The organism is Arthrobacter sp. P4_F10, from assembly GCF_056401435.1.
On the sequence record NZ_JBFUJJ010000009.1, the window covers coordinates 57,672 to 115,342 of the forward strand.

At 67.8% G+C, this 57,671-nt stretch carries 48 protein-coding genes (2 of these 48 cut by a window edge); 25 read left to right on the forward strand and 23 right to left on the reverse strand.

The annotated features are described in order from the left end of the window. The 3 genes in view from AC1DR1_RS11770 to nirB are tightly spaced (at most 8 nt apart) and all read right to left on the reverse strand, a layout consistent with a single transcriptional unit that may run on beyond the window. Positions 1–908, reverse strand: partial view of a uroporphyrinogen-III synthase gene (locus tag AC1DR1_RS11770; protein ID WP_229993218.1) — the 5' portion only. The gene continues 304 nt to the left of window position 1, outside the view; 908 of the gene's 1,212 nt are visible here — the first part of the coding sequence; its start codon is at positions 906–908; the stop codon falls past the left edge of the window. A gap of 8 nt (positions 909–916) precedes the next feature. Further along, the gene (gene cobA / locus AC1DR1_RS11775) at positions 917–1,951 is read right to left on the reverse strand and encodes a uroporphyrinogen-III C-methyltransferase (protein WP_229993219.1); all 1,035 of its coding nucleotides are present in this window, start codon (positions 1,949–1,951) and stop codon (positions 917–919) included. Positions 1,952–1,953: 2 nt separating this feature from the next. Continuing rightward, positions 1,954–4,635 (reverse strand): nitrite reductase large subunit NirB, encoded by a 2,682-nt coding sequence (gene nirB, locus AC1DR1_RS11780; protein ID WP_476992625.1) that lies wholly within the window; start codon positions 4,633–4,635, stop codon positions 1,954–1,956. 257 nt (positions 4,636–4,892) lie between these two features. On the opposite strand from nirB, the gene nirD reads away from it, so the two are divergent. Further along, the gene (gene nirD / locus AC1DR1_RS11785; RefSeq protein WP_229993220.1) at positions 4,893–5,291 is read left to right on the forward strand and encodes a nitrite reductase small subunit NirD; all 399 of its coding nucleotides are present in this window, start codon (positions 4,893–4,895) and stop codon (positions 5,289–5,291) included. Here nirD and AC1DR1_RS11790 read toward each other — a convergent pair. Next, positions 5,288–7,027: a phospho-sugar mutase gene (locus tag AC1DR1_RS11790; protein ID WP_229993221.1), complete on the reverse strand. Its 1,740-nt coding sequence runs from the start codon at positions 7,025–7,027 to the stop codon at positions 5,288–5,290. The genes nirD and AC1DR1_RS11790 overlap by 4 nt on opposite strands. Before the next feature lie 128 nt (positions 7,028–7,155). Here AC1DR1_RS11790 and AC1DR1_RS11795 point away from each other — a divergent pair, with 128 nt between their 5' ends. Beyond that, positions 7,156–7,635 (forward strand): RrF2 family transcriptional regulator, encoded by a 480-nt coding sequence (locus AC1DR1_RS11795; RefSeq protein ID WP_229993222.1) that lies wholly within the window; start codon positions 7,156–7,158, stop codon positions 7,633–7,635. A gap of 47 nt (positions 7,636–7,682) precedes the next feature. On the opposite strand, the gene AC1DR1_RS11800 is transcribed toward AC1DR1_RS11795, so the two are convergent. Then, positions 7,683–8,501 carry a purine-nucleoside phosphorylase gene (locus AC1DR1_RS11800; RefSeq protein WP_476992626.1) on the reverse strand — a complete coding sequence of 273 codons (819 nt, stop codon included), beginning with the start codon at positions 8,499–8,501 and terminating at the stop codon, positions 7,683–7,685. Between the two features lie 108 nt (positions 8,502–8,609). Here AC1DR1_RS11800 and AC1DR1_RS11805 point away from each other — a divergent pair, with 108 nt between their 5' ends. After that, positions 8,610–10,025, forward strand: coding sequence for an NAD(P)H-quinone dehydrogenase (locus AC1DR1_RS11805; RefSeq protein ID WP_229993224.1), 1,416 nt, complete (start codon positions 8,610–8,612; stop codon positions 10,023–10,025). A 33-nt stretch (positions 10,026–10,058) separates the two neighbouring features. Beyond that, a complete protein-coding gene (locus AC1DR1_RS11810) occupies positions 10,059–10,751 on the forward strand; it encodes a hypothetical protein (RefSeq protein WP_229993225.1) in 693 nt (230 codons plus the stop codon). Between the two features lie 122 nt (positions 10,752–10,873). Here the strand turns inward: AC1DR1_RS11810 and AC1DR1_RS11815 are convergent, their stop codons facing one another. Next, complete coding sequence (locus AC1DR1_RS11815; RefSeq protein ID WP_229993240.1) at positions 10,874–12,331, reverse strand: benzaldehyde dehydrogenase; 1,458 nt, start codon at positions 12,329–12,331, stop codon at positions 10,874–10,876. Between the two features lie 188 nt (positions 12,332–12,519). Between AC1DR1_RS11815 and AC1DR1_RS11820 the strand changes: the two genes are divergently transcribed. After that, positions 12,520–13,047 carry a flavodoxin domain-containing protein gene (locus AC1DR1_RS11820; protein ID WP_229993226.1) on the forward strand — a complete coding sequence of 176 codons (528 nt, stop codon included), beginning with the start codon at positions 12,520–12,522 and terminating at the stop codon, positions 13,045–13,047. 35 nt (positions 13,048–13,082) lie between these two features. Here AC1DR1_RS11820 and AC1DR1_RS11825 read toward each other — a convergent pair whose 3' ends face one another. The 5 genes from AC1DR1_RS11825 to AC1DR1_RS11845 all read right to left on the reverse strand — a co-directional run bounded on the left by AC1DR1_RS11825 (position 13,083) and on the right by AC1DR1_RS11845 (position 20,544). Beyond that, entirely contained in the window at positions 13,083–13,787 is a 705-nt protein-coding gene (locus tag AC1DR1_RS11825) for a hypothetical protein (protein WP_229993227.1), read from the reverse strand. 76 nt (positions 13,788–13,863) lie between these two features. Further along, positions 13,864–14,502 (reverse strand): hypothetical protein, encoded by a 639-nt coding sequence (locus AC1DR1_RS11830; protein ID WP_229993228.1) that lies wholly within the window; start codon positions 14,500–14,502, stop codon positions 13,864–13,866. 789 nt (positions 14,503–15,291) lie between these two features. Next, entirely contained in the window at positions 15,292–16,851 is a 1,560-nt protein-coding gene (locus tag AC1DR1_RS11835) for an FAD-dependent oxidoreductase (RefSeq protein WP_229993230.1), read from the reverse strand. Then, complete coding sequence (locus tag AC1DR1_RS11840) at positions 16,848–19,130, reverse strand: molybdopterin oxidoreductase family protein (protein WP_229993231.1); 2,283 nt, start codon at positions 19,128–19,130, stop codon at positions 16,848–16,850. The genes AC1DR1_RS11835 and AC1DR1_RS11840 overlap by 4 nt, the downstream gene beginning before the upstream one ends. Before the next feature lies 1 nt (position 19,131). Beyond that, positions 19,132–20,544 (reverse strand): MFS transporter, encoded by a 1,413-nt coding sequence (locus AC1DR1_RS11845; RefSeq protein WP_476992627.1) that lies wholly within the window; start codon positions 20,542–20,544, stop codon positions 19,132–19,134. A gap of 294 nt (positions 20,545–20,838) precedes the next feature. Here AC1DR1_RS11845 and AC1DR1_RS11850 point away from each other — a divergent pair, with 294 nt between their 5' ends. After that, positions 20,839–22,251: an MFS transporter gene (locus AC1DR1_RS11850; protein WP_229993232.1), complete on the forward strand. Its 1,413-nt coding sequence runs from the start codon at positions 20,839–20,841 to the stop codon at positions 22,249–22,251. A 69-nt stretch (positions 22,252–22,320) separates the two neighbouring features. Here AC1DR1_RS11850 and AC1DR1_RS11855 read toward each other — a convergent pair whose 3' ends face one another. The 3 genes from AC1DR1_RS11855 to AC1DR1_RS11865 form a co-directional block, all read right to left on the reverse strand. Beyond that, entirely contained in the window at positions 22,321–23,052 is a 732-nt protein-coding gene (locus AC1DR1_RS11855) for a glutamine amidotransferase (protein ID WP_476992628.1), read from the reverse strand. A 64-nt stretch (positions 23,053–23,116) separates the two neighbouring features. After that, positions 23,117–24,967 carry an acetyl/propionyl/methylcrotonyl-CoA carboxylase subunit alpha gene (locus AC1DR1_RS11860; RefSeq protein ID WP_476992629.1) on the reverse strand — a complete coding sequence of 617 codons (1,851 nt, stop codon included), beginning with the start codon at positions 24,965–24,967 and terminating at the stop codon, positions 23,117–23,119. 168 nt (positions 24,968–25,135) lie between these two features. Next, positions 25,136–25,852: a Maf family protein gene (locus AC1DR1_RS11865; RefSeq protein ID WP_476966517.1), complete on the reverse strand. Its 717-nt coding sequence runs from the start codon at positions 25,850–25,852 to the stop codon at positions 25,136–25,138. 134 nt (positions 25,853–25,986) lie between these two features. On the opposite strand from AC1DR1_RS11865, the gene AC1DR1_RS11870 reads away from it, so the two are divergent. From AC1DR1_RS11870 to AC1DR1_RS11885, 4 genes are all read left to right on the forward strand, one after another. After that, positions 25,987–26,154 (forward strand): hypothetical protein, encoded by a 168-nt coding sequence (locus tag AC1DR1_RS11870; RefSeq protein ID WP_223914108.1) that lies wholly within the window; start codon positions 25,987–25,989, stop codon positions 26,152–26,154. Further along, a complete protein-coding gene (locus tag AC1DR1_RS11875; RefSeq protein ID WP_476992630.1) occupies positions 26,151–26,876 on the forward strand; it encodes a cytochrome b N-terminal domain-containing protein in 726 nt (241 codons plus the stop codon). The genes AC1DR1_RS11870 and AC1DR1_RS11875 overlap by 4 nt, the downstream gene beginning before the upstream one ends. After that, positions 26,873–27,826 carry a hypothetical protein gene (locus tag AC1DR1_RS11880; protein WP_476992631.1) on the forward strand — a complete coding sequence of 318 codons (954 nt, stop codon included), beginning with the start codon at positions 26,873–26,875 and terminating at the stop codon, positions 27,824–27,826. Before AC1DR1_RS11875 ends, AC1DR1_RS11880 begins: the two co-directional genes overlap by 4 nt. A gap of 82 nt (positions 27,827–27,908) precedes the next feature. Further along, the gene (locus tag AC1DR1_RS11885) at positions 27,909–29,429 is read left to right on the forward strand and encodes an HNH endonuclease (RefSeq protein ID WP_476992632.1); all 1,521 of its coding nucleotides are present in this window, start codon (positions 27,909–27,911) and stop codon (positions 29,427–29,429) included. 133 nt (positions 29,430–29,562) lie between these two features. Here AC1DR1_RS11885 and AC1DR1_RS11890 read toward each other — a convergent pair whose 3' ends face one another. The 3 genes from AC1DR1_RS11890 to AC1DR1_RS11900 form a co-directional block, all read right to left on the reverse strand. Further along, positions 29,563–30,015, reverse strand: a complete 453-nt coding sequence (locus tag AC1DR1_RS11890) for a hypothetical protein (RefSeq protein ID WP_364747295.1) — start codon at positions 30,013–30,015, stop codon at positions 29,563–29,565. 285 nt (positions 30,016–30,300) lie between these two features. Beyond that, positions 30,301–32,847 carry an MMPL family transporter gene (locus AC1DR1_RS11895; RefSeq protein WP_476992633.1) on the reverse strand — a complete coding sequence of 849 codons (2,547 nt, stop codon included), beginning with the start codon at positions 32,845–32,847 and terminating at the stop codon, positions 30,301–30,303. A 1-nt stretch (position 32,848) separates the two neighbouring features. Then, positions 32,849–33,565, reverse strand: coding sequence for a TetR/AcrR family transcriptional regulator (locus tag AC1DR1_RS11900; protein ID WP_229993237.1), 717 nt, complete (start codon positions 33,563–33,565; stop codon positions 32,849–32,851). A 400-nt stretch (positions 33,566–33,965) separates the two neighbouring features. Here AC1DR1_RS11900 and AC1DR1_RS11905 point away from each other — a divergent pair, with 400 nt between their 5' ends. Beyond that, positions 33,966–34,535, forward strand: a complete 570-nt coding sequence (locus AC1DR1_RS11905; protein ID WP_476992634.1) for a hypothetical protein — start codon at positions 33,966–33,968, stop codon at positions 34,533–34,535. Between the two features lie 131 nt (positions 34,536–34,666). On the opposite strand, the gene AC1DR1_RS11910 is transcribed toward AC1DR1_RS11905, so the two are convergent. From AC1DR1_RS11910 to AC1DR1_RS11925, 4 genes are all read right to left on the reverse strand, one after another. Next, positions 34,667–36,109, reverse strand: coding sequence for a dicarboxylate/amino acid:cation symporter (locus tag AC1DR1_RS11910; protein ID WP_364747301.1), 1,443 nt, complete (start codon positions 36,107–36,109; stop codon positions 34,667–34,669). Between the two features lie 260 nt (positions 36,110–36,369). Beyond that, positions 36,370–38,070, reverse strand: coding sequence for a DUF885 domain-containing protein (locus tag AC1DR1_RS11915; protein WP_476992635.1), 1,701 nt, complete (start codon positions 38,068–38,070; stop codon positions 36,370–36,372). Between the two features lie 96 nt (positions 38,071–38,166). After that, positions 38,167–38,421 (reverse strand): acyl-CoA carboxylase subunit epsilon, encoded by a 255-nt coding sequence (locus AC1DR1_RS11920; protein ID WP_414645537.1) that lies wholly within the window; start codon positions 38,419–38,421, stop codon positions 38,167–38,169. Beyond that, complete coding sequence (locus AC1DR1_RS11925) at positions 38,421–40,004, reverse strand: acyl-CoA carboxylase subunit beta (RefSeq protein WP_229993782.1); 1,584 nt, start codon at positions 40,002–40,004, stop codon at positions 38,421–38,423. The genes AC1DR1_RS11920 and AC1DR1_RS11925 overlap by 1 nt, the downstream gene beginning before the upstream one ends. Positions 40,005–40,207: 203 nt before the next feature. On the opposite strand from AC1DR1_RS11925, the gene AC1DR1_RS11930 reads away from it, so the two are divergent. The 10 genes from AC1DR1_RS11930 to AC1DR1_RS11975 all read left to right on the forward strand — a co-directional run bounded on the left by AC1DR1_RS11930 (position 40,208) and on the right by AC1DR1_RS11975 (position 51,315). Next, positions 40,208–41,098: an SDR family oxidoreductase gene (locus AC1DR1_RS11930; RefSeq protein WP_476992636.1), complete on the forward strand. Its 891-nt coding sequence runs from the start codon at positions 40,208–40,210 to the stop codon at positions 41,096–41,098. A 186-nt stretch (positions 41,099–41,284) separates the two neighbouring features. Continuing rightward, positions 41,285–42,223, forward strand: coding sequence for a biotin--[acetyl-CoA-carboxylase] ligase (locus tag AC1DR1_RS11935; protein ID WP_229993780.1), 939 nt, complete (start codon positions 41,285–41,287; stop codon positions 42,221–42,223). Next, positions 42,216–42,815 carry a PH domain-containing protein gene (locus AC1DR1_RS11940; protein ID WP_476966505.1) on the forward strand — a complete coding sequence of 200 codons (600 nt, stop codon included), beginning with the start codon at positions 42,216–42,218 and terminating at the stop codon, positions 42,813–42,815. The genes AC1DR1_RS11935 and AC1DR1_RS11940 overlap by 8 nt, the downstream gene beginning before the upstream one ends. Further along, on the forward strand, positions 42,805–44,085 hold the full coding sequence (locus AC1DR1_RS11945; protein WP_476992637.1) for an adenylate/guanylate cyclase domain-containing protein: 1,281 nt from the start codon (positions 42,805–42,807) through the stop codon (positions 44,083–44,085). The genes AC1DR1_RS11940 and AC1DR1_RS11945 overlap by 11 nt, the downstream gene beginning before the upstream one ends. 155 nt (positions 44,086–44,240) lie before the next feature. Further along, on the forward strand, positions 44,241–45,029 hold the full coding sequence (locus AC1DR1_RS11950) for a PP2C family protein-serine/threonine phosphatase (protein WP_476992638.1): 789 nt from the start codon (positions 44,241–44,243) through the stop codon (positions 45,027–45,029). Positions 45,030–45,178: 149 nt separating this feature from the next. Beyond that, positions 45,179–47,500, forward strand: coding sequence for an NAD-dependent DNA ligase LigA (gene ligA / locus AC1DR1_RS11955; RefSeq protein ID WP_476992665.1), 2,322 nt, complete (start codon positions 45,179–45,181; stop codon positions 47,498–47,500). Then, positions 47,497–48,339, forward strand: coding sequence for an inositol monophosphatase family protein (locus AC1DR1_RS11960; protein ID WP_476992639.1), 843 nt, complete (start codon positions 47,497–47,499; stop codon positions 48,337–48,339). Before ligA ends, AC1DR1_RS11960 begins: the two co-directional genes overlap by 4 nt. A gap of 139 nt (positions 48,340–48,478) precedes the next feature. Further along, positions 48,479–48,982: a GNAT family N-acetyltransferase gene (locus tag AC1DR1_RS11965; RefSeq protein ID WP_229993774.1), complete on the forward strand. Its 504-nt coding sequence runs from the start codon at positions 48,479–48,481 to the stop codon at positions 48,980–48,982. 115 nt (positions 48,983–49,097) lie between these two features. Next, positions 49,098–49,481, forward strand: a complete 384-nt coding sequence (locus tag AC1DR1_RS11970; protein ID WP_229993773.1) for a RidA family protein — start codon at positions 49,098–49,100, stop codon at positions 49,479–49,481. Positions 49,482–49,596: 115 nt separating this feature from the next. Beyond that, the gene (locus tag AC1DR1_RS11975; RefSeq protein ID WP_229993772.1) at positions 49,597–51,315 is read left to right on the forward strand and encodes a SulP family inorganic anion transporter; all 1,719 of its coding nucleotides are present in this window, start codon (positions 49,597–49,599) and stop codon (positions 51,313–51,315) included. Between the two features lie 36 nt (positions 51,316–51,351). Here AC1DR1_RS11975 and AC1DR1_RS11980 read toward each other — a convergent pair whose 3' ends face one another. Further along, positions 51,352–52,023 carry a response regulator gene (locus AC1DR1_RS11980; protein ID WP_476992640.1) on the reverse strand — a complete coding sequence of 224 codons (672 nt, stop codon included), beginning with the start codon at positions 52,021–52,023 and terminating at the stop codon, positions 51,352–51,354. Beyond that, positions 52,016–53,770, reverse strand: a complete 1,755-nt coding sequence (locus tag AC1DR1_RS11985) for a sensor histidine kinase (RefSeq protein ID WP_229993770.1) — start codon at positions 53,768–53,770, stop codon at positions 52,016–52,018. Before AC1DR1_RS11985 ends, AC1DR1_RS11980 begins: the two co-directional genes overlap by 8 nt. A gap of 169 nt (positions 53,771–53,939) precedes the next feature. On the opposite strand from AC1DR1_RS11985, the gene AC1DR1_RS11990 reads away from it, so the two are divergent. The 4 genes from AC1DR1_RS11990 to gatB form a co-directional block, all read left to right on the forward strand. Continuing rightward, a complete protein-coding gene (locus AC1DR1_RS11990) occupies positions 53,940–55,424 on the forward strand; it encodes a CitMHS family transporter (protein WP_476992641.1) in 1,485 nt (494 codons plus the stop codon). Between the two features lie 140 nt (positions 55,425–55,564). Beyond that, entirely contained in the window at positions 55,565–55,861 is a 297-nt protein-coding gene (gatC, locus tag AC1DR1_RS11995; RefSeq protein WP_026537696.1) for an Asp-tRNA(Asn)/Glu-tRNA(Gln) amidotransferase subunit GatC, read from the forward strand. A 4-nt stretch (positions 55,862–55,865) separates the two neighbouring features. Continuing rightward, entirely contained in the window at positions 55,866–57,419 is a 1,554-nt protein-coding gene (gatA, locus tag AC1DR1_RS12000; RefSeq protein WP_229993768.1) for an Asp-tRNA(Asn)/Glu-tRNA(Gln) amidotransferase subunit GatA, read from the forward strand. Next, positions 57,419–57,671 carry the 5' portion of an Asp-tRNA(Asn)/Glu-tRNA(Gln) amidotransferase subunit GatB gene (gene gatB / locus AC1DR1_RS12005; RefSeq protein ID WP_229993767.1) on the forward strand. 1,253 nt of this gene lie beyond the right edge of the window, so the window shows 253 of its 1,506 coding nt (coding positions 1–253); its start codon is at positions 57,419–57,421; the stop codon falls past the right edge of the window. Before gatA ends, gatB begins: the two co-directional genes overlap by 1 nt.

Genomic DNA, 57,671 nt, shown 5'->3' on the forward strand with positions numbered 1-57,671 from the left:
CAGACCAGCCGGATCAGGGCGCCCATCCGGAAGCGTTCCGGGATCAGCGGATGCAGCCCGGCGTCGAGCAGCGGCTGCGCGGTGATGGGCCCGACGACGGCGGTCGCCACAGTGGTCTTCAGGCTCTCCACGAGCTGTTTGTAGACGCCCATCTCATGCGCCGTGCTCCACATCGCGTCCACGGCGGGGGCGCTGGTGAAGGTCAGGACATCGAGGTTGCCACTGCACGCGGCCTCGATGAGCTTGGGCAGCCGGTCGGCGCCGTCGGGCTTGACCCAGCGGTACGGGGTGACCGTCAGGACGGTGGCGCCGGACATGCGCAGGCGCTCGAGCTGGCGGACATCGGTGTAGCCGTGCAGCTGGACCGCGACTGTCTTGCCCCGCACACCCTCGGCAAGGAGCATGTCCACGAGCGTGGCGGTGGTTTCGTCGCTGCTGATTCCGACGTCGGCGAGCCCGGCAGCACGCACGGCGCCGCGGGCTTTGGGCCCGCGGACGAACATCCGTGTGGCCGAGAGGGTCTCCAGCAGCTGGTCCCCAATGCCAAAGGTGTCCGCGGCCTCGCACCAGCGGCGCATGCCGTAGGCGGTGGTGGCGATACAAAGGTCGGGCCGGGCGGCGATGATCGCCCGGGTGTCCTCGATCAGGCTCTGGTCCTCCCGGACCGGGGCGATCTTCAGCGCCGGGGCGTGAAGCACCTCGGCACCGCGGCGCTCGAGGGCCTCGATGAGGTCCTGCGAGCGGCGGTGCGAGGTGACGCCGATCCGGAAGCCGTCCAAAGGAAGGTCCCGTTCGGTCGCGTCGTCTGCAGGTTCCGGCGCGGGTGCGCCGGACGTGGCGGGGATCAACGGGGTTAAGGGTGCGCCGGGCTCCGGGAAGGTTGCGGCGACGGCGTTCAATGCGCTCATGGGAATCCTTACGCCTCCATCAGTGATGCGGCCAGTCGGTCGAGCTCTGCCGTGGCCTCGGCACAGCCCCGGTTGGCCTCGGCCACCCGGACAACGTCCCCGATCACCAGGACGGCGGGGTTACTGCAGCCCGCGGCTGCGGAGGTGATGGTGCCCAGCTCGGCGATCGTGGTGCGCTGGCCGGGGCGGTAGCCGCGTTCGACGACCGCCATCGGCATGTCGGCCCGCATCCCCGCCCGGCGGAGTCCGGCTGCGAGGTGGTGCAGGGTGCCGATGCCCATCAGGACCACAATGGTTCCGCCGAGCCCGGAAAGGTGCGTTAATTCGTTCTCAGTCAGCGGGGCATGGCCGGAGACCACGGTGAACATGTGGCTGACTTCGCGGTGCGTGACCGGGATGCCGGCGGCGGCCGGAACCGAGATGGCGCTGGTGACTCCGGAGATGACGCGGACCGGGACCCCGGCCGCGACGCAGGAGGCGACTTCCTCTCCTCCCCGGCCGAAGACATAGGGGTCCCCGCCCTTGAGGCGGACCACATTGTTGCCGGCCAGGGCGCTTTCCACCATGAGCTTTTCGATGTCGGCCTGGCTGACCTTGTGGTGGCCGGGCTTCTTGCCCACATCCACGAGCTCTGCCGAGGTCAGGGACGGCAGGTCCTGGTACGGGGCGAGCCGGTCATAGAAGACGACGTCGGCGTCCCGCAGCGCCGCAACGGCCGCGATGGTGAGCAGCTCGGTGGTCCCGGGGCCGCCGCCGACGAGGGTGACGTGTCCTACCGGGCCGGCCGCTGGCTCGGCCGCCACCGGAATGCCGGTGGCATGGCACCGGCCCAGGAGGGCGTCCCAGCCGGGCTGGCCGTCGTCGACTGCCGCCACCAGGAACGGACGCTCGGGCAGCGGGCCGTCCATGCCGGCGCCCTGCGGCGTGCTGAGGCGGAACACGATGGCGCCGGCCGCTTCATAGCGCCGCACGGCCTGCCGCGCGGCGTGGTCCGCGCCCGTGACCAGGACTTCGCGTCCGGTGAGGTCAATGGTGAGCTGCATGGCTATACCTCGTTCTCGTCAAGCAGTTCCGGGGTGGTGGCGCGGACCGGAATGGAAGCGCCGATCAGGACTGGTTGCTGACCGGCCAGCGCCTTCTCCTCGGCCGTGGCGGGGCGCATCTGGCCGCGCTCGTCGGAGACGAAGGTAATGGAATCGTCCTTCTGGTCCGGGGCGTTGACGAAGGAGCGGAAGCGGCGGAGGCGCTCGGGATCCTTCAGGGTGTCGGCCCATTCGTCGACGTAGGTGTCAACGTGCTTGGCCATAGCGGCCTCAAGGTCCTCGGCGATGCCCAGGGTGTCATGCACCACCACGTCCTCGACGTGCTTAATGCCGCCGTCGAGCTCTTCCTGCCAGCGCGCGGTGCGCTGCAGGCGGTCGGCGGTGCGGATGTAGTACATGAAGTAGCGGTCGATGTACTTGATCAGGGTTTCGTCGTCGAGGTCCTTGGCCAGCAGCTGGGCGTGCGCCGGGGTGGCCCCGCCGTTGCCGCCGACGTACAGGTTCCAGCCGTCCGCGGTGGCGATGACGCCGACATCCTTGCCCCGGGCCTCCGCACATTCGCGGGCGCAGCCGGAGACGCCCATCTTCAGCTTGTGCGGGCTGCGGAGTCCGCGGTAGCGCAGCTCAAGCGCGATGGCCATGGCCACCGAGTCCTGGACCCCGAAGCGGCACCAGGTGGAGCCGACGCAGGACTTCACCGTGCGCAGGCTCTTGCCGTAGGCCTGGCCGGATTCGAAGCCGGCGTCCACGAGGATCTTCCAGATTTCCGGCAGCTGCTCCAGCCGGGCGCCGAACATGTCGATCCGCTGGCCGCCGGTGATCTTGGTGTAGAGGCCGTACTGCTCGGCGACAGCGGCGATCACGCCGAGCTTCTTCGGGGTGATCTCGCCGCCGGCGATGCGCGGAACCACCGAGTAGGTGCCGTCCTTCTGCATGTTGGCCAGGGCACGGTCGTTGGTGTCCTGCAGGGTGCCGCGGCCGGCGTCCAGGACGTAGGCGCTGTTCTGGCTGGCCAGGATGTTGGCGATGGTCGGCTTGCAGATATCGCAGCCGGCCCCGGTGCCGTACTTGGCCATGATCTCCTCGAAGGAGGTCAGTTCCAGGACACGGATGGCGTCGAAGAGTTCCTGGCGGGACAGCTCGATGTGTTCGCAGAGTGCCTTGGAGACCTCGACGCCGGACTTGGTCAGTTCGGTCTCGAGCAGCTTCTTGAGCATCGGCACGCAGGAACCGCAGCTGGTTCCGGCCCGGGTGCAGCCCTTCAGCTCGCCGAGTTCCTGGACGGGCGCGTTGCCGTCGCAGGCCCCGCAGCCGTTGACGGTGTCGCGGACGGTTCCCGCAGAGACGTTGTTGCAGGAACACAGGATGGCGTCGTCCGGCAGTTCGGTCTCCGGGGCCTCGCCGCCGCCGGCCGCGGTGAGGTAGGCGCCGGGTTCGGCGGCCAGTTCGCGGCCCAGCATGGGGCGCAGGGAAGTGTAGGGCGAGGCGTCGCCGACGAAAATGCCGCCGAGCAGGGTCTTGGCATCGTCGGTGGTGACGATCTTCTGGTAGACGCCGCGGGCGGGGTCGGCGTAGACAATTTCGAGCGCGTGTTCCGTGCGGGCGAAGGCATCGCCGAAGCTGGCGACGTCGACGCCGGAGAGCTTGAGCTTGGTGGCCGTGTCGAAGCCGGGGAAAGTTGCGTCGCCGCCGTGCAGCCGGTCCGCGACGATTTCGGCCATCGTGTTGGCCGGGGCCACCAGGCCCAGGCACATGCCGCCGAAGTTGGCGACCTCGCCGATTGCCCAGATGCCGGGAACCTCCGTGGAGCAGTCGTCGGAGATGACGACGCCGCCGCGCTGGCCGAGCTGGAACTGCTGCTCTGCACCCTCCGCAGCCCGGAAGAGCTCATCGCGGGGCCGCACACCGATCGCAACGATCACGATGTCGGCGTCGATGATCCGGCCGTCGGCCATGAGGACGCCGGTGACCTGGCCTTCGTCGTCGGAGAGGACCTCGGAGGGGAACACCCCGCCGTGGACGGTGAAGCCCTTGGCCTCGATGAGGCGGCCGAGCGCCTGTCCGGCACCCTCGTCCAGCTGGGTGTTCATGAGCCACGGCGAGCCGTTGATGACGATCGGGGTGGCGCCGAGCTGCTCGGTGCCGGCCGCTGATTCCAGACCCAGCAGACCGCCGCCGATTGTGACAGCGTTGACCTTGCGGCCAAGCTTCTCGGTGAGGTCCGCGATCGCCTTGTTGATGGACCAGACGTCCTCAAGGGTGCGGTAGACGTGGGTGAGTTCAGAGCCCGGGATGGGCAGACGGGCCGCGTCCGAGCCCGTCGCGACCACAAGCTCGTCATACTCAAAGACGGTTCCCGCCGCGGTCTTGACCGTCTTGCCGGCGGCGTCAATGCTGATGACGCGTTCGCCGGTCTTGAGGTTCAGGGCTGTGTGGTCCCACATGGAAGCGCTGCCCAGGGTGAGGTCGACGTCGCTGTCGGTCAGTGCCTTGCTCAGCGCGACGCGGTCGTAGGGGAGGTGGGCTTCCTCGGTGAGGACGGTAACGTGCCAGCCATCGAGTCCGCGGGCGTGCATGGCATCGGCAAAACGGTGCGCTGCGGGGCCGCCGCCGGCCACCACAATACGGCGCGGGGCGGCGCTGGCTGCGCCCTGGTTCGGGTGGCTTGAGGGGTGTCCGGTCACGGTGGGCCTTTCGCATGGGCCGCAGACGGTGCTCTGCAGCTTGTCGTCCCAGACTAGGCAACGGGAATTTCGCTTCAGTTTCCCTTATGTTTCGTGATCTTAACTTCTGCATCACGAATGCATTTCCGGCCGTGTTAGCTCTCTTTTACGCGCCGGACACATCCGGCGCGTCCGGATGAAACACCGCGGGCCTAGCTTGAATATGTGGCCGCAGCAGCGGTTCAGCCCGTAAAGGGATGTATCAGAGAGGGGCCGGGATGACCGCCGTACTAGAAACCGCAGTACTTGACGCAGTACCCGACATTGAGGACCAGACCGCTGAGCAGGCAGCCGCAGCCGGCTGGCACCGCGTGTGCGCCGTGGCGGACCTCGAACCCGCCTGGGGCGAGGCAGCACTGATTGCGGGCCGCCAGGTGGCCCTGTTCCGCACCGTGTCCGGTGAGGTTTTCGCCGTCGCGCAGGAAGACCCGGCCACCGGGGCGCACGTCATGGCCCGCGGCATCACCGGTTCCCGCGGGGACCGCCCCACGGTGGCTTCGCCGTTGCACAAGGAGGTCTACGACCTCGCTACGGGTGAGTGCCTCGGCAGCCCGGAACTCCGGCTCGCCACCTTCGGTACCCGGGTTGTGGGCGGGTACATCGAGGTAGAGCTCTAGAGGCCCAGGGCTTCGCGGACGTCCGCCAGGACGCCGTCCAGCGCGGCACGCGCCTCGTCCCGGGCCGCCGGAAGCTCGGCGGCCGAGCCGACGCTGCGGATGACTTCCAGGTAGCACTTGAGCTTCGGTTCCGTGCCGCTGGGACGGATGATGACGCGGCTGAGGTCCCTCGTCAGGTACATCAGGCCCTCGGTGGGCGGGAGTTGCTCGCTGCCCACGGCCAGGTCCGTGACGGCCTCGACGCCGGAGCCGCCGAACGATTCCGGCGGGCTGACGCGCAGCCGGTTCATCATCGCGTCCAGCAGGCCGAGGTCTGCCACCCGGATGCTGAGCTGGTCGCTCGCGTGCAGCCCGTGCACCAGGTAGAGCTCGTCCAGGGTGTCGAAGATGGTCTTGCCCTCGGCCTTTGCGGCCGCCGCGAGCTCGGCGATCAACACCGCCGCGGAGATGCCGTCCTTATCGCGCACCAGCGACGGGGCGACGCAATAACCCAGCGCCTCCTCGTAGCCGTAGACCAGTCCCGGCACGCGGGCAATCCATTTGAAGCCGGTCAGGGTTTCCTCGTGGGCGTAGCCTGCTGCGGCCGCGATCCGCGCCAACAACCGGGACGACACAATCGAGTTGGCGAACACGCCGGCCGGTGCCTCGCCGCCCGCGGCCTGCCGGGCTACGACGTGGGCGCCGAGCAGGGCGCCCACCTCATCACCGCGCAGCATGCGCCACGCGCCGGTGCCCGGGTCCTTCGCCGCCACGGCCGCCCGGTCGGCGTCGGGATCGTTGGCGATCACGATGTCGGCGTCCTCACGCGTCGCCGCCTCCAGGGCCAAGTCCAGAGCCCCGGGCTCTTCCGGGTTGGGGAAGTTCACCGTGGGGAAGTCCGGATCCGGGTGCGCCTGTTCCGTGACCAGCGTGACGTCGTCGAAACCGGCGGCGTTCAGCACCGCCACCGCCGTTTCCCCGCCCACGCCGTGCATGGGGGTCAGGACGATCTTCAGCCTGCGGGCCGGGAAGTTTTCCGGAACCGCCAGGGCCGCGACGGCGCGCTGGTATTCGGTGGCGATCGAGGGCTCCAGTACGGTCCACCCGTCGGCGGCCAGGAGGATGGAGTCCAGGTCGCCGACGGCGTCGATCTTCGCCGCTATCAGGGCGTCGTAGGGTGCCACGATCTGGGCGCCGCGGCCGCTTTCCTCAACCGCGTGGCGGCCCAGGTACACCTTGTACCCGTTGTCCTGCGGCGGGTTGTGGCTGGCGGTGACCATGACGCCGCCGTCGCAGTCCAGCGCCCGGACCGCGTACGCGAGCAGCGGGGTGGGCAGCGCGGCCGGCATCAGGAAGGTTTCGACACCGGCCGCGGTGAGGATCGCAGCGGTTTCTTCGGCGAAAATATCGGAGTTGTAGCGGGCGTCGTAGCCGACGACGGCGCGCGGCCGGGTGCCGGGGGAGGCCTGCTCGACGGCGTTGGTGAGGAAGGCGGTGAAGCCGGCGGCGGCGCGGCGGACCACCACGCGGTTCATCCGGTTCGGCCCCGGGCCAAGGGCCGCCCGTAGTCCGGCGGTGCCGAACTGGAGGGTGCCGCTGAAGCTGTCGGCCAGCTCCTGGCGGGCCGCGGCGACGCCGCCATCGGTGAGACGAATCAGCTCAGACAAGGTGGCGGCGGTGGCGGGGTCCGGGTCCCGGTTTGCCCAGTCTCGGGCATCGCTCAGGAGTCGGGCGAGTTCGGCATCAGAAGACGTCATAGGAACCAAACTATCGCCAATCGCGAGGGATTCCTGCCCAAAGAATCGGGAGTTGGGGTTTCAGTTCCATCTCAACGCCTCAAGCAGGACCTTGACACCCAAATTTCCGGACACGTAGCGTCTGGAATATGAAGATGGGCCGTGGCGTGGAATGGGCCGTGCACAGTTGCGTCAACATGGCATGGACACCGCCGGGCGAGCCGGTGAACAGCGCACGGCTGGCCGAATTCTACAGACTCCCGGCCGCTTATCTCAACAAGCAGTTTCAGTCGCTGGTCCGGGCCGGTGTGCTGGAGTCAGTCTCCGGGCCCCGCGGCGGATTTCTTTTGGCGCGCCGGCCGGAAAACATCACCGTGCTGGACATTGTGCTGGCGCTGGAGGGCCAGGACCCGGCCTTCCGGTGCGAGGCGATCCTCGGGAATGTCCCGGATCCGGATCGGCGGGATAACTTCGCACGGACGTGCCTTATTTCCCAGACCATGCGCCAGGCCGAACTCGCCTGGCGCCAGGCGCTGGCGCGCCAGAGCATCGCCGGAATCGCGGACTCGATCGAGCGGCGGTTCCCGTCGGACAAGGCAAAGGTCCTGGACTACCTGGCTGCGGAATAACCGCAGCGAGGTAGTCCAGGACCTAGCCGGCACCAGTAATGCAGTGATCAGAGCTTGGCGATGATCTCTGCGAGCAGCTTGGAAATCCGCGGTCCGGCGTCCTGGCCGGCCTCAAGGACTTCCCCGTGGCTGAGCGGCACGGGGCTGATCCCGGCGGCGAGGTTGGTCACGAGCGAGATGCCGAAGACTTCCATGCCGGCGTGGCGGCCGGCGATGGCCTCCAAGGCCGTGGACATGCCCACCAGGTCGGCGCCGATCCGTTTGGCGTACTGCACCTCGGCGGGCGTCTCGTAGTGCGGGCCGGTGAACTGGGCGTAGACGCCCTCCTCCAGGGACGGGTCCACTTCGCGAGCGAGGCCGCGGATCCGGGAGGAGTACAGGTCTGTCAGGTCCACGAACGTGGCGCCTTCCAGCGGAGAGGTGGCGGTGAGGTTGATGTGGTCGCTGATCAGCACCGGGGTGCCGGGCGTCCAGTTCTCGTTGAGCCCGCCGCAGCCGTTGGTGAGCACGAGGGCCTTGCAGCCGGCGGCCGCGGCGGTGCGTACGCCGTGAACCACGGCGCGGACTCCCTTGCCCTCGTAGTAGTGGGTGCGTGCGCCCAGGACGAGGGCCCGCTTTCCCTCTTTGGTCAGCACCGAGCGGATGGTGCCCACGTGCCCCACTACGGAGGGTGCGGAGAAGCCGGGGATTTCGGCGGCGGACAAGGTGGCGGTGGTCTCGCCGATCAGCTCGGCGGCGTCGCCCCAGCCCGAGCCGAGGACCAGCGCGACGTCATGGGAATCGACGCCCGTCTCTTCGGCGATGTAGTCGGCGGCGGCGCGGGCGGCGTCGAAAGGGTCCGTGTTCAGGAATTCTGTTGTACTCACCGGTACAAGTTATCGCGGCTCGGCCCTGCTGCCCAGCATGCGCGGCGGGACGAGCGCAGGGCCCGGATTCTTGGTGGCTCCGGTTCGGATGGTGGACAATGGTTGATTGTGACTACGCATCCTGACTTCAGCTCACCCCGCATCGCAATTCTCGGCGGAGGGCCCGGCGGCTACGAAGCCGCCATGGTCGCCGCTTCGCTGGGGGCGCAGGTCACCATCATCGAGCGTGCGGGACTCGGCGGCTCCGCGGTGCTGACCGACGTCGTGCCCTCCAAAACCTTGATCGCGACGGCGGACCTGATGACCCGCGTCGGTGAGGCGGGGGAGCTGGGCGTCAAGTTCGACGTCGACGGCGGCGACTTTGCCCCGTCGATGCGCGCGGACCTCAAGCACATCAACGACCGCCTGCTCCGCCTGGCGCGGAAGCAGTCCGAGGACATCCAGGCCGGGCTGGAACACCAGAACGTCCGCATCCTGATCGGCTCCGGCAAGCTGCTGGACAACCACACCATTGAGGTCCTGACCGCCGACGGCACCGAGACGGTGGAGGCGGACACCATCCTGCTGGCGGTCGGCGCCCACCCGCGCGAGCTGCCCACGGCGCGTCCGGATGGTGAGCGCATCCTGAACTGGGCCCAGATCTACAACATGGACGAACTCCCCGAGGAGCTCATCGTGGTGGGTTCCGGTGTCACGGGCGCGGAATTCGCCTCGGCCTACAACGGCCTGGGCTCCAAAGTCACCCTGATTTCCAGCCGCGACCGCGTGCTGCCGGGCTCGGACACGGATGCCGCCGAGGTCCTCGAGGGCGTCTTCGAGCGCCGCGGGCTGAAGGTCCTCTCCCGGGCCCGCGCCGAGACCGTGGAGCGCACGGAGGACGGCGTGGTGGTCACCCTCGGCGATGGTTCCAAGGTGACCGGCAGCCACTGCCTCGTCTGCGTCGGCTCCATCCCGAACACGGCCGGAATCGGCTTGGAGGAAGCCGGCGTCGCGCTCACCGAGAGCGGCCATATCAAGGTCGACGGCGTCTCGCGCACCACGGCGCCGAACATCTACGCCGCAGGCGACTGCACCGGCGTCCTGGCCCTGGCCTCGGTGGCCGCGATGCAGGGCCGGATTGCCGTGGCCCACTTCCTGGGCGACGCCGTCATGCCGATCAAGCTGCACCAGGTGGCATCCAACATCTTCACCTCGCCCGAGATCGCCTCCGTGGGCGTGTCCGAGGCGGAGATCGAATCCGGCAAGTACCAGGGCGACATCATCAAGCTGTCCCTGCGCAGCAACGCCCGCGCCAAGATGCGCAACCACCGCGACGGGTTCATCAAGATCTTCGCCCGCAAGGGTTCTGGCACCGTCATTGGTGGGGTGGTGGTGGGCCCGAACGCCTCCGAGCTCATCTTCGCGCTATCGATCGCCGTGACCCAGAAACTGCATGTCGACGACATTGCCAGCACCTTCACCGTGTACCCGTCGCTGAGCGGCTCCATCTCCGAAGCGGCCCGGCGGCTCCACGTTCACATGTAACAGTTCACATGTAGCAAACCGGAGGCCGAAGCCATGCAGAGTCCCCGCTCGCTTGTTGAGCCGATGGAACAGAACTGTGCGCTGCCCTCCGGTTCGGAGGAACGCTTTGCCGGCTACGCCGTCATGGGCGTTCCGTTCAGCTCCGGCTACGTCCTGGCCTTTCGGCATTTTCCGGCGTCGTCCGTCGGCCCGGGCTACATCTCGGTCTGGATCCGCGACCCTGCCGGTGTCTGGACGATTCACAGCACCACCGACCCCGGGACCTCCTGCCCCCGCTACTTCGGCAGCGCCATCGGCTCGGCGTCCACTCGCCGGATCTCCATCCGGTGGCGCGACGGCTATTCCTTCAGCGTGGACGTCGGAGCCGGCGTGGACCTGAGCTGGGACCTGAAGCTGGCGGCGACGCCGGTCACCCGGCTTATGTCCGCGGTGTCCGGCGCCGTTCCGGAGCGGCTGTGGCGCAGCCGGACGTTCCTGCGTGCCATGGGGGCCGTTGCCGGCCCGGTGCTGGGGGCGGGGCACCTCGGGTTGACGGGCGCGGCGCCCAACGGCCAAACCTTTTTGGCGCGCCCGCGGCGGATGTGGTTCGTCCGCGATAGCAAGGCGCAGTTGCAGGGGCACAGCCTGGGACAGACGTCGGCACTGCCCGTCCAGGACCGGCTGGGGGAATTCTGGGTCCCGCAGCGCGGCATCTTCATGACCGGCTCGGTCTTGTTCGAGCCCTAAGTACCGGGCCCGGCCATCGTGCGGGCAGATCAGGGCGGATGACCGCAGAACATTCGCCCTGATCTGCCCGCGGAGTCCGGCTTCGCGCCATCCGCGGCGGGGAACTCCCGCATTTACCCGGCCTAAAACGGGTACGGCGCGATGTCCGGCCGCACGGTCAGCCACTGGATTTCCGTGAAGGATTCGATGTTGGCGTGATGGCCGCCGATCCGCGAGCCGTTGCCCGAGTTCTTGACCCCGCCAAAGGGCGAGTTGGCCTCGTCGGACACCGTCTGTTCGTTGATGTGGATCTTTCCGGAGTCGAGCCGGTCGGCGATCGTCATGGCCATCCCGACGTCGCCGAGGATTCCTATCGAAAGCCCGTATTCATTGTCGTTGGCCAGGGCAACGGCCTCGTCCACGGTGGAGAACTTCATCACCGGGGCGACGGGGCCGAAGATCTCGTCCTTCCACGCCGGGCTGGCGAGGTCGAGGTCGGCGAGCACGGTGGGCTGGTAGAACCGGCCGTCATGGCTGCCGCCGGCGGCCAGGCGCGCGCCGCCCTGCACCGCGTCCTGAACGATCGTGTCCACCCGGTGGAGCTGCTTCTCGTCGATCACCGGTCCCAGCGCCACTGTTCCGCTCTTCGGGTCGCCTACCGGTAAATGGCGGGCCTTTTCCGCCAGGGCGCTGACGTAGTCCTCGTAGATATCCTCGTGCACGATATGCCGGCCGGACGCCATGCAGATCTGACCCTGGTGCATGAAGGAGCCAAACGCGGCGGCAGAGACAGCTTTGGGGAAGTCGACGCCGGGCAGCACGATCAGTGCGTTGTTCCCGCCGAGTTCCAGATGGGCACGCTTGAGCAGCCGGCCGGCCGCCTCGCCCACTTTGCGCCCTGCCGCCGTCGACCCCGTGAAGGCGATGACGCGAACCTCGGGTGCCTCTACGACGGCCGAGCCGATCTCGGCGCCTCCGGGCAACAGGGAGAGCAGGCCGGGCGGAAGACCCGCCTCCTCGAACACCCGGACCAAGGTGACGCCACCACAGACCGCAGTGCGCGGGTCCGGTTTGAGCAGGACGGCGTTGCCAAGGGCCAGCGCCGGGGCGACTGCGCGGATGGAGAGGATCAGCGGAAAGTTGAAGGGTGCAATCACCGAAACGACGCCGACGGGCCGGCGCCGGGCGAAGGACCAGCGGCTCTCGTTCGAGGTCAGCACGTCGCCAGCTGGGAGTGAGGGCAGGGCGGAGGCGTCGTAGCATTCGTTGGCCGCGATGTGGGTTTCCAGCCCGGCTTTGGGCGGGATGCCGCCGGATTCGCGGACGATCCAGGCCTGGATTTCCGCCGAGTGTTCCTCCCAGAGCTGTCCCGCGCGGCGGAGCACGGCGGCGCGGTCCTCCGGGTTGCGGGCGGCCCAGTCCTTCTGCGCTTTCGCGGCCACCGCGGCGGCTTCGCGGACATCCTCCACTGAGGCCACGCCATAGCGGCCCAGCGTTTCTCCGGTGGCTGGTTCGACGGCGTCACCGGTCCCGCCGCGCCCGGGCCGCCAGCCGCTGAGGTAGATCTTGCCGTCCCAGAGGGCGGAGTCGAGCAGGGACATGTTGCGTCCTTTCATCGTGGGTCCTGCTTGTGTACCGGCCGGTCGAATCAGAACCGGACCGGGCCTTCGTCCATCTCACGTCGGTAGGCCGCCGCCGTCAAGAGTGCGGGCGTCAAGAGGGCCGTGCGTTGCCGCCCGCGGGACCTTCGGCCGTAGTGCGTCACAGCCGGGGGAGGTCAACTTGGCACATGGCCAAAATCTATATCCCCTACGGGACCGTTGAAGGACAAACAGCAAAAATCGCGGATTACATCGCCGAGGTAATCCGGGCGAACGGGCACCAGGCAGAGACGGCGGACCTCAAACATTCTGCAGACCCTCTGCCGGGCGGCTACGACGGCGTGATCGTGGCGGCCTCGGTGCACGTGGGAAAGCACGAGGGATACGTCGCAGACTTCGTCAAGAAGAACCGCGCTGAGCTCGAGCGGCTGCCTTCCGCCCTGGTTTCGGTGAGCATGGCCGCCCAAGGAGACGAGGAGACCGCGGAGGGCTACGTGGAAAAGTTTGAGCAGGACACGGGGTGGCGGCCCGCGCACGTCGGGCTGTTCGCCGGCGCCCTGCTCTATACCCACTACGGGTTCATCAAGAAGCACGTCATGAAGAAGATCGCCAAGGACAAGGGATCCCTCGACACCGACACCACCCGGGACTATGTCTACACCGAGTGGGACGGCGTCCGGCGTTTCACCGAAGACTATCTGGCGGCATTCGCCTAGCGCGGGCAGTCAGAAGTAGGACTCAGAAGCAGGGATCAGGAGTAGGCGTACGGCGGAACGGTATCGCCGGGCGCAAAGGGCCGGTACCAGTGCTCGAAACCCAGCTTCCCGGCGTCGGCGTCGGCACTGTCCGGGCTGTCGCCGTCGTCGTCGGAGTACAGAGCGTCGCTTTCGGCGTCCTCCAGCAGGACTTCCCCGACGGCGGCCCGCCAGTTCTCCGGAAGGTCCAGTTCGTAGATTTCCTCAGTGATTTCCGCCTGATCGAGCAGGCAGCGGACGGCGAGTTCCGCTGCGAGGCATCCGGGCGCGGTCCAGCCCCGGACCAGGGACGCGGTGACATCTGCTGCGACCACGATGAACTTCTGGGTGAACTTCGCGTCGTAGCTGGCGGCGAACTGAGGCGGCAGCGAGGACAGGACGGAGGTCCCGGCGATGTCGGCCGGCGTGACAACCTCCAGCGTGCTGAGGGTGCCGAGATCGCGGAACAGCTGGTCGATGAGGATGCTGGACGAGTTCCACAGGAGTCCGGCCAGCAGGCGGGTCTGGCCCACGGCCTTGTGACGGTCGTCCGGATCGACGGCGGCCATCTCGGCCAGGTCCTCGGGATCAAACTGGAGCCGCTGCTCGGCCGTCATATCATCCGGGTGCGGGTCGAGCCCGAGCAGTTCCAGGCTCAATCCGGTCAGCTTCCCGGCGTCGGCCAGCAACTCTTCGGTGATGTCGTCGTCTTCGGCGCTCATGCCCCCGATGCTACCCGCCGATTGCCCGTGGCCCGATTTGCGTTACGCGGCCGGGTTCGGCGGCGGCGCGGCAGTTTTAGGCGGCCGCCGGGTGAATGGTTCCCGACGTCGAACTGGCCCCAGCCATCCGGGCGGACAGCAGATAGGCGATCCCGCAGACCAGGGGAACCAGGCTGGCAGCGATCAGCGATCCGACCGCGCCCGACCTTCCGATGACCGTAATCAACAGCGGCAGAACCCCCAGGGCCACCAGCAGCCAGCCGGCCAGGGCGGTGAGTTTCAGCCCGAGGATGGCGGCCGGGAAAGCCAACGCGAGCACGCTGACGGCTATAACGGGGCCGTTGTCACTGAGGAAGGTGCTCAGGGCAGCGGGGTCGAAGGCGAGCCACACGCACGCGGCAATGAAGGCAGAGGCGAGGGCGAGCAGCAGGGGGGCGGTTGCCGCCGGCCAAAACCAGGCCGAGACCCCGAGGATGAGCATCGGCACGACCCAGGCGAGCGTTATCAGCGTTCCGGCTGTTCCGCCCGGCTCCTGCATCGCGAACCCGCCGATGAAGATTCCCCCGAGGACCGTGAACGCCGCCATGACGGCCGCTCCGGTGCGCGTCAGCGCGGCGGCCCGCCGCTGCGGATCCTTTTCTCGTGACATGACAACACCCATCACGACGGCGAACACAATTATTGCACCGAGCGCCAAAATAACCGGGACGTTCATGGAATGCCTCCTGCAGACGAACGGACCTCAGTCCATTGCATCGCTGCAGCAGCGGCTGCGCCAAGGGGAGAAAGGCCCGCTTCGCGACGGGGAGTCGAGTTGTGAGCGTTGAACGCACTGAACTCCGCGACGCCAGATTCCAGCGCAAAAGCGTCCCCGGCAACTTCCGGGGACGCTTTTGCGTTTGTCGGAGGTTACGGCGCAAGCAACTTGCAGCAACCGAACCCCTTCGCAATCCGGCGGGCATTCCGCCGCCCGTGGACCTCATCATCCGGACGGCGGGGAGGACCAAGCGGACGACAATTCCCGTGCGGGCGATCAGGGAGCAAGTCCTCTACCTCCGGGCGTGTCCCATATGCATAATGTCGCCATGTGGATCCCCGCTCTATTCCTAATCTTGGTCGTCATCTCGATACTGGTCACTTACTGGCAACTCACCTTGACCGGACTCGCCATTTGGGCGCTTGTGGCCTGGAAGAGGCACGCCGCGGCCGACACGAGGCCGAGCTACCCCCGGAAGCCCGTCCAGACCCGGCCTGTGTCTAAGCCTGTCCAGACGCGTCCTAAACCCAAGCCTGTCCAGACCCGGCCTGAGCCCAAGTCCAAGCCCCAGCCTGCCCGCGAGATGCCCGCGCCCGAATACCTGCCCAGGTGGACTGCGAACCGCCGGCTGGACGCAGGCCGCGAGCATGCCCAGTGGCAGAAGACGTTCGACAGCGCAGCGCAGTAAACGTTTCTGAACTGTGCCTCAGGCTGGTCCGGGCTCCCTGCCTTCAGGACACCCCACGATCAGGCAACCGCCCCCTGAAAGTGGGCCTCGATGATCCCCTTGATGTCGTCGTGGCAGCCGCCGCAGCCGGTGCCGGCGCGGGTGGCCGCGGATACCTCGGGCACCGTCCCGCAGCCATCGGAGGCAGCGGCGGCTATGGCCGTCCCGCTGACGCCCGCACACCGGCAGACCGTCCGGCCCGGGTCGGCGGAACCCGCGGCAGCGGCCTGGTCCGGCCCGTCCAGGCGCAGCAGCAGCGACCTGTCTGCGGGGAGTTCCGCGCCGCGTTCGAACAGCTGCACCAGCTCGGCCGAGGTGCGCGGCATACCCACGGACACGAGGCCCTCGAGCACGCCGGCCCGGGTGGTCATCTTCACGTAGCGGCCGTGCTCGGGATCGGCCCACTGGGCAATCTGCAGCCGCGCCCGGCCGTTCACGGCACCGGCCGTCAGGGCTTCCTCGTCCCACGGGTCTGCGGAAACATCCCCGGCCACGGCCATGTTCATGCCGCGGGCCTTGAGCACGATCACGCCCGGAAGCTCCGCCGCAAGGGACGGCAAGGCTTCCGCCTCGGCAGAAGCGCCGGACGCCAACAGGGTCAGATAGTCGGCGAGCCATTCGGCCTGCCGCCAGCCCGGGCCCACCAGGCCGGACGGGCCGCGCGCGGTCCGGCACTGAACGCACTCGGGGTCCGGGCAGCGGACTTCGGCGCAGTCGCCGATCGCAAAGATGTGGGGTTCGTGGTGGGCGCGGAGCTTGTGGTCCACCAGGATCCCGGCGGCGGTGGAGAGCCCGCAGCCTTCCGCCAGTTCGGTCCGCGGCCGGACACCGCAGGAGAGCACCAGAAGGTCGCCGTCGATCGCGGAGCCGTCATCGAGCAGCAGGGCCGAGAAGCCGCCGTCGGGCGCGTTGTGCTCCACGCCGACCGAGCGGGCGTTGCCGGCCACCCGCACGCCGCAATTCCGCAAGGAAGCCGCGAGTACGGAGCCGCCGCCGCGGTCGATGTTCCGGCCCAGGGGGTGCGGGCCGTTGTGCACCACAGTCACGGTGGCGCCTTCCTCGGCCGCGGCGAGGGCCGTCTCCAGGCCCAGCACGCCGCCGCCCAGGACCACCACCCGCTTTCCGCCTGCAACGGCGGAATGGAGCACGGAGGCATCGCGGAGATCCCGCAGGGCGGTCACGCCCGGCGGCAGCACCGGCGCGGCCGGGTCCGGGTTGAGGCCGGTGAGGTTGGGGATGACAGGGCGCGAACCGGTGGCGAAGACGAGCCGCTCATAGCCGGGGGAGGTGCCATCGCTCAACAAAACTTGCTGCCGGGCCCGGTCCACACGGCGGACGCGGACGCCCAGCCGGACGTCGACGCCGTCGGCCACCAACGCTGCCGCGTCGGCGAGGGCCAGGGCGGCCGGCGTGGTCCGGCCGACGCCAAGATCGGCCACCAGCACGCGGTTGTACGCCGCCTCGGGCTCGTCACCGATCACCGTCAGGTGGGCGATGCCGCTGCGCACGGCCGGCAACAGCTCGTCGATCAGCCGCGCGGCGACGGGCCCGAAGCCCACCACCACAATCCGCTCAGTCATGAGGTCTCCTCTGCTTGAAGAACGCGGGCCGGAACTCCGCTGCGATTGCCCGCCGCGCCCACGGAAACTGCGTCCCCGCACATCGCGCCGCCGGGAACCGCCAGGCGGATCCACACCTTGCTGGTCTTGAACTCGGGCATCCCGGATATGGGGTCCGTGGCGGACTCGGTGAGCCGGTTGGCGCTCTCGAGTTCCGGAAAATGGAACGGCAGGAACACCGTCTCCGGGCGGATGTCCGTGCTCAGTTCGGCCCGGCAGCTGACCACGCCTCGTTCGTTGGAAATCGAGACGTAGTCGCCGTCGGCGATTCCCTGGGCGGCGGCCGCGGCGGGGTGGAGCTGCAGCCGCGCCTCCGGCTGGGCTTCGGCCAGCGCGGCCACCCGGCGGGTCTGCGCGCCGGACTGGTAGTGCTCCATGAGGCGGCCGGTGATGAGGGTCATCGGCGTTCCGGACTGACCAACACCGGCGCGGTCCGCAGAGCTCGAAGAAACAGAACGACGCCGGGGCGTCACTGCCGTGAACACGGCCCGGCCGCCCGCGTGGGCAAAGGCCTCCAGGAAGAGCCGCGGCGTTCCTTCGCTTCCGGCGGGGTAGGGCCAGTAGGCGGCCTCGCCGCGGTCCAGCATGGCGTAGTCGATCCCGGAGTAGTCGGCCAGGCCGCCGGAGGACGCGAGCCGGAGTTCCTCGAACACGGTTTCCGGGTCCTCGCTGAACGCGGACGGCGCGTCCAGCATTTCGGCCAGCCGGGTCATGATCCACAGCTCGCTGCGGACACCGGGCGGGGGAGTGAGGGCCCGGCGGCGGCGCAGCACGCGGCCCTCGAGGTTGGTCAGGGTTCCTTCTTCCTCGGCCCACTGGGTGACCGGCAGGACCAGGTCCGCCTCGGCGGCGGTCTCGGAGAGGAAGAAGTCGCACACCACCAGGAAGTCCAGGCTGCGCAGGCCCGCGATCACGGCGTTCGCATCCGGGGCGGACACCGCCACGTTGGCGCCGTGCACGAAGAGGCACCGGACGCCGTCGGGCTGTCCAAGGGACTTGAGGAGTTCGACGGCGGGGAGGCCGGGGCCCGGGATCAGGGCTTCGGGCACGCCCCAGACCTTTGCCATGTGGGCGCGGGCGGCGGGATCGGTGATCTTCCGGTAGCCGGGGAGCTGGTCCGCCTTCTGGCCGTGTTCGCGGCCGCCCTGGCCGTTGCCCTGGCCGGTGAGTGTGCCGTAGCCGCTGCGCGCGGAGCCCGGCAGGCCCAGCAGGAGGGCGAGATTGATGGCGGCCGTGGCGGTGTCGGTGCCGTCGACGTGCTGTTCGACGCCGCGGCCGGTGAGGATATAGCTGCCGCCCTTGCCGGCGCCGTCGGCCAGCCGCCGGGCGGTTTCACGGATCAGACCGGCCGGGACGCCGGTGATCGACTGGACGCGTTCCGGCCAGAAGCTCGCGACGCTGCGGACCGCGGCTTCGTAACCGGTGGTCCGGTCCGCGATGTACCCGGCGTCGGCGAGGCCCTCGTGGATCACCGCGTGGGAGATCCCCAGGAGCAGGGCGAGGTCGGTGCCGGGCAACGGCTGCAGGTGCAGGCCGCCGCCGTCGGACGTGAAAGCGGCGGTGGCGGAGCGGCGGGGGTCGACCACAATCAGCCCGCCGGCGTCGCGCGCACCCTGGAGGTGCTGGACGAAGGGCGGCATGGTCTCGGCCACGTTGGAGCCGAGCATCAGGATGGTGCTGGCGGCGTCGAGGTCCGCCAGCGGGAACGGCAGCCCGCGGTCCAGGCCGAACGCGCGCATGCCGGCCGCGGCGGCCGAGGACATGCAGAACCGTCCGTTGTAATCGATCCGCGAAGTGCCCAGGGCCAGCCGGGCGAACTTGCCCAGCTGGTAGGCCTTCTCGTTGGTGAGGCCGCCGCCGCCGAACACGCCGACGGCGTCCGCCCCGTGCTCGGCGCGGGCCTGCTTCACAGCCGAGACGATCCGCCCGAGGGCCTCGTCCCAGCTGACCGGGCGGTGGACGCCGTCGGCGCCCTTGAGCAGGGGCTCCGTGACGCGGCCGGTGTGGTTCAGCAGTGAGGCCGAGGTCCAGCCCTTGCGGCACAGACCGCCGCGGTTGGTGGGGAAATCCCGGCCGGCGACTGTCAGAAGAGGCAGGGCGACGGGGGTGTCGGCCGCAGACTGCTCCGACACGGGGTCTGACCCCGGCTGGACAGCCGGGGTCAGAGCCGCTGGAGATGTGAGCGTCATGGCGCACTGCAGGGCGCAGTAGGGGCAGTGCGTGTCGGCGCCGGTGGTCATGTTAGACGTGTCCCATCGCGTTTCGGTTGGCGTTGCGGATGTAGAAGAACCAGCAGACCACCAGCATCAGGACGTAGGCCCCGATGAAGCCGTAGAAGGCTGACGTGTAGGAGCCGCTGGCGGTGTTGGAGGCGTTGAGGACCTGAGGGATGATGAATCCGCCGTAGGCGCCGATGGCCGAGATCAGGCCCAGGGCCGAGGACGCGAGCCGCTGGGTGGTCACCGTGCTGGCACCGGAGCGGGCGGCCCGGCTGGAGGTGGCGAAGATGATCGGGATCATGCGGTACGTGGCGCCGTTCCCGAAGCCGCTGGCGGTGAAAAGGAGCAGGAACAGGAACAGGAAGAGCCAGAAGTTCTTCAGCGGCAGGGTCCAGAGCATGGTCAGGGTGATGACGGCCATGGCCGCGAACGCCGCGACGGTCATGCGGGCCCCGCCCATCCGGTCCGCCAGGCGTCCGCCGAAGGGGCGGGCCAGGGATCCGACCAGCGGGCCGAGGAAGGCCAGGGACAGTGCCACAGTGCCGACGCCGATTGAGGAGAACGCCGGGAAGTAGTCCTTGATGAGCTTGGGGAACACGYCGGCGAAGCCGATGAAGGAGCCGAAGGTGCCGATGTACAGCAGCGCCATGATCCACAGGTGCGGTTCCTTGAGCGCGGCGAGCGAGCCCGCGACATCGCCCTTGGCGCTGGTGAGGTTGTCCATGTACTTCCAGGCACCGAAGGCTGCCAGGAGGATCAGCGGAACCCACATGAGGCCGGCGACGGGCAGGTTGACGGTGCCGGCTGCCAGCAGCGTGATGGCGATCGGAACGGCAAGCTGTGCGACGGCGGCACCGAGGTTGCCGCCGGCGGCGTTCAGTCCCAGGGCCCAGCCCTTTTCGCGGGCCGGGTAGAAGAAGGTGATGTTGGCCATCGAACTGGCGAAGTTGCCGCCGCCGAAGCCGGCGAGGGCTGCCACGAACAGCATGGTGCCGAAAGGGGTCTCCGGGTTGGAGACGCACATGGCCAGCCCGATCGAGGGGAGGAGCAGCAGCAGGGCCGAGGCGATGGTCCAGTTGCGGCCGCCGAAGCGGGGGACCATAAACGTGTAGGGGATCCGCAGCGTGGCGCCTACCAGGCTGGGCATGGAGATCAGCCAGAAGATCTCGCTGGTGGAGAATGTGAAACCAGCGGCGGGAAGCTGGACCACAACAATCGACCAGAGCTGCCAGACCACGAAGCCCAGGAACTCGGCGAAGATGGACCAGTTCAGGTTGCGCCGGGCGATGGAGCGGCCGGCCGATTCCCACTGTTCCTTGTTTTCTGCATCCCAGTTGGCGATCCAGCGGCCGGGCCGGTGGTCGAGGGTAAGGGCGTCGGTGCGGGCGGCGCCGGCATCTGCGGTGCCGATTTCGGCGGTGCGTTCAGCAGTCACTTAGGAGACCTCCTTGGGGGGTGTTGTCCTTCAAAGGTAGGGATGCCGCGTTTCAGGGACGGTCGCGGTTTATTAACGCGCTGTGACTTTTGCCTATCGGGGCTTTTATGACGGTGTGAGAATGGGTGTGACGACCACCACGTGAGACAACGACACGGTGTCCAAATAACGGACCATTTGTCCATTTACTGGACGGTGGGAACTAATATCGGACTTATACGAATCCCTAGCCGGCGGCCCCGGGCATCGGGCTCTTGGGGAACATCCGACCGGTCTTCATGAAAGCGTTACTACATGTCATCCACTGCAACCTCCGCGGAGCGTGGGTCTACCAAGCAGGTGAATTCGCGCGGCCGCGTGATTGTCGCCAGCCTGATCGGCACCACCGTCGAGTTCTATGACTTCTACGTGTACGCCACCGCTGCCGTGCTGGTTTTCCCGAAGCTCTTCTTTCCCGGGCAGAACGAGACCACCCAGCTGCTGGCATCCTTCGCTGTATTCGGCGTCGCGTTCATCGCCCGCCCGCTCGGCTCGGTGGTCTTCGGCCACTTCGGTGACAAGTTCGGCCGCAAGGGCACGCTCGTTGCCTCGCTGCTGACCATGGGCATTGCCACCTTCCTGATCGGCTGCCTGCCGACGGCGAGCGTCCCGGGCTGGGCCTTCTGGGCCCCGGCGCTCCTCGTGGTCCTGCGCTTCTGCCAGGGCCTGGCCCTCGGCGGCGAATGGAGCGGCGCGGCGCTGCTGGCCACCGAAAACGCCCCGTCGAACAAGCGGGCCATCTACGGCACGTTCCCACAGCTGGGAGCCCCGATCGGCTTCATCATCGCCAACGTGATCTTCCTGGTCTTCAGCTACACCCTGACGCCGGAGGCCTTCATGGAATGGGGCTGGCGGGTGCCGTTCCTGCTCAGTGCCGTCATGGTCATCATCGGCCTCTACGTGCGCCTCAAGCTGATCGAAACCCCGGCCTTCACCAAGGTCCTCGAATCCAATGAGGTTGCCAAGCTGCCGCTGGCACGGGTCTTCAAGACCAGCTGGCGTCCGCTGATCCTGGGCACGTTCATCATGCTCGCCACCTACGTGCTCTTCTACCTGATGACCACGTTCACGCTGACCTACGGCACCCGGGCGTCCAGCCTGGACACCGCTAAGGCCGCCGCCGAAAAGGCCGGCAAACCGATGACCGAGGCCGCTGCCGCAGCGTTCGTCCCGGGCCTGGGCTACAGCCGGAACGACTTCCTCTGGATGCTGATCGCCGGCGTCGTATTCTTCGGTATCTTCACGCTGGTCTCCGGCCCGCTGGCTGAGAAATTCGGCCGCCGCAAGATGCTGATTGTTGTAACTTCCGGCATCCTCGCCTTCGGCCTGCTGTTCGTTCCGCTGTTCAGCGCCGGATTCGTGGGCGCCATGGCACTGCTGATCATCGGCTTCTCGCTCATGGGCCTGACGTTCGGTCCCATGGGTGCGCTCCTGCCGGAGTTGTTCCCGGGCAATGTCCGGTACACCGGCTCCGCCATCAGCTACAACGTCTCCAGCATCCTGGGTGCAGCCGTGGCTCCGTTCATCGCCGTTTGGCTCTGGGAACTGGCGGGAGGCAGCACAGTGCTGGTGGGCGTCTACCTCGCCTCCATGGCCGTGCTGACGCTGATCGCCCTGTTCGTGAGCAAGGAAACCCGGGACATCGACTACACCAACAATGTGGCCTAACGCTCTCCACTAAGGCAAAAAGCCCGGTGTGTTCAGTGAACACACCGGGCTTTTCCGTGGGCGGGGCCCTCAGCCGGCGTAGCGCTCCACGAAGTTCCGCAGGATTTTCATCGGTTCCGTCGCGGTGAACCGTCGGGCGTCCTCCATGAGCATTTCGGCCGATTCCGGCGGGAAGTAACCGGCGTGGCGGTAGATATCGATCCTCGTGACGAGCCCTTCGGCATCGAGCTCAGGGTGGAACTGGGTGGCGTACAGGTTGGTCTTGATCCGGAACATGTGCACCGGGCAGGCGGCCGAGCTCGCCAGCAGCACCGCGTGGGAGGGCAGGACGGTGCAGGCTTCCTTGTGGCCGGTGAACGCCGTGAAGCTCTCCGGCAGTCCGCGCAGGAGGGGATCCTGCAGCCCTTCCKCCGTCAGTTTGATGGTTACACCGCCGAGGCCTTCACCGTAGGTCCGGTCGATCACGGCGCCCTGATGCAGTCCGAGGGTGCCGACGCCGTAGCAGGCGCCGAGGAACGGGAAGTCCTCGGCCACGATCCTGTCCAGCAGCCCGGCGAGTTCTCGCTCCACCCGGTGCTGGGTGGCGCTCTTGTGCTCGGCCGGGTCGCTGGAGGTGAAGGGACTGCCGCCCACAATGACGCCCGAATAGTCCGACAGTTCCAGGTCAGGCAGCGGTGCGGCTTCCATCCGGATGCGGTGCAGCTGCTCCGGCTTGAGCCCGCAGTAACGAAGATAGGCGCGGTATTCTTCCTCGGCGGCGGTGTCTTCCGCGCGCGAGGCGAGGAGCAGGAATGGCTTCACACACCTAGTCTCTACTGGCCGGTCACGGAGGCGCCAGAGGCGCGCCCGCGACCGGCAGCGTCGACTACTCCTCGCCGTCCTCGATCATGGCGATCACGGCGCCGGCGGAGACAGTCTCGCCGGCCGCCGCGGAGAGGCCGATCACGATCCCGGCGCGGTGGGCGGTGAGCGGCTGTTCCATCTTCATCGCTTCGAGCACGACGACGAGATCGCCCTCGGCCACGGTGTCACCTTCGGCCACGGCCACCTTCACGATGGTCCCCTGCATGGGGGAGGTCAGCGCGTTGCCGCTCGCGGCCACAGCTGCGCCGCCACCGCGGGAGCGCTTCTTGGCCTTGGCCGGCTTGGCGCCTGCCGCGTTGCTGATCGAGCCCAGCGACGCCGGCAGAACCACTTCCAGGCGCTTGCCGCCGACCTCGACGACGACGCGCTGGCGGTCGCCGGCATCGGCCGCTTCGGCCTCGGTGCCCGTGGGGGTCCAGGCGGGAATGTCGTTGACGAACGCGGTCTCGATCCAGCGGGTGTGCACCTTGAACGCGCCGTCGGCCGGTGCGAAATCGGGGTTGGTGACAACCGCGAGGTCGAACGGGATGACGGTGGGGATGCCTTCCACCACCATTTCCTCAAGGGCGYGGCGGGACCGCTGCAGGGCCTGGGTGCGGGTGGCGCCGGTGACGATCAGCTTCGAGAGCATGGAGTCGAAGTTGCCGCTGATGACATCGCCCTGCTCCACGCCGGAATCGATGCGGACGCCGGGGCCGGTGGGGTTCTTCAGTGTCGTGATGGTGCCCGGAGCAGGCATGAAGTTGCGTCCCGGGTCCTCGCCGGTGATGCGGAATTCGATCGAGTGGCCGCGGACTTCCGGGTCGCCGTAGCCGAGTTCTTCGCCGCAGGCCAGCCGGAACTGCTCGCGGACGAGGTCGATTCCGGTGACTTCCTCGGAGACGCAGTGCTCCACCTGGAGGCGGGTGTTGACCTCGAGGAAGGAGATGGTGCCGTCCTGGCCGACGAGGAATTCGCACGTGCCGGCGCCTAGGTAGCCGGCTTCCTTGAGGATGGCCTTGGAGGATTCGTAGAGCCGGCGGTTCTGTTCCTCGGTGAGGAAGGGGGCCGGGGCTTCTTCGACGAGCTTCTGGTTACGCCGCTGGAGCGAGCAGTCGCGGGTGGAGACCACCACGACGTTGCCGTGGGCGTCGGCGAGGCACTGCGTCTCGACGTGCCGCGGGGCGTCCAGGAAACGCTCGATGAAGCACTCGCCGCGGCCAAAGGCGGCGGTGGCCTCGCGCACGGCGGATTCAAAGAGTTCGGGGATTTCTTCGCGGGTGCGGGCCACCTTGATGCCGCGACCGCCGCCGCCGAAGGCCGCCTTGATGGCGACCGGCAGGCCGAACTTGTCCACGAACTCGAGGATTTCCTCGGCGGATTCGACCGGGTCGGCGGTGCCGGGGACCTGCGGGGCGCCGACCTTCTCGGCGATGTGGCGGGCCTGGACCTTGTCCCCGAGAGCAGAGATCGCTTCGGGGGAGGGCCCGATCCACGTGATGCCGGCACCGATCACCTTGGCGGCGAATTCGGCGTTCTCGGCCAGGAAGCCGTAGCCGGGGTGGATGGCGTCCGCGCCGGACTGGCGGGCGACGTCGATGATCTTGTCCATCACGAGGTAGGACTCCGCCGCGGTGTTGCCACCGAGGGCGTAGGCCTCGTCGGCGAGCCGGGCGTGGAGCGCGTCGCGGTCGGGGTCCGCGTAGACAGCCACCGAGGCGATGCCTTCATCGCGGGCGGCGCGGATGATGCGCACCGCAATTTCTCCGCGGTTGGCGATCAGCACCTTGGTCAGCCGGCGGGTGCCCGCGGCTGTAGATGACTGTGTTGATCCCGGCACGGTGGGTGCGGACTGCTCCGAATTTGCTGACAAGGCGTCTCCTTCTTTCCTTCAGGGAGCCTAGCGCGGTTTTGAGGGTTCCGCCGATATTACTTGCGGATTCCGCGCGTATACGGCCCTTCCTTTGTAGGGTTGCCACAAAGGGCGGCGAAATGGCTCACTCCGCGCTCACTCTGTCTCTACTCTGTCTTTACTGCGTCCTCACTCGGCGCGGACGTCCGCCGGGTCCACGGCCCCGCCGGTCCAGAGCTCGGTGATGCCCACATTTGCCTGGCCGAGCAGCGCGCGCAGGGTAGAGATGGAGAGCCCGACGACGGTGTGGGGGTCGCCGTCGACCTTGCGGATGAACGCCCCGCCATAGCCGTCGATCGTGAAGGAGCCGGCGCACTGGAGCGGCTCGCCGGTGGCGATGTAAGTTTCGATTTCCTCGGCACTCATCTCCATGAAGTGCACCTCGGCGGAGGACACCGAGCCCAGGGTGGCACCGGTGCCGCGTGCGGTGCCGGCGCCGTCGTCGTCCGCCCCTTCGCCGTCGGTATCGTCATCGGTATCGCTGTCCGTGTCGCGGCAGTCCACGAGCCAGTGGCCGGTGTGCAGGACACCCATGCTGCCGCTCATGCGGAGCATGCGTTCGCGGGCGACGTCGGCCGTGTAGGGCTTGCCGTGGGCCTCGCCGTCGAACTCGAAGACCGAGTCGCAGCCGATCACGATTGCACCGTCCGCCTCGGGCAGCGAAGCGACGGCCTCGGCTTTGGCCCGGGCGAGCAGGAGGGCAGTGTCATGCGGATCCGTCACGCCATAGCTGGCCTGGACGGCGTCCTCGTCCACATCCGAGACGAGGACCTCGTGCCGGATGCCGGCATGGCTGAGCAGCTTGGTGCGGGCGGGGGACTGGGAGGCAAGAATGAGGCGGGTCACCGTTCCAGCCTAATCCACCGCAGCACAGCCACACGGGGTCCCGGATGGGCGCCTGGACGGGGCAGAAGACCCTGTTTGCGGATACGTGACAGTGGTGGAGTTGAACCGGCATCCTAAAAAGAATCGAGCAGCTCATGTCTGGATGGCTCGTGGCAAGCGTTGGCATGGTTGGTGATGGAACATATTTTGGCTGGGACGGCTTCACCATCCAATCCGGAAACCTGATCGTGATCGTCGTGATGATCATCTTGTTCATCCTGGCCTTGGTCCTGCCTTTTCCCGGAGGGAAGCGGCGGAAATGATTGCCCCTGCAACACCGGGACACGGCGCGCAGGTCGATGAAACAGACGCCCGCACCTTGACCGGCAGGGCCCGCCGGTGGCTCCTGAGGAAGCTTCCGCCGGACAAACTCTTGCCCGAGGACCAGCCAAGCTTTGTGGCATCCTGGGCGTACGTATTCGGCATGGGGGCGATCGCGTCCCTGCTGTGGATCATCGTTTCCGGGATCGTGCTGGGACTGAACGGACCCCAGTGGTATCACGTGTCCTCGCTGGGGAGTTTCGTCAACAGCACGCATTTGTGGAGCGTGGAGTTCTTCTTCATCTTCATGGTGGTGCACCTGTGGCTGAAATTCTGGATGGCGGCCTGGCGCGGGGGCCGGGTCCTGACCTGGATCACCGGCGTGATCTCCTTTGTCGTTTCCATCGTGGCGGCCTTCACCGGGTATCTGCTCCAGACGAACTTCGATTCGCAGTGGATTGCCTTCGAAGCGAAGGATGCGCTGAACGCGGTCGGAGTAGGCGCTTGGTTCAATGTGGCCAACGTCGGTCAGCTCTTCACCTGGCACGTCACGCTGCTGCCCTTGGCCGTGGGCGCTGTGGTGGTCCTGCACGTCCTGCTGGTCCGGGTCCACGGCGTTGCACCTCCACTAGATGCCGCGCAGTCCGACGCCCAGCTGCTTCACAACCGCCCGGAGGCCACCGAACCTCCGAAGGCCACCGAATCCGGGGGCGCAGTGCAATGACCAGGAAAAGCAGCAGTACCTCCTGGCGGAAGGCGGACGACGTTGCCAGCAGGCCCTGGACGGGCAGCGTCCGCGAATATGACCTCATCAAAGAACTGATCATCGGCGTTGTGGTGGTCGGCCTGCTCGTGCTCGGTGTGTCCGCCATCTTCGGGTCCCCTGATGAGCCCAGCGTGAGCCTCAAGACGTGGGCCACGGCCGCCCCCGCGGATTTCGTTGGCACCGCCGCGAAAGAGCTTGCCGGCACCAGCGATACTGCCGGATACGGGCCGCCCTACAACTCGACCCCGGACGCGACGCAGAAGATCGGCCCCGTGGACCTTCAAAGCCTCTCCGGCGTCCGCCTTCCGGTTGATACCGCCAATGACTTCGTGATCGCCCCGCTGGCGACGCTGCCGTCGCCGCCGGCAGAGCTGGCGAGCTGGACGGCCGCCACGGATCAGCAGCGCTCAGCCTGGGCAGCTGCCTATTCGGACGCCCTTGCCGCTGCGCCGGATAACGACCCGGCCCAGGTGGGCGACGGCGACTATGGCCCGGTCCCTGCACTGACCGGAGCGTTGCTGGATATGGCGCGCCAAGGCAGTTTGGACGGCGTGCTGCAGAACGGTGGAAACTTCTACAACATGGACTACACGCGCGGCCTCCTCTTTTTGGGCGACGGCGGCTACTTCCCGGATCTTGCGGCCAGCCAACACCTCTCCGGGGATCAGTGGGGCGTGATGAACGAAACCGGCGATACGCCTGGGCAGTCCTGGTTGTGGCTCTTCTCGCTCCTTTACCTAGTGGAACCGTTCAAGTCCGCGCCCAATGCCGATGCCCTCGTAGTCGTCACGATGTTCGTGCTGACGGCGTTGCTGGCCCTGTTGCCGTTCATCCCCGGACTACGGTCGCTGCCGCGGGTGATCCCCCTCCATCGCCTGATCTGGAAGGACTACTACCGCAACCGCTGAGTCTGCCGGCAATCCGTGACGCCTAGCTTCGGCTGAGGAGTACAGGCGCGTTATTGTCAGAGGTCCCTGAAACACTGGATTCATGGACGACAATTACGGGCCCGAAGTGGCTCCGGCAGGACACGGCGACGGTGGCTTCAGCCGCGCCGGGAGCGGCGCGGCCGCCGGACCGCTGGGTTCCGTGCGCATGGCCACGGACAGTGCCGGGATCATTGACAGGATCCGGGAACTGGAAGACTGGAAGTCCGCCGCGTCCGCGGAACAGGCCCGGCTCGCCGTGGCCTTCGACCTGCTCCAACGCCGCGAACAAGCCCGGCTCGGGGTCCCGGCCGAGAAGCTCGGCGCCGGGATCGGCGCGCAGATCGCCCTGGCCCGGCGCGAATCCCCGGCCAAGGGCGGCCGGCTCCTGGGCCTGGCCAAAGCCCTCGTGACCAAAATGCCCCACACCCTCACCGCCCTGCAGACCGGTCAGCTCAACGAATGGCGCGCCACCCTGCTCGTGCGCGAAACCGCCTGCCTGACCGCCGCGGACCGGGCCGCCGTCGACGCCGACCTCGCCGCCGACGCCGGGACGTTCGCCGGCGCCGGTGACCGGTCCCTGGTCGCCGCGGCCCGGGCCGCCGCGTACCGGCGTGACCCCCGCTCCGTGACCCAGCGCGCCGCGCACGCCGCCACCGAGCGGCACGTCAGCCTCCGCCCGGCCCCCGACACCATGTGTCATCTGACCGCCCTGCTGTCCGTGGCCCAAGGCGTCGCCGTCTACAAGGCGCTGAGCGGGCACGCCGACACCCTCCGCGCCGCCGGGGACCCGAGGGGCCGCGGGCAGCTCATGGCCGATGCCCTGGTCGAACGCACCACCGGGACCCCGGGCGGGATCAGCGGGGTCGAGATCCAGCTCGTCATCACCGACCGCACCCTCTTCCAGGCCGGTGCCGAACCCGCCCGGCTCCCCGGCTACGGCACCGTCCCCGCCGCCTGGGCCCGCACCCTCATCAACGGCACGGCCGGCGCCCACAGCGGTGACGGCGGCAGTCCCCCTGGACCCGGCGCCGCGGCCCCGAACACGGACAGAAACGATGACGGCCAGTCCGGCGGTCGCCCTGGACCGGGCGGCACCGCCGGGAGCGGCGATGACCCCGCGTTCCGACTCTGGCTCCGGCGGCTCTACACCCACCCCGGGTCCGGCGACCTCGTCGGCATGGACTCCCGCGCCCGGCTCTTCCCGCCCGGCCTGCGCCGCTTCATCCAGGCCCGCGACGACACCTGCCGCACCCCCTACTGCGACGCGCCCATCCGCCACCTGGACCACATCATTCCCTGGCACACCGGCGGCCCGACCACCACGGACAACGGCGCCGGCCTCTGCGAAGCCTGCAACCACACCAAAGAAACCCCCGGCTGGAGAGCCCGCCCCGCACCCGGTCCCCGCCACACCCTCCAGCTGACGACACCGACAGGCCACACCTACAACTCCACCGCGCCACCGTTGCCCGGATCGCCTGCCGGCGAAGCGAGCGCGGATTCCCGCCGCCAGCGCCGCGACGAGCGCCACCGCACGAAGACGCTCAAGCGTATGCGGCCCTCAGGCTCACTGGCGGCCTGAGCGGCCCGGAGGCTTGACGTGGTTTGAGAAGCACTTTCTACCGGTGAAGGAAGCGGGACGGTTCGACGAGTCGGCTGGTTAGGAATCGCTCAATGGCAGTGAACACCTGAACGTGCGCGGCCAAGGAGGCACGTCAGTCGTTCGGGACTTCCAACGAGTGATTGGCGTCCAGAATGTCAACGAACGTCGGTGCGGTTTCTGACAACGCAGCGGTTGCCCAAGACTTGTCTTTGGATCCACCGATGAGCAGATCCGGATTACTTGTTTCAGCAAGTGTCCGCCGAATGACGTCATCCGTGAGGATAGGAGTGAGCCAAATAGCTGGCACTTGAGCCTCTTCTGCCCAAGGAATGGAGAACGTGCCAAACGACTTGGCCACGATGAGTCGATGGTCGGCGTGCGGAAACTCGGCGAACGCCTGTTGAACTGCACGAGCCGCGAACCCGTGGGGGTCATCCCCAGGTTCATCATCGTCGGTCCAGCGAATTGCCTGCACTTGCCAGCCGCGGTCTCTCAACTGTTCTGCAGGCCAGTAAAGAAGAGGCGATTCGACCTTGTACCCCGCACCTGGCACGAGCACAGTCACGTTGGTCTCTCACCGTGAGTGGACTCACAGCCCGGCCAGAGGAAAGTTTCCATGCCGGAGATACTACCGACAGGGCTTGCTTTCCGGCCGGATGGCAGAAGGTGATGAGCAGAATGTGACCGCTGCGGCGTTGGTGGGGAACCGGCGTCGAACGGATCTCAAGCTGTCCAGGCTTGCACGCACAAAAAAGCCGCCCGCCGATCGGAATGATCAGCGGGCGGCTTTAGGGCAACTCGGCTTCAGGGCAACTCGATTTTGGGGCGACTCATCGGCCAACCGTGAGTGTCAGCGCGCGCCGATCTCCTCCGGCTCGGGCTCGCTGTCGGCCGAGGCTGAGGCCGAAGCCGCGGGCCGGAGCTTCGCGCCTTCAACATCCACATCCGGCAGGATCCGGTTCAGCCAGCGGGGCAGCCACCACGCCTTATCGCCGAGCAGGTACATCACGGCCGGAACAATCGTCATGCGGACCACAAACGCGTCCACCAGGACACCGAAGGCCATCGCGAAGCCCAGCGGCCGGACCATGTTCAGGTGCGAGAAGATGAAGCCGGCAAACACGCTGACCATGATGATGGCGGCGGCGGTGACCACGGTCGCGGCATGGCTGAAGCCGGTGCGGACCGCATGCTTGGCCGATTCCCCGTGCATGAATGATTCGCGCATGCCGGAGGTGATGAACACCTGGTAGTCCATGGCCAGGCCGAACAGCACGCCGATCAGGATGATCGGCAGGAAGCTCAGCACTGCGCCCGGGTTTTCGACGCCGAACACGGGACCCAGCCAGCCCCACTGGTAAACCGCGACGACGGCTCCGAAGGCGGCCGCCAGCGAGAGCAGGAAGCCGCCCGTGGCCAGCAGCGGCACGACGATCGAGCGGAACACGAGCAGCAGCAGGATCAGCGACAGTCCGACGACGATGCCCAGGTACGGGGGCAGGGCGTCGCCGAGCTTTGTGGAGACGTCGACGTTGCCGGCTGTCTGGCCCGTGAGGCCGATGCTGACACCGGTGGAGTCCTTGATGCGGTCCTTTTCGGCGCGGAGCTCGGAGACCACCTTGACCGTGCTGGCGCTGGCGGGGCCCTCCTTGGGAATGACCTGGAACACCGCGGTGCGGCGGTCCTCGCTCAATGCCACCGGAACGGCTGCGGTGACGTTGGCCGTGCCGCGGAGGATGCCGGCGACGTCGAGCTGCTTTGCCGTGGCTTCGTCCTCGCTCAGGCCGGCGGGGAAGTCGCCCACCACCACGATCGGGCCTGTCATGCCTTCGCCGAAGCTGCGGCCGGTGACGTCGTAGGCCTTGAACGCCTGTGACTCAACGGGCTCGGACCCGCCGTCGGGCAGCGCGAGACGCAACTGGCTGGCCGGCAGCGCCACGATGCCCAACAGCAGGACACCGGCCAGCAGCGCCAGGACCGGGTGCCGGGTGACAAGGCCGCCCCAGCCCTGTTTGCTGCGGCGTTCGTCGCGGGCACGGTCCGCGCTTTCGTGGCCGGGGGCGGCGTTGTGCTTCTCCGCCTTGGCCCAGACGCGGCGGGAAATGAGCCTGGGCCCGATCAGGGACAGCATGGCAGGGGTGAGGGTCAGGGCGACGACGACGGCGACTGCCACCGTTGCGGCGGCGGACAGGCCCATGACGGCCAGGAAGGGAAGGCCCGGAATAACGAGGGCCGCAAGGGCGATGATGACCGTCAGGCCCGCGAACAGCACGGCGTTGCCGGAGGTGCCGGTGGCGAGGGCGACGGATTCCTCCCCGTCCATGCCGGCCAGGAGCTGGCCGCGGTGCCGGTTGACGATGAAGAGCGAGTAGTCGATGCCGACGGCGAGGCCCAGCATGAGCGCCAGCATCGGGGAGATGGAACTCATGTCGACGGCGCTGCTGAGCGCGAAGGTGCCGCCGACGCCCACGGCCACACCGACCAGGGCCATCAGCAGGGGGAGACCGGCGGCGATGAGGGTTCCCAACATGACGATGAGCACCAAGGCCGCGATGGCAATGCCGAGGATCTCGGAGATGCCGAACAGCTCCGAGACGTCCTCGGTGATTTCCTTGCTGGCCAGTGCGGTCACGCCGTCAGAAGAGACTTCGTGGGCGATGTCCTGGACCTGCTGGCGGACTTCGGGGGCCAGCCCGTTGATCGAGGTCTTGAACTGGACCTGTGCGATCGCCGCCGTGCCGTCTTCGGAAACGAACCGCATGCCCTGCGAGGCTTCAAGCTGGCGCTTGGCGAGGGCGAGCTTGGCCGCGCCGGCCTCAAGTTCTTTGGTCCCGGCGTCGAGCTTTTCCTGGCCGGCCGCGAGGGCAGCCTTCTGCTGGCCGAGCTGGGCGTCGATGGCCTCGGCGGACATGCCGGCCGCGGTCATCTGCTCCTCGGCGGCGGCCAGCTTGGACTTGCCAGCGGCCAGTTGGGCGGCTGAGGCGTCCAGCTGCGCTTTGCCTGCGGAGGCCTGCTGCTCGCCGGCGGCAAGGTCCGCGACGGCCTTGTCCAGCTGGGCCTGGGTGGCGAACGGGTCCACGGTGCCCTGAACGTCGGGAAGGGTTTTCAGCTTGGCCAGGGCAGCGGAGACCGCGTCTTTGCCGGCCTGGGTGAATTGGCCGTCCTTCGACTCGAACACGATGCCGGCCGAGCCGCCCGAGGACTTGGGCAGTTCCCGCTTCAGCTTGTCCGCCATCTGCTGGGTTTCAGTGCCCGGAATCTGGAAGTTGTTGGACATGGTGCCGTGAAAGGCCGCCGCCGCGCCGCCGACGGCCACCAGGACGGCGAGCCAGAGGGAGATGACGAGCCAACGGTGGCGGTAGGAAAACTTGCCGAGACGGTAGAGCAATAGGGCCATGTCAGTGCCGATCTTGGGAAGGGGTGGCGGGGGAGTGTGATGCGAAACCGGAGCCGAGCAAGCTCATGGAATCAATGAGGAGCTGGCGCAGGTTGGACAGGGAATCCGGGCTGAGGTCGCCGCCGCACCGGGCGAACCAGACATCCATGGCGGCCTTTCCGCACGAGATGATGGAGCCCGCGAGGGCGCGGAGGTACAGTTCGTCGATCTCGACGCCGGAGCCCTGGGCGAAGCGCTCACGGGCGGCGTCGATGATCTCAACGGTGCAGTGGTCCCAGGCTTCCAGTTCGGAACGGCTGAGCATCGGGTTCGCCTGGCCCATGCTGTACAGCTCGGCTATGGGCGCCACTGTCATGGGGTCGGCGAGTTCAACCAGGGCCGCCCGCGCAGATTCCAGGATGGGCTCGCCAGCAGGGCGGAGCCGGAACTGCTGGAGTGCCTTGTCCAGGAACCCGTGGGTCACCGAGGCAATGACCACTTCGGTGCTGGCGAAGTAGTTGAAAAACGTGCGGCGGGATATGCCGGCTGCCTCGGCAATGTCCTCCACCGTGAAGTTTCCGGGACCCCGCGTGCGGAGCAAGTCCATGGCGGCGTCCGTGATGGCCTGCCGGGTGGCCGCCTTATTCAGTTCGCGGCGCGATGGCGGTGCGGCGCCGGATTCGCCGGACTCACCGGATGGCGAAGCCTGGGCGGCGGAAGGAGGTGGTGGTGTGGACACGCGCTTACACTACGTGCATGTTTGCACTCTGCGCAAGTATTTTTAGGGAGTCCGGTAAGCGTGGAGTCAGGGCTTGAGCGGGACCTCCGTGCCGCCTGAATTGGTCTGGCCGCCTGAATTGGTCAGGCCGCCGGAATTGGCCCATGACTTCGCCGAAGACGGCGTCGATCCGATGGCCCGGAGTGTCATTCGATGTCACGATCAGCATGCCCGGAGCCTACCCACCTTTGCCGCCCGCGCGACCGATGCCATGCTGCACAGTATCCCTGCCGGATTCACAGGAAAGTGAAAGCTGGGAAACAGCTATCCCTGCTGGGGCGGGTGCAGACTGGAGGTGCTCGCGGAGCAGAACCATCAGCTTCAAGCGCCGTCACCACTGCGCAGATCCAGGAGACAGCACATGTCACGCACAACCAAAATCGCGCTCGGCCTCGGGGCGGCGGCCGTGGCACTGGGCGCCGGGCTCGGAGTCGCCGGGATGGCCTCCGCCACCACGGCGCCCACCCCCACCCCCACCCCCACCCCCAGCTCGAGTGCCCCCGGGACCAACCCTGCCGACGGCTACGGCATGCGCGGTGGACGCCACGGCCACGGCGGCGCGGAGTTCGGCGCCCGCGCCAAGGAGCTCGCGGCCAAGCTGGGTGTCGACGAGGCCAAGGTCGCCGACGCTCTGAAGGCCTTCCGCGAAGCCAACAAGCCCACCACCCCGCCGGCCCCCGGGCAGCCAGGACAGAAACCGGACCGTGCCGCGATGGAGAAGGCCCTGGCCGCATCCCTGGCGAAATCGCTCGGCATCGAGGAAGCCAAGGTCACTGCCGCCCTGGAGGAACTGCGCACCGCCGAGCAGGCCAAGCATGCGGCAGCCCTGAAGCCCCGGCTGGACCAGGCCGTCAAGGACGGCACCCTGACCCAGGCAGAAGCGGATGCCGTCACCAAGGCCGCCGAAAAGGGTGTGATCGGCGGCCGCTAGGCTGCTGTGGAATTGGGCCGGTGGATTTGGGCCGATGGATTTAGGTCAACGTTGGTTAAAACCAGAGAAGTCCCCGGGGGGTCCCGGGGACTTCTCCTGTACACGCTTCCTGTAAAACGCTCGTTCAGCAGCTACGCCTTCGCGTCGGCCAGTTCGCGTTCGTCCCGTCCACTCGCGGGAGCTGCGGCAGCGGACGGATCAACGGCGGACGTGTCGACGTCGTCGCTGAACGGGTCGCCGTTGCGCGGCGCGTTGTACAGCGCTTCGTCCAGGATGCCCTGGCGCTTTGCCACGATCGCCGGGATCAGGGCCTGCCCGGCCACGTTGACGGCGGTGCGGCCCATGTCCAGGATCGGGTCGATGGCCAGCACGAGGCCGACGCCGGCCAGCGGCAGTCCCAGCGTGGAGAGCGTCAGCGTCAGCATGACGACGGCGCCCGTGGTGCCGGCGGTCGCGGCGGAGCCGAGGACGGACACCAGCGCGATCAGCAGGTACTGGGTGAAGTCCAGCTGGATGCCGAAGAACTGGGCCACAAAGATCGCCGCCACGGCCGGGTAGATCGCGGCGCAGCCGTCCATCTTGGTGGTCGCGCCGAGCGGCACCGCGAAGGAGGCGTAGGCGCGGGGCACGCCCAGGTTCCGCTCGGTCACGCGCTGGGTCAGCGGCAGCGTGCCGATCGAGGAGCGTGAGACGAAGGCCAGCTGCACGGCCGGCCACACACCGGAGAAGTACTGCCTGACAGACAGGCCATGGCTGCGGACCAGGGCGGGGTAGACCACGAACAGCACAAGCGCCAGGCCGATGTAGATTGCCACAGTGAACTTGCCGAGCGAGCCGATGGTGTCCCAGCCGTAGACGGCCACGGCGTTGCCGATCAGGCCCACGGTGCCCAGCGGCGCGATCCGGATGATCCACCAGAGGACTTTCTGGATGACGGCGAGGGCGGACGCGTTCAGGGCCAGGAAGGGTTCGGCCGCCTTGCCCACTTTGAGGGCGGCGATGCCGACGGCGATCGCGATCACGAGGATCTGGAGGACGTTGAAGCTCACAGCGGTGGTGGCGACGCCGTCGGTGACCGTGGTGCTTGCGCCGAGGCCCAGGAAGTTCTTCGGGAACAGCCCGGTGAGGAAGGCCCACCAGTCACCGGACTTGCCGGCGTACTTCGCTTCCTGGCTGATGCCGGTGCCGGCGCCGGGCTGCAGCAGCACGCCCAGGCCGATGCCGATCAGGACGGCAATCAGCGAGGTGATCGCGAACCAGAGCAGCGTGTTCCAGGCCAGCCGGGCAGCGTTGGAAACGGCGCGCAGGTTGGAGATTGAGCTGACGACGGCGGTGAAGATCAGGGGGACCACGGCGGTCTGCAGCAGCGAGACGTAGCTCGAGCCGATGGTCTGCAGCGTGGTGCCGAGGGCGTTGGGGTTTGCCTTGGTGCTGCCGGTGTACTTGGCCAGCAGGCCAAGGCCCAGGCCGACGATCAGGGCGGCGATGATCTGGAAGCCGAACGAGCCGGCCCATTTGGGCAGCTGGAACCCGGTCTTTCCGGCAGGTGCGGGGGTGCTTGTCTGAGTGGTCACCGGAACACGCTAGGACCGTCTCAGATAGCATGACCAACGGATGTTGAGAAATGTTACGCGGCGGTATTTTCGACGCGACGGCCAAATCCCGGGAATTCCGCCGGAAGGCTGCCCGATTGTGAAGTTATTCCCGGGCGGAATGTGGTGATTGTCTCGTCCCGGACGCCGCCGGTCACGCGAGATGGCAGTTCGCGGCAGTGTTTTTTGGGAAACACTGCCGCGAACTGCCATGTCGAGTTTCGGTTCGCGCGGAACGCGACCTACCCCAGCAGAGCGCGCTTGAGGGTGTCGAGGCCCACCGAGCCGATGTTCAGGGCCTTGGTGTGGAAGGCCTTGAGGTCGAAGCCGGGGCGGGATTCCAGCTCTGCCCGGATCTGCTCCCAGAGCCGCTGGCCCACCTTGTAGGACGGTGCCTGTCCCGGCCAGCCCAGGTAGCGCGTGAACTCGAACTTCAGCTGGCCCTCACTGATCGGCAGGTTGGCGCGGAGGAACTCAAAACCCTTGTCCGCTGTCCAGATGCCGCTGCCCCAGCGCTCGGGGACCTCAAGCTCCAGGTGCACGCCGATGTCGAACACCACGCGGGCCGCACGCATGCGCTGCATGTCCAGCATGCCCATGTGGTCGCCCGGATCGCCGAGGTAGCCGAGTTCCTGCATGAGCCTCTCCGCATAGAGCGCCCAGCCTTCCCCGTGGCCCGAGGTCCAGCACACGCTGCGGCGCCACTTGTTCAGCAGCTCGCGGCGGTAGGTGGCGGTAGCAACCTGGAGGTGGTGGCCGGGTACGCCCTCGTGATACACCGTGGTGGTTTCGGCCCAGGTGGTGAAGGTGTCCTCGCCGGCCGGCACGGACCACCACATCCGGCCGGGACGGCTGAAGTCCTCCGAGGGGCCCGTGTAGTAGATGCCGCCTTCATCGGTGGGTGCGATCCGGCACTCCAGCGTTTTCATGACGTCCGGGATCTCGAAGTGGACGCCGGCGAGCTCCGCGACGGCTTTGTCGGAAAGTTCCTGCATCCAGGCCTGGAGGGCGTCGGTGCCCTTGAGCTGGCGGGCGGGATCGTTGTTCAGGATCTCCTTGGCTTCCTCGACTGTGGCGCCGGGCCGGATTTCCCCGGCCACGCGTTCCTGTTCGGCGATGAGGCGGTCGAGTTCCTGGACGCCCCACGCGTAGGTCTCCTCCAGGTCCACGGTGGCGCCGAGGAAGTCCCGGGATGCCAGGGCGTAGCGCTCGCGGCCCACGGCGTCCTTGGCCGGGGCGACGGGCAGGAGTTCGGCCTCGAGGAAGCCAGCGAGCCGGGAGTACGCCACCCGGGCGGCGGCCGTGCCGGCGTCGAGCTGGAACTGCAGTTCCGCCGGGAGCGGGCCCTCCGCGGTCTTGGCGCCGGCGGCGAGCTTCGCGAAGAAGCCGTCTTCCGCAGCGTGCTTGGTGGCCTGCTCGATCACGATCGACACCTGGCGGGCAGCGGCCACCTTGCCGTCCTGCATCGCCGAACGCAGCGACTCGATGTACCCGTCGATCGCGGCGGGGACATTGTGGGCCCGGCCCGCGATGTGCCCCCACTGCCCGGCGGTGTCCGTCGGCATGAGGTCAAAGATTGCGCGGATGTCCTGGGACGGGGACGCGATGTTGTTCAGATCGGCCGTGTGCCAGCCCGATTCGTGGATTTCCAGCTGCAGGCCCAGCCGCTCGTGCATGGCGTCGAGGGTGACGGCGTCGACGTCGTCAACCGGCTCCAGCCCGTCCAGCGCCGCGAGGGCCTCGCGCGCGGCGGCCGCGAATTCCTCGTGGCCCGAGGGGGAAAAGTCCTGGTACTCGGTCTCGTGCCCGGGCAGGCCGAGCTCGGTGGCGAAGCTCGGGTTGAGCCGGATCAGGGAGTCCGTGTAGGCGTCGGCGACGGCGTCAATGGCGGTCTGCGGGCGCGCGGGGGCAGTGTTGTCTGAGGCGATGATTTCGGTAGTCACCCGACGAGACTAGCCCGGCCGCGGTGGTTATGAAAGAGTCACTGAACTTTTTTCCGGGGCAGGGTAAGAAACAGGCTGCCGCCCAGCCGAGGACGCTCAGCCGAGGCTTCGGCGCCAGGCTTCCGGGCCGGGCCTGGGTGCCAGCCGAAGCTGCTGCCGGCGGACCCAGTGCCGGACACCGGGGCTTTCCGGGGCGGCCTGCTGGGCCTGCCCCAGGGACAGCACGACGGCGGTCAGCGCCGCCAGCTCTTCCGGCGTCGGTTCTCCCTTGGCGACCGAGAACAGGACCTCGGGTGTGGCCTCCGGCCCGGTGGCTGGCTCGAGGGGGCTGGTGGCTGGGCCGGTGGGGATCACAGCGGGATGTTCCCGTGCTTCTTGGCGGGCAGGGCGGCCCGCTTGTCCCGGAGGGCGCGCAGGCCCTTGATGATCTGCACCCGGGTCTCGGACGGTGCGATGACGGCGTCCACGTAGCCGAGCTGGGCGGCCTGATAGGGGTTGAGCAGCTCTTCCTCGTACTGGCGGATCACCTCGGCGCGCTTGGCCTCGACGTCGCCGCCGTTCTCTGCCACCGCGGCGAGTTCACGGCGGTACAGGATGTTCACGGCGCCTTGGGCGCCCATGACGCCGATCTGGGCGGTGGGCCAGGCGAGGTTGAGGTCCGCGCCAAGCTTCTTGGAGCCCATCACAATGTAGGCCCCGCCGTAGGCCTTGCGGGTGATCACGGTCAGCTTGGGCACGGTGGCCTCGGCGTAGGCGTACAGCAGTTTCGCGCCGCGGCGGATGATGCCCTGGAACTCCTGGTCCTTGCCGGGCAGGAAGCCCGGGACATCAACGAGCGTGATGATGGGGATGTTGAAGGCATCGCAGTGCCGGACGAAACGGGCGGCCTTCTCCGATGCCGCAATGTCCAGGGTGCCGGCGAACTGCATGGGCTGGTTGGCCACGATGCCCACCGTGTGGCCCTCCACCCGGCCGTAGCCGATGATGACGTTCGGGGCGTAGAGGGACTGCATCTCCAGGAAGTGAGCGTCGTCGACGATCTGCTCGATGACCTTGCGCATGTCGTACGGCTGGTTGGCCGAGTCCGGGATCAGCGCGTCCAGGGCGAGGTCGTCGTCGTCGACCTCCAGCTCCTGGGAGTGCTCCAGCGCCGGAGCTTCGGCGAGGTTGTTGGAGGGCAGGAAGTCCAGCAGTTCGCGGACGAACTCGACCGCGTCGGCCTCGTCGGAGGCCAGGTACGTCGAGGTGCCGGTGTTGGCGTTGTGCTGGCGGGCACCGCCGAGGGTTTCCATGTCCACGTCTTCGCCGGTGACGGTCTTGATGACGTCCGGGCCGGTGATGAACATGTGGGAGGTCTTGTCCACCATGACCACGTAGTCGGTCAGGGCGGGGGAGTACGCCGCGCCGCCGGCGGAGGGGCCCATGATGAGGGAGATCTGCGGGACGACTCCGGAGGCGTGGACGTTGTTGCGGAAGATGTCCGCGAACATGGCCAGGGAGGCGACGCCCTCCTGGATGCGGGCACCGCCGCCGTCGAGGATCCCGACCACCGGGCAGCCGTTGCGCAGCGCGAACTCCTGGACCTTGACGATCTTTTCGCCGTTGACCTGGCTCAGCGAGCCGCCGTAGACGGAGAAGTCCTGGCTGTAGACCGCGACCGGGCGGCCGTCCACCGTGCCGTAGCCGGAGACGAGCCCGTCGCCCAGCGGCTTCTTCTTCTCCATGCCGAACGCGGTGGAGCGGTGCACGGCCAGCGCGTCGAATTCGACGAAGGAGCCGGCGTCCAGCAGCAGGTCGATGCGCTCGCGGGCGGTGTTCTTGCCGCGCGCGTGCTGCTTGGCGATCGCTTCCGGACCGGAGGGCTGCTCGGCACGGGCCTGGCGGTCGCGGAAATCTGCAATCTTTCCCGCAGTCGTGGTCAGATCGTGGCTCATCAAGTGTCTCCGGCTCTGTTGCTAAGTTGTACGGCGCCCGTCTGCTGTGTCCTTTGGCTGGAATCCACAAAAGCAGGGCTCTGCTGGCAAGTCTAGTGACGGTATTGGCAGGTGCCGCTGTAGGGAACCTACAATTTTCCCGCCGCGAAGCTCCCGCACCGCCTTGTTACCCGTCAGTAACATCAGTCCGCTAGAGTGTGGGCATGACTTCAAGCAATGATGCTTCGGGCACCGCCGCAGGGCCGTACCAGGCCGCCGGTTCCCTCCAGGGCCGCACTGTCCTCATCTCCGGGGGCAGCCGGGGCATCGGCCTCGCGATCGCGCTCCGCGCAGCCCGGGACGGCGCCAACATCGTTCTGATGGCCAAGACCGGCCAGCCGCACGCCAGGCTGGAGGGTACCGTGTACACCGCCGCCGAACAGATCGAGGCCGCCGGCGGCCAGGCGCTGCCGCTGGTCGGCGACGTCCGCAACGACGCCGACGTCGCCGGCGCTGTCGGCGCCGCTGTGGACCGCTTTGGCGGGATCGACGTCGTCATTAACAATGCTTCGGCGATCGATCTCTCCGCGACCGACGACGTGGACATGAAGCGCTACGACCTCATGCAGGACATCAACGTCCGTGGCACCTTCCTGCTCTCGAAGATGGCGCTGCCGGCCCTGCGGGCATCCGAGGCCGGGTACATCCTCACGCTCTCCCCGCCCCTGAACCTGGACCCCAAGTGGGCCGGCCTGCACCTGGCCTACACCATGGCGAAATACGGCATGAGCCTGACCACGCTGGGGCTGGCCGAGGAACTCAAAGCCGACGGCGTCACCGTGAACTCGCTCTGGCCCTGTACCTTGATCGACACCGCGGCGATCCGCAACATGCCCGGCGGCGACAGAATCGTCAAGGGCGCCCGCAGCCCCGAAATCATGGCCGACGCCGCCCACGCCGTGCTGACTGGCGCCAATGCGGTCCCGGCTCACGGCAGCCGGAGCGGAAACTTCTACACGGATGAAGAAGTTCTGGCGGCGGCAGGGGTAACGGACTTCAGCCCGTACAGCCTCGGCGCGCCGGAGGATCAGCTGGTGCCGGACATCTTCCTCTGAACTTGCTGAGTGTTTTCGGCCGCCTGCCCTGCGGAAATTCCCCTGCTTTGAGGATCTGACGCCGAAAATCCCCGGCGTGTCCGGCCGACCCGCCGGACATGCCGGCCAAAGGTGGGGAGTTTCAGCAGAGGTTTTGAGTCAACGGGGGCGGGAGCCTCGGTGCGCTTTCCTCGGTAGGATTCAAGCATGGAAGCCGTGCAGGAAACCCCGGACCGTCCGCCCCTCGACCTGAGTGCCCTCAGCGATGAGGCGTTCCTGTCCGCCAACGGAATTCCGCGGCTGACGGTGGTTGAGTCCACCGGCTCCACCAATGCCGATCTCCTCCGCGGCGTGACCGAGGATCCCACCGCCTGGCCGGACCTGTCGGTGCTGACCGCCGAGTACCAAAGCGCCGCGCGCGGCCGGCTCGACCGCCGCTGGGAGGCGCCGGCCCGCAGCTCCGTCTCCGTCTCGCTGGTGCTGCGGCCCGTCAACGCGGCCGGCCGGCCGCTGCCGACCCACAGCTACTCCTGGCTCTCCCTCCTGGCCGCCCTTGCCCTGCGTGAGGCCCTGACGGAAACGGCTGGCCTTCCGGCGGAACTCAAATGGCCCAACGACGTCCTGGTGCGGGGCCGGAAGATCGCAGGCATCCTGGCCCAGCTCGGTCCGCTCGGCGGCGCCGGCACGCCCCCGGTCATCCTGGGAACGGGCCTGAACGTCACGCTGACCGAGCCCGAGCTCCCGGTCCCCACCGCCACGTCCGTGTTGCTGGAGAATCCGGACACGGTAGACCGGACGGAGCTCCTGAAGAGCTACCTGTCCCGCTTCGCCACCCTCTACCGGAGTTTCTGCAACGCCGACGGCGACCCCTCCGCCGGCATGGCCGGCGGCCCGTCGCTGCATAAGAGGGTGGAACACCTGCTGTCGACCCTCGGCAAGCAGGTCCGTGCCCAGCTCCCGGGCGATCACGAGATTATTGGCCACGCCACGCGCCTGGACGAATACGGTTCGCTCCTGGTGGTCGACGCAGCGGGCCATGAGCATGTGGTGACGGCCGGCGACGTCGTGCACCTGAGGCCGTGGAACCCGGCCGGAACCGGCGGGCAGGGCGACGGCCGCGGCGGCGCGGAAAGCGGTTATGCGTAAAGTGCTCCTGCCGGGAGAGCAAGTGATTGTGGTGACCCGGCCCCAGCCCAGGATGCTCATTGTCCCGGGGCTGATGTTCATTGTCGTTCCGGCGTTGGCGGCCTACGCCTGCGCCTGGGTTGTCAAGGGCGGGCCGGCGCGGCTCATTCCGCTCATCCCCAAGGACTGGACGCCCTGGCTGGTTGCCGTGTGCCTGGGGTTGGCGGCGTGGGTGCTGGTGGGCTACTGCCTCCCGCGGGTCATTGCGTGGCACGCCACCCGCTACATCCTGACCAGCCAGCGCTTAGTTACCCGGTACGGCATGTTACGGCGGCGCGATGAACAGGTTGCCCTCGCCGCCGTCCGCCATGTGGCCATTGAGCAATCGTTGTTGCAGCGGCTATTGCGCTCCGGGAATATATCCTTGGAGACCGGGTACCCCGTTGGAATGGTGGTCCCAGATGTCCCGGAGGTCGCGACATTCCGCAACTTCATGCTGGACGCTATCGGCGATCTCCCCAAGGACGAGGTGTTCGGGGCCGATGGCATGACCTACAACCCGGGCGAGGCCTGGCCATGGGAGACGAGAGAAGGTGGAAGAGATGAACGCTGAGAACGTCCACCAGGACATCGACCTCGCTGCCCCTGATTTGCCCCGGGAGCCCGAAGACGTCGCCGGCCCGGCTGCGCCCGGCAGCGGCGCCGAGACCGCCTTCGACACTGAAGCCGGCGCGCTCATCGGTCCCGAAGCCGAATTCGAACCCGCCGAATCCGAATCTGAACCCGCCGAACCCGAATTCGAGCGCGCCCCGGAACCTGCCACTCCGCCTACTGGAACGATGTCCGCCGAACGGCTTGCCGCCAAGGCCCTCGAAGCCCGCCTGCTGGGCGGCGAACGCAAGCTCCGGCGCCGTGAAGTCGCCGCCGGCGCCGGACTCTCGCTGCTCTCTGCCCGGAAACTCTGGCGCGCCCTCGGCTTTCCCAACCTCGGGGATGAGGATGTGGCCTTCACCGAGCGCGACCAGTCCGCCCTGTCCACCATCGTGGACCTCGTGCGTGACGGCAAGCTCACGGAGGAAGCCGCCATCTCCATCACCCGGGCCATCGGTCAGATGACCGACCGGATGGTCGTGTGGCAGATCGAGGCCCTGGTGGAGGACATGGTCCAGGAACAGGGCGTGCCGGACGCCGTCGCGCGCAAGCGGCTGGTCAGCGAGCTGCCGAACCTTATTGACGCCCTCGAGGAAATGCTCGTCTATTCTTGGCGCCGGCAGCTCAACGCCGGTGTGCAGCGCCTGGCCGTCCGGGCCGAGGCCGGACTGCAGTCCAGCGAAGAGGGCCGCGAAGGCGACGAGGACGATTCGCCGCTGCCGCTGGCCCGGGCCGTTGGCTTCGCCGACCTGGTGTCCTACACCAGCCTGTCCCGCCGGATGAACGAGAAAACCCTCGCCCAGCTGGTGCAGCGCTTCGAGAACAAATGTGCCGAAATCATCTCCGTCGGCGGCGGCCGGCTGGTCAAGACCGTCGGCGACGAAGTCCTCTACATTGCCGAGACCCCCGCGGCCGGCGCCGAGATCTCCCTGGCACTGTRCCGTGCCTTCACCGAGGACGAGATCCTGCCCCAGGCCCGCGTGGCCATGGTCTGGGGCCGCATCCTCTCCCGCCTCGGCGACATCTACGGACCCACCGTCAACCTCGCCGCCCGCCTGACGGTCCTCGCGGACCCCGGAACGGTACTGGTGGATTCGATGACCGCGGCCGCGCTGGAGCAGGACGAACGCTTCGTCCTCGTGCCCCGCCCGGCCGAGGACGTCCGCGGGTTCGGTGAAATCCACCCGGTGCAGCTGCAGCCCGGCAGCGGCCGGGGCCTGATCCTGGACTGATCGCCGGATCAGCCCGGCGGTAGCCCGTGGCGGGCTTCTCAGTTGTGCGGCGCATATGCAATAGTCGGACCGGCAGTTGCGATCCGGCCGGGTTTGTGACCGCCGTCAACCCTCGCGCACCACCGCAGCCGCGCACCACTTCATTGAGGACCGCCATGAACCCAACGCCAGACGCCCCCTTCCCGCCGTCGGACGGGAAACGGGGACCGCGCCTGCGCTGCGGGTACGGCACGGACCGGGGACTGCGCCGGGAGGCGAACGAGGATTCCTTCATTGCCGCAGACCCCGTCTTCGCCGTGGCGGACGGCATGGGAGGGCATGAGGCGGGCGAAGTTGCCAGCGGCATCTGCGTGCGCACCCTGGCCGAGCTGCCACAGTTCAAGACCGGCAGCCGGGACGCGACGGCGGACATCCTCCAGGAGTACCTGCTCATGGCTGACGCCGGCATCCGTCACGCCACCGGATCCCGCGCCGGAACCACCTTGTCCGGCGTCGTGGTGGTGGAACAGCTGGACGTTCCGTACTGGCTTGTCCTCAACATCGGTGATTCACGCACCTACCGGTACAGCCACGGCCAGCTCGCCCAGATCAGTGTGGACCATTCCGAGGTGCAGGAACTCCTTGACACCGGGCAGATCACCGAAGCCGAGGCCGCCGTGTATCCGCGCAGGCATGTCGTGACGCGAGCCCTGGGAACCGGACACGACTTCGAGGCCGACTACTGGCTGCTGCCCCTCGAAGACGGCGACAGGATCCTGGTCTGCTCCGACGGGCTCAACGGGGAACTGGGCGATGAGCAGATTGCCGGCATCCTTGCGGCCGAAGCGGACCCCCAGGCGGCGGTAGACGAACTGATCCAGGCGGCACTGCGCAGCGGCGGCCGGGACAACATCACGGCGATCGTGGTCGACGCCCGGACTGCAAACGAGGATGCGCCCGTCTGACCTCGGCCCCTTGACCGGCCCCACGACCGGACCCCTGACCGGACCATGGGGCGGCCCGGGGCCCTACCCCTGGACCGGACAATGTCGTGGATCTAGGGCAGGATAGGTCTGTGAGCACAGGGAAGACCGCAGCAGAGACCGCAGCAGGGATTGAAAAAGCAGCCGAAGCAGCCCCCGGGCACGCCACGGATCCTCAAGGTCCCGACGGGGGGCAGGTCCCGTCCGGGGACATCCGCGCGGAGTATGAGGACCTTGTGGAACAGGTCCGCAAACACCGTTTTGCGTACTACCAGGAGGACGCTCCGATCATCTCCGACGCCGAGTTCGACGAGCTTTACCGGCGGCTGGAAACGATCGAGGCCATGAATCCGGAACTGGTGGCCAACGATTCGCCCACGCAGGAAGTCGGCGGCGAGGTGTCAGCGGCGTTTACCGCCGTCCAACACCTGCAGCGCATGTACAGCCTGGAGGATGTCTTCTCGCTCGAGGAGCTTGAGGCCTGGATGGTGAAGGCCGAGGCGGGCGTCGCCAAGCTCGGCAACGGCAGCAATGGCGGCAACCAGCCGTCGTGGCTCACCGAACTGAAGATCGACGGCCTGGCCGTCAACCTGCTCTACCGCGACGGGGCGCTGGTCCGGGCCGCCACCCGCGGCGACGGCACCACCGGCGAGGACATCACGCACAACGTCCTGACCATCAAGGAAATCCCGCAGCAACTCAGCGGCAGCGGCTTCCCGGCGGAGATGGAAGTCCGCGGCGAAGTGTTCATCCCGTCCCAGGCCTTCGCGGAATTCAACGAAGCCCTGATCGAGGCCGGCAAAGCGCCGCTGGCCAACCCGCGCAACGCCGCAGCAGGCTCGCTGCGGCAAAAGGACCCCGCCGAAACCGCCAAGCGTCCGCTGCGGATGTACGTCCACGGCATCGGCGCCCGCGAGGGGCTCGACATTGCCAGCCAGTCGGAGACTTACCGCAAGCTCGCCGAGTGGGGACTGCCCACGAGCCCCTACTTCGAGGTCCTCGCCGGGCTGGCGGACGTGATGGACTTCATCAAGCGCTACGGCGACAAGCGGCACAGCCTCACCCACGAGATTGACGGCATTGTCATCAAGGTGGACGACTTCGCCACACAGCGGGCGCTGGGTTACACCACCCGGGTGCCGCGCTGGGCCGTGGCCTACAAGTACCCGCCCGAAGAGGTCCACACCAAGCTGCTCGACATCGCCGTCAACGTCGGCCGCACCGGCCGGGTCACCCCGTACGGCGTGATGGAACCAGTCAAGGTTGCCGGCTCCACCGTGGAAATGGCCACCCTGCACAACCAGGAAGTAGTCAAGGCCAAGGGCGTGAAGATCGGCGACATCGTGGTGTTGCGGAAGGCCGGAGACGTCATTCCGGAAATTGTGGGCCCGGTCCTGGCGCTGCGGGACGCCCAGGACCCGCCCGTCCGCGATTTCATCATGCCCACCGAATGCCCCGCCTGCGGCACGCCCTTGGCCCCCGGAAAGGAAGGGGACGTGGACATCCGCTGCCCCAACTCCCGGTCCTGCCCGGCGCAGTTGCGCGAGCGCGTCTTCCACCTCGCCGGCCGCGGCGCCTTCGACATCGAGGCCCTCGGCTGGGAAGCCGCCATCGCCCTGACCCAGCCCGCCGAGCCCGCAACGCCGCCGCTCACCACCGAGGCGACCCTGTTCAACCTCACTCCGGAGCAGCTCGCGGACGTCCGCGTCCGCCGGGAGAAGCGCTCCAAGGGCGTGGGCGCGGGGGAAATCGAGCTGGTGCCCTACTTCTACACCAAGGCCACCACCAAGACCCCGTCCAAGCCCACGGCCACCACGGACAAGCTCTTCCGGGAATTGGAGAAAGCGAAGTCCCAGCCGCTGTGGCGGGTCCTCGTGGCCCTGTCCATCAGGCACGTCGGCCCGCGGGCCTCGCGCGCCCTTGCTACCGCGTTCGGCAGCATGGACGCCATCCGGCGGGCCTCCGAGGAGGAGCTCGCCAGCGTCGACGGCGTGGGTCCGGTCATCGCCCAGGCGCTGACCGAATGGTTTGCCGAGGACTGGCACCGCGACATCGTGGACTGCTGGGCGGACGCCGGCGTCCGGATGGCGGACGAACGCGACGAGTCCACGCCCAGGACCCTGGAAGGGCTGACCATCGTGGTGACCGGAAGCCTCGAGGGCTTCAGCCGCGATGAAGCCAAGGAAGCCATCCTGATCCGCGGCGGCAAAGCGGCCGGCTCGGTCTCGAAGAACACCAGCTACGTGGTGGCGGGCGATAACGCCGGCACCAAACTGGACAAGGCCGAACAACTCGGAGTCCCGGTGCTGGATGAGGACGGCTTCCGGGCGCTGCTGGCGGACGGGCCGGCCCGGACCACCGCGGACAGCGTTACGGACGGCGTCCCGGAAGGCGTCCAGGATACTGGCGACGACGGCGAGTTCCTCGGCGTCGAGGCTGCGGCGGCCGAATGAGCACGCGCCCCGCCGGTCCTCCCGAGTCCGCGCCCGGCATTCCTGCCTTGCTGGAGCTGGCCAAGTCGGCCGCGGCGGCGGGGGCCGCTGTCCTGGCCACCCGGAAAACCGCCGCCCTGGACGTCAGCAACAAGGGCGACTCAGGGGACTGGGTGACGGCCTTCGACCTCGCCGCCGAGGCCGCCGTCCGTGACGTCATCACCGCCGCCCGGCCGCGGGACATCATCACGGGGGAGGAGGGCGGCACCGTCCTGCCGGCGGCGCCCAGCGGCTACCGCTGGTCCATCGACCCGCTCGATGGCACCACCAATTTCATCCGCAACATCGTCTACTACGCCACCTCCGTGGCAGTGGCGGACGCCGACGGCGTCTGGCTGGCCGGCGTCGTCAGCGCACCGGCGCTGGGACGCACCTACTACGCGTCCCGCGGCGAGGGGGCCTGGCTCCAGGAGCAGGGCCAGCTGACCGCCCTCTTCGGGCCGGTCCCCGGCCGGACCGGCCAGATCCTGGCCACCGGCTTCAGCTACGATCCCGACGTCCGGGCGGAACAGGCCACCGGCCTCGGCAGCCTGATGGACGGCTTCGCCGACATGCGCCGGCTCGGCTCGGCGGCGCTGGACCTCTGCCTCGTGGCGGACGGCACCCACGACGCCTACGGTGAGCGTGGGCTCAACGAACACGACTTCGCGGCCGGGGCCCTGATCGCCGAGGAAGCAGGCTGCTGGGTGCGCAGGCCGCGGCTCACCAGCCCCCTGGCCGGCGGCCCCTCCGACGACGAGCGCCTCGCCGCGTGGACGTGCGCCGGACCGCTGGAACTCTCCGGCAAGTTCCCGCTCTAACGTCGTCTCGCCGGGCCGGCCCCGGCTGGAATGATGGGCCCGAATGATGGTCCTGAGTGATGGGCCTCTGAGTGATAGTTCAGTCACGGAAACGGCTTTTCCGGGCACGGCCCGGTCCGGGCGCCCGTACCATTGACAGGTGCCTTCGCAGATCCTCATTCGCCCCGCCGTTCCGGCCGATTACGACGCCATAGCGCGCATCACCCGGGACGCCTACCTGGCGGCGGGCTATTTTGAGAGCGCCGACCACCCGTACATGCAGCAGATCCAGAAGGTCGGGCAGCGCGCGTCCGCCGCGACGGTTTGGGTCGCGGAGCGCGAGGGCCGGATCCTGGGCTCCGTGACGCTGGCGGTCGCCGGTGAGCCCTACGCGGACATCGCCCAAAGCGACGAGCTCGAGTTCCGGATGCTCGTGGTGGACCCGTCCGTCCAGCGCAGCGGCGCCGGCAAGGCCATGGTCCAGGCCATCATCGACCATGCCAAGGCCCTGCCCGGAATCCACGCCGTGGCCCTCACCACGGGCGAGAGCTGGGAAAGTGCCCACGGCCTCTACCGGAAGACCGGCTTCCTGCGGGCGCCGGAGCGCGACTGGCTGGTGCCGGGCACAAACATCAAACTGCTCGTTTACCGCCAGGAGCTCTAGGCAGGGCAGAGGCCCCGCGCAGGGCCGCCGACACAAAGCAACCCGGTTTGGCAGGTCTTGGCCCTGGCGACCTAAAGTTGTGCCGATCCCCTGCGGCAACTGCGAAAGGCCCACCATGCGCAAGACCTTCGGTACCGGCTCCACCTGGGAACAGGCCCTCGGCTATTCCCGGGCTGTCCAGGTGGACAACACCCTTTACATCTCCGCGACCGCCGCCAGCGGCGAGGACGGAATTGTGGGCGACGACTTCTATGCCCAGACCAGCTACATCCTGCAGAAGCTCGGCGCAGTGCTGGCCGAGGCCGGCTTCGGCTTCGAGGACGTGGTGCAGTCCAAGCTGTACCTGACGGACATCAGCAAGTGGGAAGAGGCCGGCCGCGCCCACGGCGAGGTCTTCGGCGACATCCGTCCCACGCTGTCCCTCGTGCATGTGCTGCCGTTCCTGGATCCCAAGATGCTCGTCGAGATCGAACTCGTCGCCCAGAAGAGCGCCAGCTAGAAACCAACGCGGGGTCTTACCGCCCGTTCCGGCGCTCCCCTTGGGCCGTGGCTGACCCCGCATTGCTGGAACCGGGACTCTGGCGGAACGTCCGGACTTGGAGTATGAAGGGCGCATGACCAAGGCGCACGGGCAGGGGCCTACCAGGATTCCCCTCATCGGCCAGTTCCGCTCCTATGACCGCTCGTGGCTGCGGGGCGATCTGATCGCCGGCGTCACCGTCGCGGCCCTGATCGTTCCTAAGAACCTGGGCTATGCAGGCATCGCGGGGATTCCGCTGCAGAACGGGCTGTATGCCGCGGCCGCCGGCGCCATCGTGTACGCGATCTTCGGCACGTGCCGGCAGATCTCGATGGGGCCCAGCTCGGGTCTGGCGGCGGTGGCCGCGAGTGCCGTGCTCGCGGCAGGCATCACCGGCGAGCAAGATATCGCCTCGTTCGTTGCGGGAATCACCCTCGCCGCCGGGATCCTGTTCCTGCTTCTTGCCGTCTTCAAGATGGGCTGGATTGCGCAGTTCCTCTCGAAGGCCGTGGTCACCGGCTTCCTTTTCGGCGCGGCGATCGACGTCGTCATCGGGGAGCTCCCCAAGCTCACCGGGACCGAGGTCACCGGCTCCAACCCGATTCAGGAACTGTGGTCCTGGCTGGGGACCCTGGGCGAGGCGCAGCCGACCACCGTACTGGTGGGAGCCATCGCCCTGGCTGTCGTCTTCGGGCTGAAAGCTGTCGCGCCTTCAGTCCCAGGTGCCCTGGTCCTGGTGGTGGGCGGATTGCTGGCTGAGGCGCTGTTCGATCTCGGGGCCAAAGGGGTTGCACTGGTGGGGGACGTGCCCAGTGGGCTGCCCTCGCTCGAGGTCCCGGACGGCCAGCTGATGTGGGACCACGTGGGGACCGTGGCCCTCGCAGCGGTGGCGGTGGTCCTGATCGGCTTCTCCCAGACCGCCGGGGATGCGAGGGCGTTCGCTGCCAAGCACCGCTACCAGATCGACATCAACCAGGAATCGATTGCCCAGTCGCTGGCCAACATTGCCGCTGGACTCTTCAAGGGGATGCCCGTCTCGACGAGTCTGTCAGCGAGCTCGCTGAACGACCACTCCGGGGCGAAGACCGGCCTTGCCTCCCTCACTTCTGGGGTCACAGTTCTGCTGACGCTGCTCTTCCTGGCGCCGCTGTTCTCGAACCTGCCTAAGCCCGTGCTGGCGGCGCTGATCATCGAGGCCGTCGTCATGGGCATGATGAACTTTCCGGAGATGCGGCGGCTTGCCCGGGTGCAGAGGTTCGACTTCTGGATTGCGGTCGCAGCGATCATCGGCACCCTCATCTTCGGCGTGCTCGCGGGCGTCGTGATCGGGATCGGCCTCTCGATCTTCTGGCTCGTCCGGGTGGCCACTCACCCGGAGATGCCGTCGCTAGGCCGCGAACCGGGCACCCAGGTCTTTCGTGAAGCCGATGGGCACCCCAGCGACGAAATCGTTCCCGGCGTTGCCGTGATCCGGTTCGACGGCGGCCTGTTCTTCGCCACCGCCGACGCGCTGGAGGACCGGCTGCGCGAGGTCATTCATTCAACACCGGGGCTCACTGGCATTGTGCTCGACTGCGGCGGGATCAATTTCGTCGACTCCCAGGGGGCAGCAAAGATGGCGGACATCGCGACCCTCGCCCGCGAGTCGGACGTCAACCTGCGTCTGACCCGGCTCAAACCCGCGGTTCGGGCGGTCCTGGAGCGCGACGGCGTGATCGAGCGCATCGGGGCGGACATGATCCACGGCAACGTCTACCGGGCCGTGCAGGCGGAGCAGGCCGCAGCCCGGAAAGAGCGTGACGGGACCAGCTAGAAGCGTTGCCCGTGTCCCGGTTCTGCCCAGCCGGGGCTAGTGGCCGGCCGTGGCCGGGATCCCGTAGCGGTGCTCGGGCCGCCCGGTGGTGCCGTAGCGCAGCTGGATGTCGACGGCGCCGTCGTCCGCCAGCGCGGACAGATACCGTTGGGCGGTGGCCCGGGACACGCCTACACGGGCTGCGACGTCGGCGGCCGAATACTGCTCGCCGGGAACCAGGGATTCCAGCACCGCGGCCTCGGTGGCCGAACGGGGACGCGCCGAGGCGACCACGTCGCCCGGGATCAGGGCGCGTTTGGCGCGTTCCACCGTCTCCTGGCTGACGGAGCCCGGCTGCGCCAGGATCCGGCGGTACCGTGCATAGGAGCGCAGCTGCTGCGAGAGGGATTCGGCCGTGAAGGGCTTGAGCAGGTAGCCCAGGGCCCCGCGACGGAACGCCAGGCGCAGCGAGGCCGTGTCCGAGGCCGCGCTGAGGACCACGGTGTCCACGTCCAGCTGGTGCAGCAGGTCCAGGCCCGAGGCGTCCGGGAGGTAGACGTCCAGCAGTACCAGGTCCGGGCGCAGGCTGTGGATGGCCTGCAGGGCCTGCGACGCCGAGCCGGCCGGCGGCAGCGCCAGGAACCCGGCCACCGAATCCACGTAAGCGGCATGCAGCTTGGCGACGTGGAAATCATCGTCGACAATCAGCACCCTGAAATCTTCAGACATCGTTTTCCTCTCCGCTTGATTCAGTGGTTCCAGCATCAGTGGTTCCCGGCATTGTTGGCCCGGATTCGGTGGTTCCCGGCAGGGTGGCGACGAACACGGCGCCCGGGCCGCCGGGGGAGCCGGCTTCGAGCAACCGCACGTCTCCGCCGCGGCGGCGCGCGAGCTGCCGGGACAGCGCCAGCCCCAGGCCCTGCCCGGCACCCGCCCGCGCCGGCCGATCCGAGGTCGTATAGCCTTCCGTGAAGACCCCTTCGGCCTCCGCGGCTGTCAGTCCGGTGCCCAGGCCGTCACCGGAATCCGCCACCACAATGTGAAGTGTGCCGGCGCCTCCGTTGATTCCCGGTTCGTCCAGCACTTCCACTTCCACCCAGCGCTCGGCCGCCGAACCGGCGACGGCGGCGTTCACGGCGTTGTCGATCAGGTTCCCCAGCACGGTGGTGACGTCCTGCGGTTCGGTGACGTGGCCGCGGACCACGGATTCCGGGCCGAGGCGCAGGCTCACTCCACGCTCGTCCGCCTCGACGCCCTTGGCGCCCAGGAAGGCCTGCAGGTAGGGATCCTGAAGCAGCTCAGCCTGGTCCACCGGGAACGCCAGCGGCCCGGTGCCCGCCAGTTTGGCCAGATAGTCCTGCGCCTGCTGGGGCTGGCCGATGCTCATGAAGCCGGCGATCGTGTGCAGCTGGTTGGCAAATTCGTGGCGCTGCGCCCGCAAGGCAGCGGACATGGTGCCGACGGCGTCGAGCTGGCGGGTCAGCTGCTGCAGCTCGGTGCGGTCCCGGAGCATCACCACCCAGCCCAGGTCCTCGCGGCGATGCAGGGCCTTGCGTGCGCTCGCCACCAGGACCCGGCCGCCGGCCACGAGCTCCACCGCCTCGCCCTCCGCCGCGTCGGCCCGGGTCAGGGCCTTCAGCTGCGCCGGCACCGGCGCGGCAGCCCAGGCGGTGCCCGCGAGGTCGGGGACGCCGAGGAGCCGCTGGGCAGCGGCGTTGAAAACGCTGACCCTGCCGTCGGCCGCAACGCCGATCACGCCGTCGTCGACGCCCTGCAACACGGCCACCTGGTCGTGCACCAGGGTGCTGATCTCCTCGGGCTCCAGCCCGAGCGTCAGCCGCTGGAGCCGCCGCCGCAGCAGGAAGGAGGCCAGCACGCCGGCCAGCAGCGCGCCGGCGGCCGTGGCGGCGATGGGGATGATGTCCCGGGCCAGGCTTTGGCTGATTGTTTCGGTGGAGTACCCCACGCTCACCTCACCCACCACCGCTCCGGAATCCGGGGCGTACACCGGGACCTTGGCGCCGGCGGACGGTCCCAGCGTGCCCGTGTTGCGGGTGGTGACCTCCCGGCCGGCGAGGGCCTCCGAGGGGTCGGTGCTGACCTTTTCACCCAGCCGTTCCGCGTCCGGGTGCGCCAGCCGGATACCGGTCTCGTCCGTGATGACCACGAACAGCGCCCCGGTGCGGGTGCGGGCACCCTCCGCGGCAGCCATCAACGGACCGGACAACAGTTCGGCCGCGGGGGGAGCGGCGGGAAGGGCGCTGATGGACCGGACCTGCGACCGCACGGACGGGTCCGAGGCCACCGTCCGGGCCAGGGTCAGCGCCTGGTTCTCCGCCTCCCGGCCCAGCCGGTCGTAGGTCAGCCAGGCATGGACGGCGCTGCTCAGCAACACCACCAGCGCCACGACGCCGAGCTGCAATAACAGTGTCTGGGTCGAAAAGCGCAGGGCCGGCAGAGCTGTGCGGCGCTTCATCGGGCTCCTGCCTGGGGTTGGAACGGACGTGAGCAAAATGCGCAAAATGCATCCAATAAGCAGTATGCCAATCAATTGAGCCAAAGGCCCAGTCGTGACGGGCGCCACTCTAACGTCTGTAGTGCGCATCACACCGGAGTGGTGTCATTCAACGAAGAAGGAGCCGGCCGTGCTGGTATTACTAGGATTCGCCATGATCGCGGTATTCATGGTGCTGATCATGACGAAGAAGTTGACGCCCGTGCTGGCGCTCATCATCGTCCCCACAGTCTTTGGGCTTTTCGCCGGCGCGGGCCTCGGCATCGGCCCGATGGTGCTGGACTCGATGAAGTCCATGACCTCCACGGCGGCGCTGCTGATGTTCGCGATCATCTACTTCGGTTTGATGATCGACGTCGGGCTCTTTGACCCGCTGGTCCGGTTCATTCTGCGCAAGCTCGGCAACGACCCCGCCAAGGTGGTCCTCGGCACGGCCATCCTCGCAGCAGCTGTTTCGCTCGACGGCGACGGCTCCACCACCTTCATCCTGACCACCGCGGCCATGCTGCCGGTCTACCTGCGGCTCAAGATGAGCCCCGTGGTCCTGACCTGCGTGGCCGGCCTGGCCAACGGCACCATGAACATCCTGCCCTGGGGCGGTCCCACCGCCCGCGCCGCAACCGCGCTGAAGCTCGACGTCAACGACGTCTTCGTGCCCATGATCCCGTCCCTCATCGCAGGACTCATTGTGGTGCTGGTCTTCTCCTGGCTGCTCGGCCTGCAGGAACGCAACCGCCTCCGCAGCACCGCCCCCGAGATCTGGGGCGTCCCGGATTCAGCTGAATCGTTCGACGGCGGCAGCAGCACCGGCCGCTTTGGCTTCGGCCGCAAGGGCGCGGGCCCCAAGGCTTCCGGCCCCGCCGGCGGCATTGCCGCCGTCGGAAGCCCCTCAACCGGCGGTTCCTCCGTTGCAGTGCTTGAGCGCACCGAGGACCTGGTTGACGACCGCGACTCCGCCATGGCCGACACCGCCCTGGACCCCAACCGCAAGACCCTGCGTCCCAAGCTGTTCTGGTTCAACCTCGGCTTGACGGCCGCGGTCATGGTGACGCTCGTCGCCAACGTCATTCCGCTCCCGTTCGTCTTCATGGTGGGCTCCGCCATTGCACTGCTGGTCAACTTCCCCAAGGTCAAGGACCAGAGCGCCCAGCTGATCGCCCACGCACCCTCGATCGTCGCCGTCGTCAGCATGGTCATGGCCGCCGCGGTCCTGACCGGCGTCCTCAACGGCACCGGCATGGTCAAGGCAATGTCGGAATGGCTGGTCCAGATCATCCCGTCCGACATGGGCCCGCTGATGGCGATCATCACCGGCGTCCTGAGCATCCCGATGACGTTCTTCATGAGCAACGACGCCTTCTACTTCGGCGTCCTGCCGGTCCTCAGCGAGACGGCGGCCCACTACGGCGTCAGCGCCGCCGAGATGGCCCGCGCTTCCATCACCGGCCAGCCCTTCCACCTGCAGAGCCCCCTGGTCCCGGCGATCCTGCTCCTGGTCTCCCTCGCCAAGGTGGACCTGGGCGACCACCACAAGAAGGTCCTCTGGCGCACGGCCGTGATCTCCCTGGTCATGCTCGGAGTAGGAGTCCTCACGGGAGCCATCGGCATCGGCTAACCAACCCCACGAGATGACAGTTCGCGGCAGTGTTTGCGCAAAACACTGCCGCGAACTGTCGTCTCGGCGTCCGACGGTAACAGCAGTTCAACCCACGTAGACTGGGACGGAAAATAATCCTTTACTTGCAGGGGAGATCCATGGCTGCGATCAACCGCGACGACGTCGCGCATCTCGCGCAACTCGCGCACATCGAGATGAGTGCTGAAGAGCTGGACAGGATGGCCGGCGAACTCGCCGTCATCGTGGATTCAGTGAAGTCCGTCAGTGAAGCTGCCGGTGATGACGTCCCGGCCACGTCCCACCCGATTCCGCTGACCAATGTGTTCCGCGAGGACGTCGTGGGCCACACGTTTACGGCCGAGCAGTCCCTCTCCGGTGCCCCCGACGCGTACGAAGGCCGTTTCAAGGTCCCGGCAATCCTGGATGAGGACTAAGACCATGACTGAGAACAACGAACTGATCCGCCTCTCCGCCGCGGCGCTCGCCGAGAAGCTGGCCGCCCGGGAGGTCACCGCCGTCGAGGTCACCCAGGCCTACCTGGACCGCATCGCCGCCGTCGACGGCAAGGTCCACGCCTTCCTTCACGTCAACGCCGATGAGGCGCTCGCCGTGGCCGCCGAAGTGGACGCGATCCGCGCCGCCGGCGGTGCCGCCGCCGCCGAGCTCCATGTCCTCGCGGGCGTGCCGATCGCCGTCAAGGACCTCATTGTCACGATCGGGCAGCCCACCACGGCCGGCTCGAAGATCCTCGAAGGCTGGAACAGCCCCTACGACGCCACGGTGGTCGAGCGCCTGCGCGCCGCCAAGATGCCGATCCTGGGCAAGACCAACCTGGACGAGTTCGCGATGGGCTCGTCCACCGAACACTCCGCGTACGGCCCCACGCACAACCCGTGGGACCTGGACCGCATCCCCGGCGGCTCCGGCGGCGGTTCCGCTGCCGCCGTCGCGGCCTTCGAAGCCCCGCTGGCCCTCGGCACCGACACCGGCGGGTCCATCCGCCAGCCCGGCGCCGTCACCGGCACGGTCGGCGTCAAGCCCACGTACGGCGGCGTCTCCCGCTACGGCGCCATCGCCATGGCCTCCTCGCTGGACCAGATCGGCCCGGTGTCCCGCACCGTGCTGGACTCGGCCCTGCTGCACCAGGTGATCGGCGGGCACGACCCCCGCGATTCCACCTCGCTGCCGGATCCGCTCGAGGACCTCGTGGCCGCGGCCCGGACCGGCAACGTCGAGGGCATGAAGATCGGCATCATCAAGGAGCTCCACGGCGAGGGCTACCAGGCCGGCGTCGAGAACCGCTTCAACGAATCCCTCGAGCTGCTCAAGGGCGCGGGCGCCGAGATCGTCGAGGTCTCCTGCCCCAACTTCAAGTACGCCCTGGGCGCCTACTACCTGATCATGCCCTCGGAGGCCTCCTCCAACCTGGCCAAGTTCGACGGCGTCCGCTACGGCCTGCGGGTCCTGCCCGAAGAGGGACCGCTGACGATCGAACGCGTCATGGGCGCCACCCGCGCCGCCGGCTTCGGCGATGAGGTCAAGCGCCGCATCATCCTGGGCACCTACGCCCTGAGCGCCGGCTATTACGACGCCTACTACGGCTCGGCCCAGAAGGTGCGCACCCTGATCCAGCGCGACTTCGAGGCCGCGTTCGCCAAGGCCGACGTGCTGATTTCCCCGACGGCGCCGACCACGGCGTTCAAGCTGGGCGAGAAGCTCAACGACCCGCTGGCGATGTACCTCAACGACGTCGCCACCATCCCGGCCAACATGGCAGGCGTCCCCGGACTGTCCCTGCCCGGCGGCCTGGCTGACGAGGACGGACTGCCCGTCGGCATCCAGCTGCTGGCCCCGGCCCGCCAGGATGCCCGGCTGTACCGCGTCGGCGCAGTCCTTGAATCCCTGCTCGAGGCGCAGTGGGGCGGCCCGCTGCTGGACAAGGCTCCTTCCCTTACTGACGCTGCCGTTTCAAGCCACGGAGGTTCACACTAATGACTGACGCAACCCTCAGCTTCGAAGAGGCGATGGAGAAGTACGATCCCGTCCTGGGCTTCGAGGTCCACGTGGAGCTCAACACCAAGACCAAGATGTTCTCCTCGGCGCCGAACGTCTTCGGCGACGAGCCCAACACGAACGTCAACGAGGTGGACCTTGGCATGCCCGGCGTGCTGCCAGTGGTGAACAAGACCGCGATCGAGTCCTCGATCAAGATCGGCCTGGCGCTGAACTGCAAGATCGCCGAGA

Bases quoted from the DNA above. Each gene is read 5' to 3' on its own strand.
- cobA (WP_229993219.1), bottom strand. From the start codon at position 1,951: ATGCAGCTCACCATTGACCTCACCGGACGCGAAGTCCTGGTCACGGGC.
- nirD (WP_229993220.1), top strand. From the start codon at position 4,893: ATGACCGCCGTACTAGAAACCGCAGTACTTGACGCAGTACCCGACATT.
- AC1DR1_RS11790 (WP_229993221.1), bottom strand. From the start codon at position 7,027: ATGACGTCTTCTGATGCCGAACTCGCCCGACTCCTGAGCGATGCCCGA.
- AC1DR1_RS11795 (WP_229993222.1), top strand. From the start codon at position 7,156: ATGAAGATGGGCCGTGGCGTGGAATGGGCCGTGCACAGTTGCGTCAAC.
- AC1DR1_RS11810 (WP_229993225.1), top strand. From the start codon at position 10,059: ATGCAGAGTCCCCGCTCGCTTGTTGAGCCGATGGAACAGAACTGTGCG.
- AC1DR1_RS11815 (WP_229993240.1), bottom strand. From the start codon at position 12,331: ATGTCCCTGCTCGACTCCGCCCTCTGGGACGGCAAGATCTACCTCAGC.
- AC1DR1_RS11820 (WP_229993226.1), top strand. From the start codon at position 12,520: ATGGCCAAAATCTATATCCCCTACGGGACCGTTGAAGGACAAACAGCA.
- AC1DR1_RS11825 (WP_229993227.1), bottom strand. From the start codon at position 13,787: ATGAGCGCCGAAGACGACGACATCACCGAAGAGTTGCTGGCCGACGCC.
- AC1DR1_RS11830 (WP_229993228.1), bottom strand. From the start codon at position 14,502: ATGAACGTCCCGGTTATTTTGGCGCTCGGTGCAATAATTGTGTTCGCC.
- AC1DR1_RS11835 (WP_229993230.1), bottom strand. From the start codon at position 16,851: ATGACTGAGCGGATTGTGGTGGTGGGCTTCGGGCCCGTCGCCGCGCGG.
- AC1DR1_RS11840 (WP_229993231.1), bottom strand. From the start codon at position 19,130: ATGACCACCGGCGCCGACACGCACTGCCCCTACTGCGCCCTGCAGTGC.
- AC1DR1_RS11850 (WP_229993232.1), top strand. From the start codon at position 20,839: ATGTCATCCACTGCAACCTCCGCGGAGCGTGGGTCTACCAAGCAGGTG.
- AC1DR1_RS11870 (WP_223914108.1), top strand. From the start codon at position 25,987: ATGTCTGGATGGCTCGTGGCAAGCGTTGGCATGGTTGGTGATGGAACA.
- AC1DR1_RS11875 (WP_476992630.1), top strand. From the start codon at position 26,151: ATGATTGCCCCTGCAACACCGGGACACGGCGCGCAGGTCGATGAAACA.
- AC1DR1_RS11880 (WP_476992631.1), top strand. From the start codon at position 26,873: ATGACCAGGAAAAGCAGCAGTACCTCCTGGCGGAAGGCGGACGACGTT.
- AC1DR1_RS11885 (WP_476992632.1), top strand. From the start codon at position 27,909: ATGGACGACAATTACGGGCCCGAAGTGGCTCCGGCAGGACACGGCGAC.
- AC1DR1_RS11895 (WP_476992633.1), bottom strand. From the start codon at position 32,847: ATGGCCCTATTGCTCTACCGTCTCGGCAAGTTTTCCTACCGCCACCGT.
- AC1DR1_RS11905 (WP_476992634.1), top strand. From the start codon at position 33,966: ATGTCACGCACAACCAAAATCGCGCTCGGCCTCGGGGCGGCGGCCGTG.
- AC1DR1_RS11925 (WP_229993782.1), bottom strand. From the start codon at position 40,004: ATGAGCCACGATCTGACCACGACTGCGGGAAAGATTGCAGATTTCCGC.
- AC1DR1_RS11930 (WP_476992636.1), top strand. From the start codon at position 40,208: ATGACTTCAAGCAATGATGCTTCGGGCACCGCCGCAGGGCCGTACCAG.
- AC1DR1_RS11935 (WP_229993780.1), top strand. From the start codon at position 41,285: ATGGAAGCCGTGCAGGAAACCCCGGACCGTCCGCCCCTCGACCTGAGT.
- AC1DR1_RS11940 (WP_476966505.1), top strand. From the start codon at position 42,216: ATGCGTAAAGTGCTCCTGCCGGGAGAGCAAGTGATTGTGGTGACCCGG.
- AC1DR1_RS11950 (WP_476992638.1), top strand. From the start codon at position 44,241: ATGAACCCAACGCCAGACGCCCCCTTCCCGCCGTCGGACGGGAAACGG.
- AC1DR1_RS11960 (WP_476992639.1), top strand. From the start codon at position 47,497: ATGAGCACGCGCCCCGCCGGTCCTCCCGAGTCCGCGCCCGGCATTCCT.
- AC1DR1_RS11970 (WP_229993773.1), top strand. From the start codon at position 49,098: ATGCGCAAGACCTTCGGTACCGGCTCCACCTGGGAACAGGCCCTCGGC.
- AC1DR1_RS11975 (WP_229993772.1), top strand. From the start codon at position 49,597: ATGACCAAGGCGCACGGGCAGGGGCCTACCAGGATTCCCCTCATCGGC.
- AC1DR1_RS11980 (WP_476992640.1), bottom strand. From the start codon at position 52,023: ATGTCTGAAGATTTCAGGGTGCTGATTGTCGACGATGATTTCCACGTC.
- AC1DR1_RS11985 (WP_229993770.1), bottom strand. From the start codon at position 53,770: ATGAAGCGCCGCACAGCTCTGCCGGCCCTGCGCTTTTCGACCCAGACA.
- gatC (WP_026537696.1), top strand. From the start codon at position 55,565: ATGGCTGCGATCAACCGCGACGACGTCGCGCATCTCGCGCAACTCGCG.
- gatA (WP_229993768.1), top strand. From the start codon at position 55,866: ATGACTGAGAACAACGAACTGATCCGCCTCTCCGCCGCGGCGCTCGCC.